The sequence below is a fragment of the Chryseobacterium sp. P1-3 genome (assembly GCF_000738495.1).
In the GTDB taxonomy this organism is placed as follows: Bacteria; Bacteroidota; Bacteroidia; order Flavobacteriales; family Weeksellaceae; genus Chryseobacterium; species Chryseobacterium gallinarum.
Genome location: NZ_JPEQ01000013.1, coordinates 1 through 57671, shown reverse-complemented (window position 1 = coordinate 57671; position 57671 = coordinate 1). Strand labels below are relative to the sequence as shown.

Sequence of the window (57671 nt, the reverse complement as noted above, 5' to 3'; positions counted from 1 at the left end):
GAAGGTACGTCAGGTTAATCAACCCTACTCCTGCGAAGATAAATATCGCCCTGAAAATCAAGGCTCCGATGATTCCCCAGAAAAGAACTTTATGATGCAGGTATTTAGGTACCTTAAAGAACCCGAAAACAAGGATAAAAACGAATAAGTTATCCACAGAAAGGGCTTTTTCAATCCAGTAGGCAGCCTGATATTGGGTGAATTTTTCTATAGCCAGCGCATGGCTCTCCGGTGTTCCGTCTGTATTGAAAACCCAATACACAACGCCCGAAAATACCATAGAAAGCGATATCCATACAACAGACCAGATCGTGGCTTCTTTGGAAGACACTTCATGGCTTTTTTTTATTGAATACTCCTAAATCCAGGAGCAGCATGATAACAACTGTTACCGCAAATCCCCACACCAGACCCGGGTGCAGTTCTAAAATACTCTGATGTTTTTCCACTTGATTAATAATGTGTTATTATATGATAAAAGCAATAAGTGTACAAGGTACAAATATTGCTGTTCTTATTGATCTTTAATTGATTATTGATTATAAATAATTCGTCTTCACGGTCTGGATGGTTTGCTCCAGCTTGCGGTCTGCTGTAGGATCCCCGATGGCGTTGAATTTCCATTCTCCGTTTCTTTTATAAAACACTCCCATTACCATAGCAACGTGTCCCTTGAAAGAGACATCATTAGCAATATCGTATTTTGCAAAAACCTCTTTTACCTGAGTAGGTGTTCCTTCATAAATACGAATGGAAGCAAAAGGAATGGTTCCAAAATCCTGACCTCTGTAGCTGTTCAGCACCATAGCAACATATTCAATATTAGGTTCCAGTTGACTAAAATTCACTGTAATAACTTCGTTATCCAACCCATCATCCCCGTCTACATCTCCGGTAAGATCATCACCACTATGTCTTACGGATCCGTTTTTAGATTTCAGATTTCCAAAGTAAATTACTTCGGTAACGTTTTTATTTGAATCATATAAAATACAGCTTCCGTCTAAGTCTACTGCTTCTTTTTTAGTTCCGAAAAATCCTTTTTTTTCAATAGCTCCCCAGTTGATTCCTACGCAAGCCTGGGAAAGCTCAGCTCCGTTTTCTTTTTTAAGGTTTATTCTCTGACCTTTTTGTAAGTTGATAGCCATTTTTTTATGTTTAGTTGTTATTTACTTTTATAGCAAAGGGTTAAAAGACAAATTTGCGATTTTATTGTTTTTACCCTTCTGCTTTTTTAGTTATTATTCAAGTTCAAATTAAGCATTGCCCGCAGGATATTCGTTTCTTCATCAAAATCAAATATTTTGCTCATGATATCTATATTTTCAAGATTTCTCAGATAATCTTTTAAGACCTCTTCTACTTCAGCCGGTAAAGTACGTTTTCTTTCATTCATACTATTTTCAAGAAGCTCATTCTTTTGCTTCAGCTGATGGATGATGGCACTTTGATTTGATTGGTTTTCAGAAATATCGAGTTTATTCAGATCTTTATCAAAAAAGATATAATTTTTTTCTCATCTATACTAAAAACAAAATAATCATCAGACTGGAAGATCTTAAAAAGCTCATATTCATGGGTACCGATAATGTATCCGCAAATAAACCGAACTTTAAAGCCATGTATATTGAGCCTTCCCAATAATTTCCGTTCAATGGAGTAATCTTTGTACTGATACGCAGGAAAGGAACCGGAGGTCAGTAAAGATTCGTCAACCGCCGATCTGTAAAATTCCTGTGCATATTTTTTATGAAAATAGAGCACATTATCCCAATTGACGGTAAAAATAGCTTCTGTAAGGTCTTTATAAAGCTTTTTCAGATGCTGGGAAAATATACCGCTATACATTTTCCGGTCTGTCTGAAAACTATCTATTTTTCTTTCTTCAAAACCTGAGATATATTTTTTATTGATATCAATTTCGTTGATAACAGCCAGCATATCATTTTCCTTCTGCCTTTTGATTTTGGTCAGAAGCTCTATCAGGCTGTCGGTATACTGAAGGTGGAAAAGTTCAAGCTTATTATAATCCAAAGCCGTATTTTCCTGGAACATATTGTGAATAATATCGGTTTTGATGAAAATGGATATTATATCGATATGTTCAAAAAAATTCGCCAGAAGCTTAAGTTTTGTTAACCTTCTTCTACTTTGCGATAATATGGTTGCTGCATCATCCCCCACCTTGATATCCTATAAATTAACCTCTTACATTAGCTTTTAGTTCATGTTCCAATGTCTGAAGATCCTGATCCAGCTTTCTTCTGCTGTCTGCTCCCTGCTTTTGGATCTGTTTCACCTCATTCAGGGTATTGATCAGCATTGAAGTGGTTTCTCTCAATGTTTCTACAGAAACGATGGTCTGCTCATTGGCTCTGGCTACATTCACCGAATTTTGCCCAAGACGTTCTGCATTTTTTTCTTAAAATTTCTTCCGTAGTGGATGAAACTTTCTGTTGAATTTCAATATTCTGCTGCTGTCTGTACATTGCAACGGCAAGGGAGAGCTGATTTTTCCACACCGGCAGTGTGGTTGTAAGAATGGTCTGCGCCTTTTCAGCGATAGAAACGTTATTATTCTGCACCAATCTGATCTGTGGAAGCGACTGCATCATGATGACACGCACTACTTTAAGATCGGCCATTCTTCTGTCTAATCTTGCGATGAAATCCCTCTTGTCTGCAATCTGATAATCCTGGAAATTCTGAGGATTGGCTTCCATATGCGCAAGCTCGGCAGCTGCTCTTTCCATTCTTATATTTCCGGCAATCACCAGGTCTTCGATCTGCTTGATAGAGTTTACATTACTTTCAAAAATGGTCTGCAGAACGGCATTATCTTTTGTAGAAGTAATAATTCCCGCATTTACTTTATAAGAAATCTGCTCAATATTATTGATGATTTTATCATATTTTGCAAACAGATTTTCTACCTGCGTCATCACTTTTTTCATAAACGGCAGCTTACTCAGGAAACTTTTTACCTTGTTTCCGTTAAGCTCATCTACGTCTACATAATTAAGCTCTACTAAAAGATCATTGATAAGGCCCCCCACTTCTCCTGAGTTTGATCTTCTTACATTTCCTAAGAAGCTGTCACTCTGATTCGTTAATGTTTTCTGAAGCTCTGCACCAAAGTTTACAATAGATCCGGGATTAGCCTCGTCAATAGAGTTGGCAAGAACTTCATATTTCTGACGTTCCTCTGACTTTAATTGAGTAAGATTTACATTTCCTTCCCTGTCTACCAGAACCCCTGGTGCTGCATTTTGAGCGGGCTGGGCTGGCGTAGGCGGAACCATTGGAGTGGGTTCAAAGGTTTTAAGAGGTTCTATCGATCCTAGCGGATCTATCGGCTGATTTTCCTGATTGTCCATAATTACTTTTGATAAATTGATACAAATTTTTCAAGGCCGTCCCGCTGTCCTGCTCCTACGGCCTCAAATTTCCATTCTCCGTTTCTGTTGTAGATTCTTCCGAATTCTACTGCAGTTTCGATTGAGAAATCTTCGTCTAATTCATATTTTAAGATCTCTTCATTCGTATCTGTATTAAAAATTCTGATAAAAGAATTTCTTACCTGCCCAAAATTTTGCTTTCTGGATTCTGCTTCGTGGATTGTTACTACCACTGTAATTTCTTTAATGGCAGCATCTATTTTAGTAAGGTCTATTTTGATCTGCTCATCATCCCCTGATCCTTCTCCTGTAAGATTATCTCCTGTGTGGATAACAGATTTATCCGGAGACTCCAGATTATTATAAAAAAATAAAATGATTATCTGAAATTAATTTTTTGTCGTCACCCAATAAAAATAAAGAAGCATCAAGGTCAAATGCTGTTCCTGTAGAAGTATTATTGATATCCCATCCCAAACCTACAGTAAATTTAGGGGCGTTGATATTTTCTCTTTGTCCTTTTTGTAAGTTAATAGCCATAATATAATTCCGTTTGTATTAAAGTATTGATGTTGTTTTCGTATTCTTTTATTAAATGATAATTGTTACTGATGGCCAGCTCCAGAAGCAGGTCCATCTGTTCTCTTTTTACTTTAGACGTAAGATAATCAAAATTACTTGAATCCAGCCCTAAAATATATTTGACGATTCTCGTATTAAATTCAAAACTGGGCTTTCCCATTACTTCTGCAATGTGTTGTATATTTTTCACTGCATAATAATTAAAATAATTTTCAATTTTGGGATCAATATCAAGATTCATAAGCTCCGCATAATACAGAAACATAAAATCAGCGTCCACATTATATTGATCTAAAATCCTGGTTACTGTATATTCATGACTTCCTGTAATTTTTTATATCGTCTATAAAAAATACAAAGTTTTTCCTCTTAAAAAAATCTTTATCTATGTAATAAGTATCATTGGCAATCAGATTTTTGCGATCTTCAAAACTAAGGTTGCCATAATCGGTAATATAAGTATGGTTGCGGTTAATTTTAGAAATGATACTTGACTTCCTTCCTTTTTGAAACAGATAAAAGTCCAAAATGCTTTTTAAAAAAAGAAGCATAAAAAAAATTGGATGCTGTAGGAATCGCCATATAAGGGCTGGGGAGAACCACAATTTCTTTATCCGTGTCCAGAAGTGCATTATACCCGGAAATAAATCCGTCAAATAATTCTTTTGCAAATTTTTCTGCATACGACTTATCGCCATATTTGAAATAGCTGTATTCTGCCGGTGAGAAAGTGAACTCATCCGCTGAATGAATGTGGTGTAAGCTGTATCTCTTATTCATGTTATATTAGTGTTTAAGCAAATGGGCACTGAAACCGAAGCTTCTTGCTCCCTGATAATCTGCTACTGGATTATCACCGATATGAAGAATCTGATGCAATGGCAGATCCTGATCCCTGATCTTATTTTTCACTTCCTGAAAAATAAGTGGATTCGGTTTGGAACAATTGATTTCATCTGAATAAATGTGGAAATCTATGTACTGATCCAGGTTTTCATGAATCAGGAACTTCCGCATGGTCTTTCCTTTGATAAATCCTGTATTGCTCAGAATATTAATGGTCTTTCCCTGATTTTTGATATTCTCAAAAAAATCATGAATATTTTCAAAAATAACAACTGGTTTGTATTCTAAAAATAATTCTTCACTTTTCAAATAAAATTCATTGAGTTTTTCTTTATTCACAGATGCAATATCTACATTCAGCGAACCAAGGATCATCAGGTAAATCTCAAAAGTATCTATATTCCCGCCTGTTATCTCATTGATAGAATTACAAAGGTCATCATAATATTTTACGGTCTTTGCAACCTCTTCAATAGGTTTGTCTACATTGAAAAATGAGGAGAACAGCTCAACTCTTTTTGTTTTAAATTCAGGGTGAGATTTGATTAAAGTAAGCCACAGATCAAAAGAAAAATGACAGTGGTTTTGAATGTTGATATCTGTTTTCAATAGTTTTAAGTTAAAAGTTTTATTTAGCTCCTTGAAAAAGATTTAAAAATTTTCAATCATCAACAAGTGTTTAATTTTCTATTCTTTCCAAAGATAAAATTTTTATCATAAATGTATCACTATACTTCCCTGTTTTAAGATATTTTATGATTTGAGGGAAGGTAAAATAAAAATTACTAATTGCGGTTATTTTTACTTATGTTTTAAAGTTGCTGGTTAGTAGTTGTTACTCATTACTGAAATAAAATCAATTGAAAAATGTGAAAATAATAAAGAAAATAGTGTTGTGAATAGGACGTTTTTATTTTACATTACAATATTATAGAGTTTTCAGAAAAGCTATAGAATGATGATCTGTTTAAAAACAAATTTACTTTTGAGAGTATATGTTTAATGTTCCTGGTTCTTCAAACAGGTTCCACACATTCTATTTTTCCGGCATCACTTTATACGTAGGATCTTCCTGAATATTCACTTCAATGATAGCTTCCGCATTTTTCAACATTTTGCGGCAGTCTTCACTCAGATGGCGAAGGTATAATGTTTTCCCGTTTTGTTTATAGCGTTTTGAGATTTTATCTAAAGCGTCTATAGCACTCATATCAACAATACGGCTTTCTTTGAAATCCACCACTACTTCATCAGGGTCTTCCGCGGGATCAAACTTTTCTATAAATGCGGTTACAGAACCGAAAAATAAAGGGCCATATATCTCATAGTGCTTGATACCGTTTACATCCATATGTTTTCTGGCACGGATTCTTTTGGCATTATCCCAGGCAAATACCAGTGCTGATATGATCACTCCCACTAAAACGGCCAGGGCAAGATTATGAAGAACTACCGTAATTAAAGCAACGGTTATTCCAACGAATATATCTGATTTAGGCATTTTTTTCACAATTCTGATAGAAACCCATTGAAAGGTACTTATTGCCACCATCATCATAACCCCTACCAAAGCGGCCATAGGAATTTTTTCAATAACAGGAGCTCCAAAAAGAATGATCGACAGAATCATAACGGCTGCAATAATGCCGGATAACCTGGCTCTTGAACCGGCATTGAGATTAACAAGCGTTTGGGCAACCATGGCACAGCCCCCCATTCCGCCAAAAAAACCATTGGTCATGTTAGCAATTCCCTGCGCAACGGATTCTTTATTTGCATTGCCTTTGGAATTGGTAATTTCATCGACCATTGATAATGTCAGAAGAGATTCTATAAGGCCTACGCCAGCCATAATTAATGCATATGGAAAAATAATCCGCAATGTTTCCAGGGAAAAAGGAACCTGTGGAATATGAAAAACCGGAAGATCTCCACTGATATGTGCAATATCTGCCACCGTTTTTGTATGGATATTAAATCCTAACACCACTGCAAAAACAACAATAATAGCAGCCAAGGAAGCCGGAATTGCTTTTGTGAGTTTCGGAAAGAAATACACTACGGCAATAGTTAAGGCAGTAAGTCCTGCCATTATATAGAGAGGCGTTCCCTGAAGCCAGCCAGCCTCACCGTTACTACCGGTTATTTTAAACTGTTCGATCTGTGCTAAAAAAATAATAATGGCGAGACCATTCAGAAACCCATACATTACCGGCTGCGGAATGAGTCTCACAAATTTTCCCAATTTAAAGATTCCCACGAGTATTTGAATAATTCCTGCAAGGGCAACGGTAGCAAAAAGGTATTCCACACCATGCGATTGTATAAGGGCTATCAGTACGACAATGGTGGCTCCGGCTCCTCCGGACACCATTCCCGGCCGGCCACCCAGTATAGCAGTCACCAACCCCATCAATCCGGCTGCGTAAAGTCCTGTAAGTGGTGACAGCCCAGCCAGAATCGCAAACGAAAGTGATTCCGGAATCATGGTCATAGCTACGGTAAAGCCTGCGAGCAATTCATTTTTATAATTTATTTTTTTCGAAAAATCGAATAAGCTTATAGTATTTTTCATTGATGGCAAAGGTATATACTTGCTCAATGGTATACAATTTTCTTTTACGCTTTTAAGAATTTCCGTCCCTATTACAATAATTCACAGTTTAGTTTATATAATATGTTAATTTTAATTAAAGTTTGCTCATAAAGTCATTTTTTTATATTTATCAGCATCCTGAATTCTAATTTTTGTTTAAATTTGAAAGTCATTAGACGGATTATCTGTTATTTTTATCCTGTAAATCATATAGACAACTGGCCATCAAAATACCAATAGCAACCGTCATTAGAATAAAATAGAATTGCATGAAAAAGTTTTAGTAGGCATATATACTTTACACAAATGGTAGAAAAAGAAGGCTGGAGCAGATGGAGAATTAATGAACCAAGTGAAAACAAGGAAATTATATCCTACGGTAAATTAAGTGGCAATGAATACTTTTTTTAAGATCTTATATTTTTCTTAAACATTTTTTTAGTCCCACATGACCTGATTGAATATTTCAGGGTGCTTATCGTTTCATTTCAGTACAGCCCTTATTATTTCCCGTCAATGGTATATAGTCTCTATTCTGGTGTTATGTGAAGGAGTTTAAATAAGAAATTATATTCAATAAGAAATGTTATATAAAGAAATCCACATTGGAAAATTTATTAAGGAGAAGGTTGATGAAAATGAAATAACAATGGAGAGGATATGTAAGTTTTTAGGCAAAGATGAAGAGACTGTCGAAACCATGTACAACAGTAAATCTATAGATTCTGATCTTCTTCTAAGATGGAGCAAATTATTGGAATATGACTTTTTCAGGCTTTACAGCTCGCATCTCATTTTATATGCTCCGCCTGCTGCAGTCAACAAAAATCAACAGAAATCTGAAAAAATTCCTTATTTCAGAAAAAACATTTATACCCAGGAAATCAAAGATTTTATTATGAAAAGAATCTTGTCCGGTGAAATGACCCAAAGTGAAGTGATTAAAGAATATTCTATTCCTAAAAGCACTCTCCACAGATGGCTTCAGAAAGGTGATAATACAAACGGATAAACAAACAGTACATGCGTCCTAATTATAAAAAAAATTTACCAGGATATGCTCAGGCTTGAATATCCTGAAAAATTAAAGGATCCAAAAATCAGAGAGCTTCTTGAGCGGCTTCACACCAGCGAAGATGTTCTTAAATTCAATGAGAAACTTTTCAAACAGTCTAAAGAAAATCAAAAGCTCAAAACCTACGATAAGAAAACCATGCTTAAACTTCTCCAATACCAAAAGAAGCATGGCTATTCTACCAGTTACATGTCCAAAAAATATAAAATCAGCAGAACCACACTTTCCAAATGGAAAAGTATGTTTGAGGATGAGCTTGAAATTGCAACAAAGAAAGCCGGTAAATAATAGGTTTCTTTTTGAAGTCCGGGCCTATTGATACAGCCAGGCATATCGTAAGAAATATTGTTAGTCAATTCCCGGATTTAACAGATCGTGATTAATGTATTTATGCATAAAAATAATTATGACTTTTTAGGTTTGGGCTAAAGTTATGCGGGCTAAAGCCAGCATCTATTGATGTAGGCAAAAATCAGATCATAAGAAAGCTTCTCCTTGATCTTCCAGGTATGCCAGCAGGTAAAGTTTAGACTTCGAAAAAGTTTTCATTCAATTACCGGCAAGTTTCTTCACTGCCAGAACATGCTTACAAGGCCCTCTCTCACCCTGATATTTGATGAACCACTCACAGGTGCAACGTTCCTTTCCTTCTTCTAGAATAATTGTATGCTGCACATCAGTACCTTCTACCCTGGCTTCTATTCTTTCATTTTTTATGCTTACAATTTCTACTTTTCCTTCTTCAATCAGTTTTTCTGCATTTTTCATACGGGGATTCAGTTCCAAAACCCGGCTCAATTTAAAAAGGGAGCCTGCGATAGAAAAACTCCCGGGTGTCTACATCATATCCCAGAAGTCCCATCGCTGCCAGTCTTGCAGTAAGATTTTCAGCCTTTTCTATATTGATATTCCCTTCCACAGCCATCATTATTTTATTGAAAGACTGGTTGGCATATGCATATTTATCCAGCGCATCAATCCACTCATCAGGCACATCATTAATAAGCCCCTCCAATACGGCACCTTCGCTGGAAAATCCACGCCAGATCTCCCTTGACAGAGAAAAACTGAATGTAATATTTCCCATGTACAACTGCCACGTTACAGATTGTCTCTTAGGATGGCCAAAAACTTTCATATAGTCTGTATATGGTAGCAGAGATTCCAGCAGACGAAGCCTGTGAAGGCCTCCGATACAAACACCGTCCGCTGATTGTACGGGAGAAAATGTGGGCTTATTTCCTCTTACTATCAGAAAATAATCACATTTCACCACTCCTTTCGGCATTCCCCTGAACAGCTGCTGCGCCTGTATTTTATTGAATGTATACAGTTCTTCCGATTCGGATAGATAAACCTGTACTGTTCCCAGGCCTTTAATCCATTTTTCAGGCAAAGGGACCTTTCGTTCTATGATTTTCTTTTTTTCAGTATATAACCCGACTTCTTTTTCTCCTATGGAAAGTATAATTTTTTCGTAGGGACGGATACTCCCCAAAGCCGTAATCATAGATTGGTTAAAATCTACGTTAATAGTCCCGTTTTCTAAAAAACGCGCCATCTAATCCGCCCGGTAACACATCTATCCGTGCATATACTCCTGCACAATGTGAAAACCCTTCAAAGCGTAATCTTTCATCTCCCACAGTAACAATCGGATCTTTAATAAGCGCCATCTGAAACGGGGGAAGGTTAAAACCGGCTTTCACAATATTAGAGAGTGTAATAAGGCATCTGGCCAAAATAAAAGGCTGACTTACACTTCCCCAGAAAAAACAAGGGGCACCTGTATTTTTTTGGACCTCACTGTATTTGGAGAGGAACAGTTCCTCCAGGGCTCCTCTTTTTAACAGAGATGATGATCCTGCGTAACTGTAAGTAAGCGTATCTTCCATAATTTATTTCTTTAGAAGAAGAGTGCATATTTTTTTCAGGCTTGAATTTTCTTTCCAGTTGCTGAGTTTTTCTTTTATTTTTTCACAGGTTTTCGACTGGTTTAAAGCCAATACTTCATGGTAAATCTCCAGTAACCTTTTCAGATTGGTCACAGGATTTTCCATCTGAAGTATTATGGTAGATATTAATTCTTCTAATGCCAGATTATGATTTTTGCTGACGTTAAGGATATGGTGCTGTATCAGATCTGTCAACCTTTTAACAGGAGCCCATTCCGGATTTTCGTGCTGCCCGATAATTGTTCCTAATATTGTATTATCCATCATTTGATGGGATACATGTTCCAGCCAGATTTCAGCAGCGATACCCCGGATGGTTTTGTCACTATCCAGAAAAACTGTTGCTAAAAAAAGATAGCCCATTTCATCCAGAGGCTTTTTGATCTGATAAAGAGCCTGTATTGTTTTCAGTACCATGCTCCTTTCGTACACTTCTGCAATTCCGGAGTAGAATAAACATGTTTTTATAATTTTGGCCAGAACATTAGCCGGTGTATTGGGAAAACTCCACATAAAAACAGGAACTTCAGGAAAACTTTTCTGCTCAGCAACAAAGTATTCCAGGAATAATTTATCTTTTCCTTTTTCAAGGTGGTATTTGGGAATTGTTATACTAAGTTCAACGGGATAGTATGAATTTTTTTTACTGTCAATGGTTTTCCACTGATAAATTCCTGAAAAAAATTCTTTAGGGATATGATCATACCCCAAACCATTGAATTCTTTAAAATCCGTTTCCGGTGAACGTGTAATTCCGGCTGTTATCCACCAGGCAGGATGCTCAATATTGCCTTCTGGTCTGGTATTTTTCCCTAACAAGAAAAATATAAGCGCTTTATACTCTCCTTTTAATTTTTTTTTCCGCCAGCTGTATCGCTTCAGAAGGATCATCCAGTGCACAACGCTGCAATGCCAGCTGAACATCCAGATGATTGGGTTCTATCTGTTTATTCTGGTAGATTTCAAATCTTTCCACAAGAGTTTCAGGAGCAATCCAGCACGGGGCATGCGTCACAGTTGACAACAAAGGAGTTGTATCTCCGGATTGCATTTTACGATAGACAGTAACGGCAATTTCCTTACATCCTTTCATGGCAGGATTTTCTACCCCTATTTTTTCTATCGGACCTATTTTTTTATGATAGTTCAGATAGGTTTCTCTTACAGCTTCTTCCTCAGTAGTTTTCTGATATATTTTTCCAAGATTTTTCAATTGAGCCGGAAACCGTTTCTGCAAATTCAAGCCATAATTAATAATCAGATTGCATAAGAGTACATTAAAATAGGGAACTTCCCATTTTGCAATAGTTTTACAGGCTTTTTGAAATACAGGTTCTATTAATTGCACTGATTCAGCATCTGCATCCTCAGAAAAACGGATGAGTCCCGCCAGAGCAATATCATAATGACAGGTTTCCGGGTTTTCTATCGCTAAAGGAAGAAAAAACATTAAATCCTCAAAATTCCCAGGTTCTTTCACCTTATTTTCAGCCTTGATCAGAGCAGGTTTTTCAATGGCTATATCTTCCAGTTTGTGTTGTTTTTCTTCAATATATTTTGCTAAAAGAGGCCGTATATTAGTCAGTATATTATCCGAATATAGGGAGATTGCCTCTTTCACATTTTCAGAAGCGGGAACATATTTCAGAATCATTTTGGCTGCTTTTGACTGAATCCCGTCATCTTTGTTTACAAAGGCTGTACTTAATGCTACTCCTAATATTTCCTGATCAAACTTTTTCTTCTGCAATATCTTTTCTATTAAACCCAGGGTTGAAACCACTATAGTTTTAATCTCTGAACTCAAAAGATTGGGCAGGTAGTGCGTAAATTCATCGCTCCTGAAAGCAGGATCATGTACTATTTTCTTTAGGTAGATGAGTATTGTATTTATGGCTTTTGACTGAACAGAGGTTAAACCCGCCAATAACTCATCCTGAAGTTCTATTATTTCTTCATCGGCCGGTTTTAATGCAACAAATGCATCCATAAACCAGTTGGTTACATTTTTGTTAAAATTCCGGTTAGAAGCCAGAAGGCACTCTTTAAGAAACCTTTTTCTGCTGACTTTTTGTTCTCTTACAAGCTTTTGAATCAACGGAAGCCATTCTTTATAAAAAGGCAGTGATCTTGAAGGATACTCGCATAGGTACCAGAAATGAGTCTGCAATGTTTCAGGATGCTTCTCCAGCTCTGAGGGATAGTTGCTCAAATGATGTCCCAATAGCCGGGGAGATGGCTGTACATAGCCTTTTTCCGTCCACCCTAAAATATCCCGATAGTTAAAAGCCAGCAATTCTGTTTCTACAGATTCATTGATAAAATCTGAAAACCAACTTGGGCACCCCCATTCCAAAATTTGCTCTGTCCGGTTTACATCGCGAAAAACATTCCAGTACTTTTTACCGAAATTTTTTTGGTCCATGCATACAAATGAAGCAATGTCAATAATGGAGTGTTGTTCTGCAGAACCGACAGTGTGATAAGACTTCTTTGTCATCACAATCCTGCTGATCTCACGGTCCAGCTTTTTTATTGTAGGGACTAGTGCTTTTCTTTCTTCAGCAGTAAGCTGCTTCAAAAAAGGGATTATCTCATGTGTTTTTTCCTCATTAAAGATCTCATAAAGCCTTTCTTTCATTTGTTTTTTAATTTGGTGAATAATTTTTTCAGGTTATTTTGTTCTCCTCTACATTAGTAAAAGCAGTCATTTTTGCCAGAGACAACTCAAAAAAGAAACCTCTTTGATTTTATCGTTTAAATACAGGTCTTAAACTCTTTATTGATCAATTACTTTGGTTCTTGTCAGCTAAAATAACAAAAATTGACTGACAGTTAATAAATTATCCCTTAAAAGTGAGTTTTTTAACAAAAAATTAAGTATTAAAAGCTTTATCACCACTAATTTTGTAGACTATTTATAATTCTCATATTGTAGATTTATACAATAATACAGTAATTACCATTACAAGAAATTATATGGAATCAAAAAAAATTATATAAAGAAGTCAATTCCATATTCATAATAAAAACTCCCTTTTCCAAGAGAGTTATATTAAGTATTGTTGATGAAGCCTTATTTTAACAGTTATTCAGACACCAATGCAGAATTTTTGCAATATTCCTGGCATCATCCACACCTCTGTGATGGGTACCTTCTAAAGTCAAGCCCAGTTCTCCCAGAGCCCTGTTCATTCCTACGCTTTTCCTTATGGCAGGATGTAACTGTCCGAATAAGGTTTTTACATTGATATGATCATCACTCATAGGATAATCCACGTAAAATCTCCGGGCCTGGCTTTCAAGCATATTCAGGTCATAATTTCCATAGCTGGCCCATGTCAGCTCTTCCGAATCGTATTCTGCCCTGAGAATATCGAATGCATCATCCAGCAGAACTCCTTCATTATCCAGCATATTTTGGGTAAGAGTTGTGAGTTCCGTACAGAACGGACTTACTTTTGAAAATTGTGGTTTTATTAAAATTTCTTCATTTTTAGAGACTCTCCCGGTTTTTGCATTCATAATACAAACTCCTATTTCTATGATCTCACTTTCCTGACCTCTGGGCGGCCTGTTTTCCCAACACGTTGCTTCAAGGTCTACGATTAATATATTTTCTGTTGTTTTCACTTTTTTTTGTTTTTTTATTTACCACCGTGAATTCCGTTTTTTCCGTAATGGAGCGTCTGGAATACATTAAAAGATTTCCCAAACTTAAGTTTGATCTTCTTTTGCAGTTTCGTTATTTTATTATAAAAAGTTTCGGCAGTATTTGCCGAAACTAGTCTTTGAGAGTTGTCAACTCTTCTTTTATACAATTAATTACTAAAGAATTTAATTTCTTATTGATCCTTTTCTGTTCTTCTTTTTCAATGGTTGTAAGCACGGCCGGAAAATCTTTTTCAAAATCTTCCAGAATATCCTTGGCAAAAAGACCTGTTATCTTTCCTATCATTTCAGGTGCAAATTCACCGGTTTTACTCACAACATTATTCAGCCGGTTTACAGTCACATATCTTTGGATTTCCTCCCAGATTTGTTGAGCAGCTCCGCTAAACTGAACTTGTTTCTGAGTGATTCTTTCTTGCTTTTTAACCATTTTGGATTTTTCGATCCATTTTTCATTCTTATTTTTCAGAATAACTCTTGCACCGTTTCCAAAATATCTGGTTTTCAAAGTTTTGATAATAGTCCCTTCGCACATATTATTCATTTCAGGCAGTCCCAGCCAGACCGGAATCTTGGAATTGAAGACATTGGGATATCTCAAAGCTTCTTCCAGAGTACCCTGAAACAGGGTTTTTGCATAGAAAAATCCGGTTTCCTCAAAAATAGGATTGATGATCTCCGTATCCAGATAAGTGATTCCATTCAACTTAATGTCGAAAGCATAAAATTCGTTGTAGGGAGCATATTCAATTCCTTTCTGTACTCTTATTGCCCCTTCCACCGGATCTACTTCCTTATGCTTGTAACCTCCACCGAATAATTCACCGTAGATTACGACTGTTTCAGCGTCCGGATATATAGCTTTCACTTTACCGAAGACTTCAAGCACATTTTTCCTGTAGCGCTCCAATATCTGATGGGCATTGAAAAATTTTTCATTCTTTTGTAATGAAGGCAGTTCTTTTGGCAATCTTAATTTCCTTTCCATTGGTAAAGAAAGAGAAATTGGCTCCGTGAACTTTTTCCTGTACAATGAAAATCTCATCCCCAAACCCTTGCAGTTTGATCTGATCAATCACCCTGGTCTGATAAGCGTTTTCTATAGAGTTATATGTTTTAAAAATCATTTCTTTACTTTTAATAATTATTTTCCGGACAAATACATGATGTCTATTACAATTGTTTAAAGTTTTTTAAAAGGCTCATTATATTTTCCTTTCCCACAGGATTCATGGAATGACAGTAAAATTGTGGTAAGTCTAAGTGATTATCCATACAATATTTTACCAATCATCTGGCACAGTCGTACCTGACTATTGATATTTAATTGGAAAGAGCCTGTTCTTTCATTTTCAACTCATGTTCTTTATCTCGTCTGTCAATTTCCCCGAAGGGACTTCCTTTGAAGTAACCAATATTGGCAAATCCATTTTCCTCTTTCAATAAAGAATCTCTTTCTTTCACAGCACCGGTGTTTTTACTTCCGTAATTTCCTTCCAGCTGTTTAGTGGCAGGATTGAGATCTCCCCAGATCGCTGTTTTTCCCTGGTAAAGGGGTTCTACGAAATAAGTGATTCCCGTTACGGAAGATTTTACAATGAATCTTCCGGTTTCATCAGTGTTCGTAAGGAATCTTTGCAATACTTCACGTCTCATACTATTTCTTTTAAAGGTTATTATTTTATATTTTTAGATTAAACCATCATATCAGCACAGTTAGAGCTTGCGAAGGCATAAGGCTTTGCTTTGAACACGTATCCCATACCCAAGATATAACCCATTGCATCTTTCAAAGCTACATTGGATTTAAAATCCGGGTCAGTATTAATATCTGCGTGGACCTCCATTTCTACTCCATAGGCATCCAGCACAGAGCAAATCGCATAGGCAATTTCCACAGATTTGTTTACCTCATTCAACATTCGCTCTTTAATACTGATATTCTGTATCTCTCTTTCTTTTCTGATAAAGGTAAACGCTCCTTTTCCCTCACGAATGAATACTACTGCCGTAGCATAATTGATGGCATCTCCATATACGTGAGAATCTGATCCTACACACACTTTCAGGCGATGTCCGTTGGCCTGCTCGCGGATGATGGCTTCTTCTACCAGCTGGGTGATAGAATGATGGAAAATTTTTCCGTTCATATTCTGCCATGTTTGTTGTTGCGTTTCCATTTTTTCTACATACTTTAATTGATAATTGATAAATGATGGGTGATAAATGATCTGCCAGTAGTTGTTTCCGGCTTCCCATTTCTAATTTCTATTGTTGATTCATTAGGATCCGAACCTAAACTACAAGAGCCAAAGTCTTGTGTGCTTCCCATTACACTATGAATCAAATTATAATTGACAGATGATCAATGATGGGCGATTACCCCATTACTTATTATCTCTGTTTTGCGGAACAGACAGGAATCGAACCTATACCTTTAGTTTTTCAGACTAACGTGCAGACCTGCTACACCACTCTTCCGGGGTTTTATACATTTTAGTACGGAAAGAGGGACTTGAACCCCCAAAAGCCTGATCCTAAATCAAGTGTGTCTGCCATTCCACCATTCCCGCAGATTGTTTTAAATGATGAGCCACAGGAAGTGTAATTTCCCGTTTGTATGATTATATGTGCTCATCACTGAAGAAGTCAAGATCGGAGAAAGTTTGCCTATACTATTATAAACGATGTCTGCCAGTATTTGTAAAGATCTTCTGCGCTTGACAAACTTTTCTCTTTTCTTATTTTGTAAATGGTAACCGGCCATTCTCAATCTGAACTTTCATGGTATTATTTAATTCAAAGCTGACCGGTTCATTCACATCCGTACTCTATAAGGGAATCGAACCCTTATTTTCTGCCCGAAATGCAGGCGTCCTCACCATTAGACGAATAGAGCAATATACCCACTGACCAGGAATCGAACCTGAACGACAAGAGTACATTTCCTGCATGCTGCCATTACATTATCAGTGGTTGGGTGGAAGTAGCAGGATTCGAACGTGCTCAGCTGCCAGCACAGATTTTTAATCCCGTATCTTTTCATTTTAAGGAATTCAATTCGTTCCTTGGGTTTGCCCCGATTCCTCAACTTCGGTATACTTCCGTTTTTTTTTTAATGAAAACCATTGAGTTGGTTTTCTCATTTCCAGTTTTAAAAAGAAAAAGGCCTGTCTTATTTGTTTAACTAAAGATCTTCTGCGCTCGACAGACTTTTTCTTTCATAAAGGATATTTATCAGAGTGATCCTATTTCCGGTATCAATCTCTATTGTGGAGATGGTTATGGGATTCAAACCCACTCAGCTTACGCAACGGTTTTGCAGACCGTCCCGACTCTTCTGCTTCGGCGAACCATCAGGTTGTGTTCTTCTTTAACCTGCCTGGGAGAAAGAAAAGTTTGCCTGTATTTCTGTGTTTGGCGTAAAGATCTTCTGCTCCCGGCAAACTTTTTCTTTTTCTTCTTAACAATTAACATTTTATCTGCGATTCCGAAAAGATCCGAGCTTTCAACTTCCCGTTTAACAGCCCGGTACTCTATCATTGAGCTACGAAATCTTCTGTCTGGAAAGCAAGATTCGAACTTGCGACCTCCCGCGTCCAAGGCGGGTAAACAACCACCGTTATCTTTCCAGGTTCAGGTTCACTTCCAGTTTCTTTTCCGGGAGACAGCCGGAATCGAAATTTTCCGTGAACCTTTGCGGTCTATGCGAGAATCGAACCCGCAGTGCCCAAGAGACAGTCGGGCAGGTTAGCCATTACCTCAATAGACCTTTTGTAATTCCGAGAGGACTTGAGCCCCTAACCCTGGGTTTAGAAAACCCATGCTCTATCCGGTTGAGCTATGGAACCGATTGTAATCCCAGAAAGATTCGAACTTTCAACCCCCGGTTTAAAAGACCGGTGCTCTAACCTCTTGAGCTATGAGATTTTTATATATTGGGTATCTCCGGGGATCGAACCCTGTTCTTCGGTTCCACAGACCGATGCTTTACCAGATAAGCTAGAAATACCATAAAAAAAAACGCCTCTTTTCGGGAGGCGCTTTATTATTAATTAACGTAAGAGATCATTAGCTGACCCACGTATATAAGCACCTTTTATCCACAATTTCACGATCAAAAATACACAGACTCCCTGCCGGCTTCTGTCCGGATAGTCTTGAATATTGATTGAATATGTGATGTAATTGTTTCATTTTATTTTTGTTTGTTTTTAAATTATTTTTTGAAGTCCTGAAAACTGTTGCTTTCAATTTTCGGTTGCAAAGTAAATATGAATTTTTGGAATATGCAAATAAATTTTAAACATAAGTATTTGATAATCAATACTTTAAAAGCTATTTTTAAAATAAGAGATTACCGTCCGCAATATATTGCAGATGTTTCAAATACCTAAATGACTGTCTCTCATCGGGTTGCTTATCACTCTATTTTATTGTATTAAAGTTTCATTGTTTATTAAAAATTTTTCATGTTTATGGTTATTTTTTTTCATTCTAAATAATTTCTGCCCTAAAAAACAAAAAACGCCTCGATTTTTCGAGGCGTTTTTTGCAGCATTTTGATTAATTTTTACAAGTTTACAGTAAATAATTTCCAAAGTCAGCACATTTCACCTCATTCCATATCAGTTCATCATACCCGAATAATCCCTTTGTTGAAGGGCTTTCGCATAGCTCTGCATTGATATGTGCTCTTTGTATTGTCATAATTTTCTGGCGCAAATATAAATCTTTTTTTGTGATTAATTAACAGTTTTCACGGGACAGGGTAATATATTGATGTCTGGAACCGGTATGGAAAATAGTTTCTTGCTTTTTAACCGTTGTTATTTTGTTATGTTTATGTTGCCATTTTAATTTCTAAACATTTTATTCCGGCTGGTTTTAAACCTGGAAATATCTTTCAGGATTACCTCATCATCGGGGTTAAAATGTTTGAGTTCATTTACAATTTCTGAACGCGTCCCTACTTTTTCTGCAATGATTTCATAGGCAATGCTGCGGGTAGTTGATTGTAGTTTCGGATCTCTTTTAAATTCATATTTCATTGCATCCAGATAGATCATTTTTTTTATATGAAGGCGTTTCTTTGTACAAATTACGGATTTCAGCTTCCAGCTTTTCAATTTCAAAGATGTTGGCGAAGTAGTTGTTCAGACAATTAAATGCATCTCTATCTTCCTGCCATCCCTTAAGTAATACCTTCTGGGCTTCATCCGCTTTCTCCATTTTTTTACGGTAAACCAGGGAAGCCTTCACCATCTGGTAATTGCTGATATAATCGTTGGCCACCATCTGATAATAGGTATGGGCATTAGTAAGGTCATTGATTTCTTTATAGAGATCTCCCACCTTTTCTTTTTGTTCCATTTCTTTATAGAGTTCTATAGCTTTTTTATATTGTTTGGCTTTTTCATAACAGACCGCAGCATCAGATTTATTTTTAAGTTTTTTAAGATAAATGACAGCAGCTTCATTATAAAATCCTCCTTCTTCAAGTGTTTTTGCTCCCCTGTAATAATCCTGTAACAGGTTTATATATACCCTGGCCGCTTTTTTATAATCCTTTTCAGCAATATATTTTTCGGCAAGTTCTTCATATTTGCTCCGGATTCTGTCAAATAAAGAAGTTTCAAGATAAAAATTCCCTCCTGAAGCAGCCTTTCTTTTCGCATTCCGTTCGTTTTGTTCTTTATCTTTTAAAGAAGCAATCACCATAAGAATAATGAAAGCAATGATTAAGAAAAGGACCAATGTGCCTACAACACTCCAGAAACTCTCATGAAAAAGCTGTGCAACAATCCCGATGATTTTAAACATAGCCAGCAATACAAAGGCTGCCATGAATTTGTCTATAAATTTCTGTTTATTCATCATCTTCGGAATTTAAAATAGTTTTATCTTCCCTGAACAGGCGGTATAGAAGCAGCATGACACTAATAACAAGCACCCACACAAACCAATTGTAGCCAAACATTTTTACCAGCGGATAAAATAAATATACCAGCATAGCTACAAGGATCCCGGTCAAAAGCAGTTTTATCCAGACCGGAACATTATCACCTCCCAGATTAAGGGGTTTTCGTTTAAAAATAAAAGAATAAAGTCCCACTCCGGCTATCATAAGTATAACAAGGTATAGAACATCTGATAGAGGAGCCTCTTTTTCCTGCAGCCCATTTCCTGCATCAATTCCTTTCACTTTTGAGTTTCTGGCCTGTGACCGGGAAAGGTCAGAAAAATCTATTGTTCCATAAAGTCTTCCCAAAGAATCCTCCATAAGAGCCTTTTTCTTCTTTAAAAGATATTTTACCACTTCCCCGTTGACAGGTTTTCCTTTGGTATATTGCTTCAGGGAATCGGAGATTCTTCGTTTTAAACTTTCTGTTTTTCCTTCAACATGCTTTTTAATTCTTTTGGTATAAATTGTTTTAAGAGAATCGCGGGTTTGCTGTTCTTTGCTGCTGAGTTTTTCAATATCACGACCTATCTCATTCACACTCCGGCCTCCGGATTTCTTATATTTTTCTTTTTCATTGCTATCTCTGGCTTCCACCATTCCCGCCTTCAGAAGTTCATTGGATAAAGCTTTTCGCCTATCAAAATACATTGAGTCTATTTTCTGGTCAATTTCAGAGATTCCGGATTGAAAAGCGATCATATCTGACGGGGCTTTCACAGCATTATCTACAATAGTACCAGAAGAGGCTCCCGTTTCTTCTACAGGTTTATTTTTTTCTGATGGTAATACAATTCTTAAAAGAATAGCCACTACAATCACAGCCCAGAAAACCCTGCGGAAATTCCTGGATTCTTTGCTCTCCGGTTTGCCGTCAGGATTTTTCCCAAACAGTCCCTCTAACCAGGTAAATTTGCCAAATCCATCTCCTCTTGATGTCCCCATAATATCCAGCGGAACGCCCAGTTCAATCGCCCTCTCAGGATATTTTTCAATATATTTTAAATATTTCTCAATTTCTTTTTTATTCCCTGCCATTACTTTTTTCAGGTCAAACGGCAGGTTTTTCATCCATTCTTCTTCGGTCTGCCTCTTCTGTAGTGCTTCCAGAATTTTCTCATCATCCATTTCAACTGTATAGCTTTCTATCTTTCTGGGGATCCTGACTCCGTTCAATGGTTTTCTTACTGTTTCATTGATGTTTCCGGGATCTTTGATAAGTGATAGCCAATCTATCTGCTCAGATAATTTCACCAATCCAAATTCAGGATGCATGACCAGAAAAGGTACATCAAGCTGATACCAATCTTCGGCATTAATTTTAGGATAAAATATTGTATTTTCAGGAATGAAAAGCCGGTTGTCTATACATTGAAAATAAGCATTCCGCCCTATTTCCTGCGGTGCATGATCATTAAAAATAAGAAAGCATCCATAGAGTACATTGGGGATATTGGCAGGAACAGCGTATGATTTTACCTGGTGTAAATCAATTCCAAGGGTTTCCATTTCCTGAAGCCATACAAGGGGTGAAGAGCCTTTAATCAAAAGCGCTTTTTTAGGATAATTATTTTTAGGAAAAGGTTGTATTCTAAGCTCCATAATCCAAAATCTGCCCGATAAATGCTTTTAAAAACCGTGAATACATCTCATCCATGGTTTTCACTTTCAATAAGGTATGTTCAGGAAGATAATATTCTGAACCGCCAAATTCTGTGGAAGTAGACAAGCAAAGGAATCCATAGGCTGTAGAAGGGATATAAAATTCTTCTATGCTTTTGTTACTACTCCTGAATGTCAGCATTCCCCTTGAATCTGTAATAATTTCGCTTCCATCAGGGAAGGTAAATTTATTTTTGTTCTGTTCTGCAAAGATTTTCATCCCGGCTCTGTTTTTGTAAAAATTAAGGGCATTTTCATATATATTGCTCAATTCGTTTCCGGAAATGACCAGGTTATGATTTTCATTAATCCCGATTTTATTAAAATTATTGATTATCTTCAGCCCACTTTTATGCAGTTTGGCTACTTCCGCTTCAGCCTTGGCATTATTTTTTTCAATTTCCGGATCTTTATCGGCTATTGTTTCTACAGCGATGTTTCCTTCTATATTAATTTTGTACAATATAGGATTTTCGGGGTCATGCAGATAAAAGCTTTTTCCAAAATAAATCAAATCATAAGAAGCCGGAATATTCAGTCCTGTAACATTTTGTTCAAAATACTCTTTTGTATTGATGTTCAGTTTTGAAATGAGTTTCTTATCAGGCTGATACTGGCACACGATAAAATGCTGCTGCCTGTTTTTTGCCAGGGCAAACCGTCCTTTTGGCTTTATTGAGATCTCTTCAAATAACACTTCACATCCATGATAGGTTTTATAATAATCGTAAGAATGCCGGTCGTAATAATTATCTGAGAGATAGGTTTTTAGCAGCTGTTTTTTTGAACTCAAAATAAAAAACTCTCCTTCGTACAGAAACTGGTCTATTTTATTAACGGGAACCGGGAACAAAATCGGATAGTTTTGGGGAAGATCTGTTTTCTTTCCGTTATAAATCTCCGGCTTCAGCTTTTGTTTCGGCGGATTTGCCCATAATTCCTGAAGGGGTAATTTGATTTTCTGGATATGTTTTCTTGCTCCTTTATGATGTTTGTAGAAATTAATTTCCCCATCTGATGTGGTGGTTACCAGAAATTTAAGCCGGTCCCGGTTCTGATGAATGACTTTTTGAACCTTCTCATCAACAATATTTTCCTGATGGGTGATAAAGAAGATTTCCAGATCTTTTTCAGGATGGTCTTCATTAAAAAATTTTTCCAGAGCTTCGGAAACCTCAAGCACGGGACTCACCTGGTTGAGATTTTCAATAACTTCTTGTACCCTGTTGAGAGAAACCGGAAGGGCTGCTTGTCCCAATGCAAATACTTTACATTCAGAATGGGCTTTTGGGTGTTTAATAACTGCTATAGCAGAGGCGAAAGCCAACACTTTCGGTATACCCCAGTTCCTAAGGGACGTATCAATCAGAATAATTCTTTCAAATAGGTTCTCTTCCGGCGGGATTTCCCTTTGGATATAAAGGGCCTCATTATTAGCCACACGATTTATGAATACCTCATCTTCATTGGCAAACTCGGAGAGCAGCATCCTGTTAAAATCGCCTTTGTTAGTCATATCCGAAATTCCACCAATGGGCTGTTCTCCCGGAGAAAGGTGACGCATGGGAATTTTAAGTCCGCTCCAGATTCTCTTGATAAGACTTCCTACCTGAAATGTTTTAGGCTCTTCTGTCAGTTCCCTGATAAAATCCTGGTCTGGATTTGCTGTTGTTTCTTCCTGTATCAGCTCATCGTTCAGTTCAGGTTCATCAACAAGACCTTTCATCGCATCGATAATAGATTGAACTGTAGGAAATTTTTCGTTAAGATCCAACGCATTCAGGTCTCTGTTTAGTATAGTGGGGCCGGCATGTTGCTTTTCCGCACAAACAGCCAGTTCCTGTGGTCTTTTATAATAAATTCTCAAATAATTTTCAGCATTGACCGAAGATAGTCTGTTGTGCACATTTTTAAAAAGCGTCTGCAACAGGATAATCCTGTTTTGCTTTTGTTTATAGACCGGGGGAAGCTGTTTTATTTTTTCAAGAAATTCAATTTCTTTTTCAGCATTAAACTCAAAATTTCCAATGGTATATAAATCAGAAGTTTTCCTCAGGGGACCGACAAAGTCCGTATACCCTTCCTGCGTTGCATATAAAACCATCAGCAGTGCACCAAACGGAGGCCATCCCTGTGGCTGAAGCTCCTTCAGGACCTCCATCACATAGGGTCTGTAGGCAATAGCTCCTACTCCCGGTATGGAGAGGAGGTTATTCTCATGGTATCCGGAATCTCCGGGAACGTCTTCATCGGTTTTCCATTCCCAGAAGTAATTTTCGTAGGCTTGAAAATACGTCTTTAGTTCCATTCTTTTGATTTTTCCGTAAGGCGGAAAGAGCTTAAGGACAATGGACGGAGATCAGTATTCTTTATTGAAAGAAATTCTCCTTCCTCACTCCATAAAAGCCATCCGTCTGATTCTTTGTTAAATTTCTGCTGCAAGAATAGGCTCAGATTCTTAAATTCAAAATCAAAGCCGGCGGGCAGGAGATGTCCGTCTTTCGTCCAGTATGCTTTTCCCGGGAAGCTTAATAATGGTGTCCCTATAAACAAAGCTTTATCACCAACAACGGCCCATTGTATGTTTTCAAATTTGAACCCCGGTACTGCAGCCATATTTTCTTTAATTCCGGTAATGCTGCTTAGCAATGCAATTACCGGTTGTTCTTCTGCACTTTGTTTTATATTAACCGTGATCTTTTCACTGATTCCGAAATAGTTTTGATTGGAAGCAGGGAAAGTCAGCTGCAATGCCTTGTCTATCGGCGTCCACAGCAATGCTGTTCTCATTTTTTTACTGGGAACCAATGCGCCTTTCCTGAATAAGAGCCCATTGCGAAGCTCGTACAGTAAAAAACCGGGCAACTGATGCATCTCCGGAGCCTCAGTCTGCTCATCTGTAAATCCTTTAAGCCAAAGAGTATCCTCATCCACCGCAAGGAGGATATTTTTCCAATCTCTTATTGAGCCCAAAAATTCTTCATCAGTACGAGGAATTTCGGCCCAGAATTCTTTTATATGCTTTGAAGGATTTTCTGCCATAAATTTTCAATTTCCTGCTGAATATATTGTTTCTGTTCCGGGTTTCTGATCCAGTCGCAACGGGTCTGAAGGTATCTCAATTTATCTTTAATTACATTTTGTTCCTCAAAACTCAGCGTCCCTTCGTTCCATTTATCCGCGAGAATCTTTACATCTTTCATTACTTCCTCAGGATTGGGTGTTTTGTTTTGCATGGCCTGTGGATGGGATTGAGGATGGTCATCTTTTTCTATAGTCCTGTTGATGATTCCTTCCAGAATTTCAATTTGTTCTTCGGTATCCCAGATATGCTTCAACACCCAAAGGTCAGAGAGAACGGCTTCATTTCTTCCACAGATCAATGCACTTGCAGCAATTAAATTCTGCAGTTTCACCGCTCTACGGTCTGAGATACTGATTCCCGTGTTTCTCAGGTTCATAATCGTATTGAGATAGACTTCGTAAATTGGTCTGAGATCAATTGTTTTGCATATAGTCTGAAGCTCTTTAATCTCATTGGCATGAATTTCCGGAACTTCGGTTGGTTCTTCATTTTCCAGCTTTCTTCCGGCTAAAAGTACCTGCTGCAGAAGCTCGGGATTCACATAGTCTACATTGATTCTAATCAGAAAACGGTCAAACAAAGCGTTCAATGCTTCATCTTCGGGAAGAACGTTACTTGCTCCTACGAACATTAATGCCGGCAGATGTTTTGTTTCTTTTCCTCTTTTAAAAATTTTCTCATTAAGAGCCATCAGAAGTGAGTTCAGAATGGCAGAATTGGCGTTAAAGATTTCATCCAGAAACACCAGAGAAGCTTCGGGCATCATTCCTTCCGTATTGGTTAAAAGCTCTCCTTCTTTAAGTTTCCGGATATCGAAAGGACCGAAAATTTCATTGGGCTCGGTGAAACGGGTCAATAAATATTCAAAGTTTTTACCGTCTTTAATGGTCTTTGACAGGGTTCTTACAATAGCCGATTTTGCAGTTCCCGGTGGTCCGTATAAAAAAGCATTTTCTCTTGCCAAAAGACAGATTCCCAGCAGGTCTACTACATCATTTTTACCTACGAAAGTATCTTTTACGTAGCTAAGGGCTGCATTAAGTTTAATGATATTCTGAGTCATTGGTGGTCTTCAGTTGTTATTTTTAATTCTCTCCAGAATGCTTCTTTATGCATTCCGAATTCTGCAATAAGCAATTTATTAATGAACGGGATTTCCGCCAGTTTGTAATCTTTTTTTTCAACGATTCTTTCCAGATATAACTTCCGGTATGTTTTATCTTCCAGTTCTTTTTCCCAATTTACATATTTTAAATCAAGATCATACCCGACTCCGGAATAATGAAAGACTGTCAGAATATCTTCCAGCATTTTAATTAAACTATCTTCCGGATCTATTGCATTCAAAGCCAGTATGATCTGAGGTAAAAACCTTAAGGATAAGTCTGCGGATATGATGGAAGTAACTCCTCTTGTTCCTTTAAATTCCGGAATAAGTTTTTCAAGATTCTTTTCAGTATTGTCCCGGATCAGATAGAGTTGGGCACTATGATATACAATCTTTGCTGCCCAGACCGCTGTTTTTGGATCACAGGTTATCCGGTCAGACAAAAATTCCAGCCTTTCTTTTTCAAATTCTGCTTCGAAATATTCTTCCGCTTCCATTTCCTCTTTTTCAGAAATCTCCTGCAAGCTTGAGAAAAGGGTAATACATTCATTCTTTCTGAGCAAAAAAATGGTGTCTAAAAATGGTGATCCGGATTTCATCATCTAACAAAAATAAAATTATTTCGTTGAGAATAAAATTTTTAGGAAGAGATTGATGTTAAATTATACTGTGGGTGTAAAAATTTGATTTGTAAGGCTGTGAATGCGTTAATTTATATGAGAAGGCTTCGTTAAAATTGAAAACCGCAAAGGCACGAGTCTTTACTTCAGCATGTTTTAATACGCCAGGATTTTTGTCGCAGATAAAATTGATGAATGTATATAAGGCTACAATACGCGATTTTGGCGTTTTTATTATGATAGTTTGAGCATGATAAGAGTTTTCAGGCAACGATTTCAATGATGTTGCTTTCCGGGTCCAGGATCACACTTTCGTAGTAACCATCTCCTGTAATACGCGGTTCACCGGCTATAGTGTAGCCATCTTTTCTTAAAGTTTCCGTAAGTTCATCCACTTTCTCCTTACTTTCAGCAGAAAATGCCAGATGGATGAATCCAAACTGCTGTGACCCGTAAGTGTTTTCGTTTTCTTTAATATCCGGCCTGGTCATGATTTCAAGCCGGCACCCATTATCAAAACGTAAGAAATAGGATTGAAAATTTTTGACAGGATTATGATATTTTTCATTGGAGACAGCTCCAAAATACTTCTCATAAAATGCTCTGATTTTTTCAAGATCTTTTACCCAGATAGCAATATGTTCTATTCTCATTTTATATTTTTAATGGATTGAATGCTGCAAAAATAAGCGGCTCTCCATCACTATACCTGCTCAGTATTATTCGATTATTGTTCTCTATTTACATTCTGCAATTTCAGCAAACAAAATATGGTATTTTCAAAATACATACGTTGCTATCCCATTTAAGATACTTATTGATACCATTTTATGCATTATGCCAATTTGAAATCACCCGTAGCTTTACTTCCCCTAATGATAAAGACAATCTAAAAGTTATTATCTTTGTCCATTCAAAATAACATTATGAGTATTCACATCAGTGCAAAAAAAGGAGAAATTGCCAAAGTAGTATTACAGCCGGGGGATCCGCTTCGTGCACAGTATATTGCAGAAAACTATTTAGAAAATGCGAAACTGGTAAGTAAGACCAGAGGTATATTTTATTATACAGGTCTTTACAAGGGTAAAGAAATCACTGTAGGAGCCAGTGGAATGGGTTTCCCAAGTATTGGGATCTATTCTTTTGAGCTATTTACAGAATATGAGGTAGATACCATCATCAGGATCGGGACCTGTGGTGCCTATAACACTGATCTTAAACTTTTTGATATTTTAAATATTGAGAATGCAGCGAGCGAAAGTACCTATGCTAAATATGCATGGGGAATTGAAGATGAAATTATTTCCCACCAGGGGAATATCTTTAATACCATCAATGAGACCTCTAAAGAATTATCATTGAATGCTAAAGCGATTAATATTCATAGTAGTGATATTTTCTACAGAAAAGATCCTGCTATTCCAGCTATTGCTACCCAATACAACTGCCCGGCAGTAGAAATGGAAGCTTTTGGATTGTTTGCAAATGCACAGCACTTAGGAAAAAATGCTGCAACCATTCTTACGGTTACAGACATTATCCCGACACATGAAAAAAATTTCTGCTGATGAAAGAGAAACAGCCTTGAATCCTATGATGAAACTGGCTTTGGAATCGGCAATTAAAAGTTTATAAAAAAAACATTGCAGTATTGTAATAAAAAAGAGCTGTACTTATTTAGGTAGAGCTCTTTTTTATAGCCTGAAAAAATTTCTGGCGGTTTCTGTGGTTTCATCTGCTACTTCGGAAATGCTGATTTTTTTCAGATGTGCAATGGTCTGTGCTACATAAGGTAAAAAAGAGGGTTCATTGCGTCTGTTCTGAATTCTGGGCATATTTTTCGGTAGCAAGAATGGAGCATCTGTTTCAATCATTATTCTGTCCAAAGGAACATACCGTATCACCTCTTCCAGGTGTTTAAATCTCTTTTCATCACTGATTGCTCCGGTAAATCCTAAATAATATCCTTTATCCAGATAAATTTTTGCTTCTTCCAATGTCCCGGTAAAACAATGTACTACAGCCTCAGGCAACTCTGAAAGATACGTATCCGTTATCTCATTAAATCTTCTGAATGCCGATCTTTCGTGGAGAAAAAGAGGTTTATTAACTTCTATTGCCAGTTCCAGCTGAGCTTTATAGCATTTTTCCTGTATAGGCCTTGGTGAGAAATCACGATCGAAATCCAGCCCGCACTCTCCTACTGAAATTACCTGATCCTGTCTCAGTAATTTTTTGAGTTCACTGATGCTCTCCTGATTAAAAGATTTAGCATCATGAGGATGAATTCCTGCTGTTGAAAATAGAATATCAGGATATTCTTCTGCTATTCCGGCAGCTTCTTTACTTCCTTTCACACTTGTTCCTGTGAGAATCATCTGTTCAACACCATGACCCAGGGCACGGTTGATAATTTCGTCATGTTCTTTATGGAACTGTTTATTGGTCAGATTAATGCCAATATCAATGTATGTATTCATTTGTTAATGTTTTGCGGGCATCAAAATTAGATTCATAGTACGCAATCTTTTTGCACAGTTAAGAAAGAGATGTGGATATACTTTATTCATTAATAAATGGCTCCAGAAATCCTATCAGCTTTGTACCTCCGTGTCCCCAACGTATTCCATGACCTTCTTTTTCCCTTACTTCAAAAACAAGTCCGTGTTTGTAATGGAAAAATACATTCCACCAGGTTGTATGAGCCAGGATATAATGAACCTTTGCCATTACATTTTGCTGTTTCTGCTGATTATTTCCTTTGATTTCTCCCCAGAAACCATCATCCATTCTTCCGGTGTGTTTTTCCCAGGCTCTCTGGGCAATAGTGATTTCATTATTGAAAGGTTCCTCACAGGCTTTAACCAATATATTTTTAAGCGGCGGAACTGCACGTTCATCCCGGATGCTTGCTGAAGTCAGTCTTTGTCCCAGTGCTATAAGCCAGTCTTCAAAAGGAATTTCTTCTAAAAGTTGGGCTTTTACCTCATCAGTAGTGTTGGTTTCCAATACAGTAATGAATTTTTCAAAGCTTTCTTTTCTGTTTACTCTTAATTCTTCATTAAAATAAGGCAGATTCCATTCCAGGGTGTTTACCTGAAATTTCCGGATATTCTGTTCTATGTTTTTTAGATACTCATTATTCAGGATAGCCTGGTATTTTTCTTTCCAGGAATCTGAAATCAGAGGAATATATTTTTCAATCTCATTCATTTTACAGCATTCTGATTAGATTCACAGAAAGGTTTTCCTCTTCGATCAGGTATCCGATGAGGTTAAACCATTTTTTACAATGATCCAGAATCCAGGCATCGGAGGAAATGATTATTTCAGAGCTTTCTGCCAGGAATTTATCCGGATTATATTGTAATTCTGCTTCCCAGTTAAGATTATTTTCTACCGCAAAATCAAGAATGAGCTGTTTGATTCTTCCACTGTTGGAAACCGGCTGGTCAAAGATCCACACCAGCTTCTTAAGCTGATTTTTTCTGAAAAATAAGGCCACAGCATCCATTGCACTCATTGTCTGGCTCACTCTTTTATATGTTCCATGAACGCCGGACAAATCACGGAAACAGCCGTCTGCTCCTTCGAAAATATAAGCTCCGGAAAATAAGCTTTCCAGCAAAATCAAAACATTGAACCCATCAAGATACACGTTCTTTTCTTTCAGGTCTGCAGCTTCTAACCGTTTTAGTTTCCGGTTCTTAATCTGCATTTCTGATGCTGAAGCTCCTCTTAAAGCCTGTATCTGGCGCGATTTAAATCTATACCGGTTTCCTGCCAGCTCAGCTGAAGCTTTTTCAGGATACCCTCTCGTGAGCAGGTATTGCATATCCTGAACAGCAGATTTTAGTTTACTGATTTGCTTTTCGGAAGCAAATAAAGTGTCATCTCCTGTATTTTTTCCACGGTTTCTGTTATTCATATCCAAAAATAGAGTTTTTGGAAAAGGTACAAAAGCTGGAAGAGTCTTTGGGTAACCGGATGTCAATATTATTTTAACGGTGTCATTTCCTATTTGTTATATTTTCGACAACAAAAGAGATATTTTATACAACGTTATACTATTTATTAAGGATAAGTTTGCAAAGACTTAAAAATCCATGTATGAATACACTGAAAAAATTATCTTATTTATTGGCAGCGGCATTTCTGTCTGCACCTTTCGTAGCATGTTCTGATCATGATGACGAGATTACTGTAGAACAGCAAACTCCTTCACAGGTTTTGTCTTCTACTCCATGGGAAACTACGGGAGCTAAAGATAAAAATGGAAATAATGTGGCGTTAACGGATGCCAGTGTTGCCGGATATGTTGGTTTTGCTTACTTCAGGACAAACGGAAATTTTGCCATCTACAACCTGAATGATGTTTTGAGATCAATGGGAACATGGTCTGTAGATGCCCAGGGAAAAACAAGAACCATTGCGTCATTAAACCCGGACGGAACGACTATCTTTACCCGCGATGTTGAGATTCTGGTTTTAAATAAAAATGAATTCACCTACAGAATTCGTCCTAATGCCAATGATCAGACTATCTATTATGATATCATCCATACAAGAACTTCTCACGCTGAGCCAAGCAACGGACAGCTTACTTTGGCTTCTACCCCATGGGAAACTACAGGGGCTAAAGATAAAGACGGGAACAACGTAGCGCTAGATAATAATAGTGTGGCTGGTTATGTAGGATATTCTTATTTTAAGGCTAACGGAACCTTCAAAATTTTCGGACTGAACGATGTTTTGAGATCTGAAGGAACATGGTCCATATCGCCGGACGGAAAAAAGAGAACCATTACAACAGCAACTTTCACCCGTGTAGTGGATATTCTGGTGCTTAACGAAACGACATTCACTTACAGAATTACACCTGATGCTAGCAATCCTGCTGTATTTTACGACATCATTCATACTAAGGTAAACCATAAGGAGCCTCAGTAATCTAATTTTTTGATAATAAGAAGAAACCTGTCCTGATGGGCGGGTTTTATTTTTATACAACACCCGGGCCCTACTATTTTCTTACCTATATTCTTCCCACCAATTTAACCATGTAGTATCGTCCAGGCGGTTCAGATCAACTTTCTCTCCGATTTTTGGAAGTGTGATTTTAATATTGTTTTCTCCGGCATATCTGGCAGCCAGTTCCAGGGGCTCATACCATACATGCTGCGCAAGTTTGAATTTTGAATGATGTACCGGAATAAAGTTTTTGGCCTTAAGTTCCTGTAATTCTGTCATAAGCTGTTCCGGTAAAGTATGAATATAAGGCCACTTTTCATTATACTGTCCGTTTTCCATAACAGCAAGATCAAAAGGACCGTACTTGTTTCCAATTTCTGCAAAATGGTTTCCATATCCGCTGTCACCTCCTAAAAACAGGTTTTTTGTGGGAGTTTTTAAAACAAAGGAAGTCCAGAGTGAGATGTTACGGTTCAGCAATCTGCCGGAAAAATGCCGTGCCGGTGTAAGGGTGATTCTGAAATCCTCTGCAAGATCTATACTTTCCCACCAGTTTTTTTCAATGATTTTGTCAACATCCCAGCCCCAGTATTCAAAATGCTGGCCGGTACCTAAGCCACAGATAACTTTACCGACCTTATCTTTTATTTCCTGAACGGTTTTATAATCAAGATGATCCCAATGGTCATGCGAAATAAGCAGAAAATCTATATCCGGCATATGTTCCGGCTTATAGTAATCGGCTCCCTGGAAAGCTTTTATGGAACCCGGCATCGGGGAAGCGTTCCCACTGAAAACGGGATCTATCAGGAATTTTTTGCCATCTGCCTGTATAAAATACGAGCTGTGCCCGAACCACACCAAAACATTTTCGTCAGGCTGAAGGTTTTTCAGATCCGTTATTACAAACGGAAGTGCCTTTTTAGGTGATGTATTTTCCACCTTACACAGGGTATGAAGCAGTACTTTTGTCATACTTTCTCCTTCCAATAGAGGAGGTGTTGTCAATATATTCTGAAATCTCCCGTTCAGATAATTGGGAAGTGTATTAAAATATTCTTTTCTTTTTTCATCGGGAAACTGCCCGAACTGTTTTTTTAAATTTTTCATTCCATTTATTTTTACATTCTGAGCCTTTCTTCTTCAAGATCCAGTCTTGTTAAATAATGTCTTATGTATTCTTCATCAATATTCGGGTTGCGTCTGTTTTCTTCCCGGAGCCAGATCCGTTGTTGTTCAAGGGTTTCGAAATAGATTTCTTTAGCCTCATCTGAAAGCTTGTGCACAGAGTTTTCTTTATCTTCCTGTTCCCACCGGTCCATCAGCCTGTTGAAATATTCATTTTCATTTCGCCTATCTTTGTAATTTTCATTCAGGTATTTCAAGGCTATGCGGCGCATTTCCTTCCGCAGAAAATATTCCGATTCTTCTTCAGACATATATCCTCCATTGGTATCGGATAGATTGAGTTTCCTGATCAGTGCCGGTAAAGTGAGTCCCTGAATAATCAGAGTAGCAAGAATCACAATAAAAGTGATAAAGAGAATAAAATCCCTATGTGGGAATGGCTGTCCGTTTTCCATCACAACAGGAATGGATAATGCTGCAGCTAAGGAAACCACCCCACGCATTCCGGTCCAACTCATCAGTACCGGTGCTTTCATCCCCGGATCCCTGTCTGCCACGTTAATAAAATTCCGCATAATCAGAGTGATAAGAACAGCTCCGAAGGAAGCCAGGAAACGGACTATGACCAGTACTGCGGTTACCAACAACCCATAGCCTACCGCTTCAGATAAGCCGATTCCCTCTTTATCCAATCCTATCATAATTTCCGGCAGATCTAATCCGATCAGCAAAAATACAATTCCATTGATCAGAAATACAAAGCTTTCCCAGACATTAGAGCCTCTTAACCTCGATTCTGAGGTGCGGAAAATTTCATGTCTCCTTACGGAAAGAAATAAACCTCCGCTTACAACTGCCAGCACTCCGGAAGCATGAACTTCTTCTGCCGCAATATACATAACATAAGGCGCTACCAGACTGAGAATGGCATCCATATTGACATCTGTAGGAAATATTTTTTCAATTTTCAGGAAAATATAAGCTAACATCACGCCTATTCCCAGCCCGCCGAATACCATCCAGCCAAAGCTCAAAGCTGCTTCCTGCCATACAAACTGCCCTGTAGCTACGGCCACCATTGCAAATCTGAAAATAATCAGTGAGGAAGCATCATTGAATAAACTTTCCCCCTCCAAGACAGTAGAAACATTTTTAGGGACTTTTACGAATTTTAAAATAGCTCCCGCACTTACTGCATCCGGTGGTGATACTATTCCTCCTAATACAAAACCTAATGCAAGTGAAAATCCGGGAATGTATGAATTGGCAACAAATGCTACCGATATTGCCGTAAGAAATACCACAATGAAAGCAAAACTGGTAATGATTCTCCTTAGCTTCCATATTTCCTTCCAGGATACGGCAAAGGCAGCTTCATATAAAAGCGGAGGCAGAAAAATAATGAATATCAGCTCGGGGTCAATTTTAATAACCGGCAGTCCGGGGATAAAACTGATCAGCAGCCCTGCAATAACCAATATAATAGGATACGCTACTTTTAAACGATTGGCCAGCATAATAGCCCCAATAATGACCAGAACCAATCCCAGGTAATAAATAAAGTTTTCCACCATCTGTTTTTTCAATTAATTTTAAACCAAATTAAAAATTTTTTGAGAAATATTCTTCTTTATCTCAGGAAAGCGAAGATATTTACAGTTTATTTTTATCAGGTTTTTACTATAGCCAACATGAGCATCAAGCATACGAATAAGAAGATGCCCGCCATAACCGCATATTGGAGGACATGTTTCATATACCTTTTCACATCCAATGTAAACTTTTCCGGATGTATAGAGAGTTCTTCAAATACAAAAGGGTCTATTTTCAAATCCGGCCTGAAGTACGCAATTCCTTCAATAAATTTCGCTCTCAAAGCCCTGCTATTTTTTGTGTAATAGGAAAATCCCGGATCTGTTTCATTAAATAGAACCTTGGTAGTATCACTATCTATAAACATCAAAATAATACAAATAAAAAATAGCAGCAGCATTACACAGGAGCTCTTTGCTACAAAATTGAAAATAAGACATGGCCATTAATCGGGTGTTCAATACCTTCAAATGAAGAATCTGATACATCCTTACATTCTCAGCAGCAATACATTTTCCAATACGAAAATATAATCGGAATACTGCTCATTCTTATTCTTATTCATATCCGTGAAGTTCTTTTTAATAAAAAACACCCACATCAGAGCTACTATTAAGCCGTAGAAAAACAATAACTTAACGACTGACATTAATGCTTCAAAATTTTCATCAGAAAGGTCAGATTTACTATACAATCCCATGAAAAAACCTAGAAAAAGGGTTATGAAATTTTTTCCAAAAAAGCTTATAATGTTTTGAATGTCTATAAATATTTCACTTTTGTCAGTTTTGATTTTTTCTTTCGCCATACTGATTCTTTTTACAATAACATCATCGCTGGTATCCTTATAAAGTTTGGCCACTTCCCTGATTCTCATTCCATCATGCACAGGAACTTTCCATTTATAAAATGACGTAGAGAAAGGTAAATTATTCTTCTTTAATTCTCTCTTAGCTTGTTTGGTTTGTACAAGGATGATATAATAAAATAAGATTAAAAAAGCCGGGTACTGCCAACAGAATTCCCCATATCCAGCAATTAAAATACAGTAAAATACAGCCTGCTATAGCAAAAACGAAGGGAATTAATAATAGCTGATCTTTTTTTCTCGGTGAAAATGTTTCTTTAAGAAATAATTTTTCAAATGTACAGGTTTGTCTGAAGTCATTAAAATCTTCATCAAAAGTTTTCATAAATGTGTTTTTTGAGGTTAGCTTTTTAAATTTAATACAATTAATGTAAATAAAAAAACACTTACAAAAATGTAAATGTTTTTGTTAATTGTAGATTGTTAAGCCGACACAATATATTATCAATTCAATATACCATTCATTTCTGTTAAGATAACAGGTTTTCCGTCTGTTACAACAATGGTATGTTCGTGCTGGGCCATGTAGCCACCTTTATTTCCTACCATAGTCCAGCCGTCTTTAAGCTCTACTGCCAGATTTGAGGATGTTGAAATAAATGTTTCAATGGCTACAACGGAATTCTTTTTAAAGCGTCTTGTATCAAAGCGGTTTTTATAATTCAGCAACTCATCAGGTTCTTCGTGCAGACTTCTTCCTACTCCATGGCCACCAAGATTCTTAATCACTTTATAGCCTCTTTTTTTTGCCTCATTTTCCATTAAGAAACCGATATCCGCTATTTTTACACCACCTCTGATGTTACTGATTGCTTTTTCCAGGATTTCCTTTGAAGCATCTACCAGTTTTTGGTGTTGATTGATGTCTTTTCCAATTACAAAAGAACCTCCATTGTCTGCCCAATATCCATCGAGCTCGGCTGATACATCTATATTGATCAGATCTCCTTCTTTCAGAATCCTGTTATCCGTAGGAATACCATGACAGAATTCGTTATCTACACTAATGCAGGTCCACCCGGGAAATCCATAGGTCAGATAGGGTGCTGATTTCGCTCCGAAATCAGCGAGTATTTTTCCACCATATTCGTCAAGCTCTTTCGTTGTCATACCCGGACGGGCATATTGAGTCATTTCCCTCAAAGTATAAGCAACTGCTTCACTTATTTTTTGCATTCCGGCTAATTCAGATTCGTTGGTGATAGACATCGTATTGTTTTTTATGGATTTAAAATTCTTAAATATCAACTGTATAACAAAGTTACGGAAATACTGAATAAGTATATTTCAAAAATACCTTGTGGACTTGCTAATACGCCGAAAGCCAAAGAAAGTGCCTTTTTAGACCTCTGCTTTGTGAAATATTAAAGTGATATAATAAAGAAGTATACGCTTCTTGTCTCAAAAAAGATAGTAGCTTTATTTTTACTGATCAGTCTTCACCCTAAATCCAATAAATACTCTTGATGTTCAAATTGCAGCATTTCTTTTTTAGTTCATTATCTCTGTTTTCAAACATTACTATTTGAATTATAAAATAGAGAATAATTATTTGTCACTTCACAAAAAATATAAATATCTTTTGATAAGTAATTAGAAATAGTTTCACAAAATATAAATAATGGCTTTACTTTATCTGCTTCTATGCCATATTGAATTGGATAGGGTTCCGTCTTGCAAGCATTACCCATTTTTTTCAATCGCTGCTCTGACTCTATGAATTCAGGGGTCTATTCATAAGAAATATGGCCATCCGCCCACATGATAATTTCATCCCCATCTTGGAGAATCTTAGTCGAATTTGATGTTCCGACAATACAAGGAATATTATATTCTCTTGATAGTATACAAGCGTGTGACAATATCCCTCCTTCATCTGTAATGATCCCCTTGCATTTTCTGAACAGGGCTACCATATTAGGTTGCGTCATTTCCGTGACAATTATTTTATCAATGTAATCCTGAGGATCCACTATTGATTTATAATTAATTACCTTCACAATACCATGAACATTTCTGTTTAGAGATGGTATTCCAAAAAGGATGCTGTTTAATAATGGTGTGGGTGAATAGTTACTCTCAAATGATTTACCAAAGTAAATGCGCGGTGTCATTTGTTTATTTTTCTTTCTTTTCATTAACACACCGAGGTTCCTTTTATTTTTCTCTGCCTGTGACAGCTTAATATTGTTTTTGATTAATGCCACGATGTCATCAGTAAGATAATATTGATATAAATCACTCTGAGATACATTGTAGTTTTCATAAATCCACTCCATTAGTTCCAACATGTAAAAATAAACTCCAGCCCAACCTTTCTTTACATTCATTCTTTCAATTGACAATTTTTTTAAAAAAAATTAAATCACTATCCAGATTCAATTGAAAATTATCCTTCTTATTCTTATTCTTATTCTTATTCTTATTCTTATCCTTTATTTTATACTGTCCTCTCACTCCTTCTATCATTTCTTTTTTTAGTTTTGTAGTTAATAGCAAGGTAAGGGTATTTATTTATGTGGTTAAGTATACTGCAATCACTATTGTCATTTAAAGATGAAAAGTCTTCTTGCTCACGAAACATTAAGTCATCGTTACCAGCTGATAACAGTTCTGCAATTTCATTATGAGACCACCTTAATAACAACTTCCTTTCAATGATATCAGTTACAATAGGTTCTGAACGCATATAATACCGGATATATTTGCAGTAATGTGATGATAGCAGTTTGAAATAATCAATAGCAGTATCTTTTGAAAATGATTTTGGACGTTCAATACATTCAATGGGATCAATATCATCATATTGTTTAGAAAGTACTTTCATTGAATATTTTAATGCTGAAATGTGGTCATTCAACCCAATGTAGCAATCAAACGCTCCGCTTGAATCTCTGCTATAAATAATTTCCCTATGAAGATAAAGTTCACTACTCTCATTTTCCTCATCTTCACATCTTGTTTTAAAAGCCTGCTCCATTGCCCAAAGTGGTTCGTGTGTTGACCATGCATATCGAAAAGAATCAGATGGGATCACAGTTATAGCTCTGCACTGTAATATCCATACTTTTTCGTCATGGTCTATACACCACTCAATATCCACTGGCTCTTTAAAAATCATCTCAAGACGAATTATGTATTCATACAATGTTAAAGGGATGTCTCCATTATCTTCGTAAGATTTCTTTTTTAAGGAAACCGTTTTGGGGATGATGCTTCCAGACACTATATTCTCGCATCGTCCTTTGTTATATTCAATGTAAATATCATTGTCTCCATTAACTGGATTTATTGAAAAAGCCACTCCAGACATCTTTGGATCAATCTGCTTTTGTACAATCACGGGGATATTTTTACTTTTTCTAGAATATTCTCTTACTGCCTGAAGAGATATCCCTATTTCAGCAGAAGAAACATCTAGCAATGTTTTATAAATACCTGCTGCTGATTTCTTTTCTCCATCTTCTTTATCAGAGCTTGACCTAACTGAAGCTTTTCCATGAGATATAAATTTATCATACAATTTTTATAAGTTTTTTTATCTGAAAGATTTTCAGCACTATTAACGACAAATCCTGGTGGAACAGCAATTCCCGCCTTAGCGACTTTCATTAAATTAAATGCTTTATTTCCTACTAAAGATTTAGTTGTTGCCTTATACAGATCAATTGCCATATTTATTGTTGATGATTATTTTAATAAATCTAAGTCAAATATAGAAAATTAATCACCATTAAGGGATTTTTTTATGTTGAATTATCAGAATTTAGCTTTAGACTTTTCTGTTTTCTCTATTCCCAAGGACTTACAACTTTTGCATCAGTCCAAAACTATTATAATCAATCTGCCACTCATAAACAATTGCATTTGAAGACTTACCTTCCAATCTCGTATTTGCACTATATAGCATAGAATACGAAAGTGGCAGTTTATGTAATAGGTTCTATTTAAACTCTAAGATTAATCTGCTAAAACATGGTGATATTTTTCATTAGTAGAAAAAAGTTTCCAGATCTGCTTCAAATCTTTCAGATGTTACCTTATTAGACTTTATTGAGCCAGAAGGAACAATACTTGCCGGAACATACACGAACCTATGTTGCATAATAATGGATTCTCCTGTCTTTGATTACATACTCATAAGGCTCATATTCTTCTTTCTGGACACTACTATGAAGCTCAGTACCAATTAATACCTTACAGGTTTCTTCATCAAATGTAGATGAAATGAAAGTTTTTTTTACATTAGCATAATACTGATTGGTCCTTTGGCTTAAGACCATTTCAATACCTCCTTGAATTTCTAGAGTACAAAATGTTGTACCATCCTCTCTTTGTCTTATTTTGTAACTAATAATTCTTACCATTGTTTTTAAATTTTGAGTTAGATTTTCACCTCCTCTAAAGATTAATGCAAATTGTACTATAGTTTTAGAAATAATTTATAGTCTGCCAAAAATTTTTGTTTCTATTAGAAAAGGATGGAGAAGTTTCCTCATTCCAACACTAGGGCGGGTATCCTATTAAGGTATTTCATACTTTCATGAAGCATGATAGATTTTTTGAAAAAATAAAAAAATAAAAAACATTTTTTTACTACTTTTGAATAAAAGCTATTAATTATGTATACAACCCAATCAGCAGCAGAGTCTTTAGAAGGCTTAATATTAAATGATAAATGGAAAGTTATAAAAAGAATTATTCCAACCAAAAATAATACAGGGGGGTATTTTAGTGTACCATATATAGTAGAAGATGATAATGGTACAGCATTTCTTAAAGCTATTGATTTTAATGCATTTTTCAATTCAGGTAAAAAAAGCATTGTAGATTCAATCAAAGAAATGACAGATGCATACACCTATGAGAGAGATTTGTTATATAGATGTAAAAAAAACTCTTTAAGTAAGGTCTCAATAATAATTGACGAAGGCGAAATAGAATTGGATAACTTTACAGTTATCAATAAAGTTCCCTACTTAGTATTTAATATGGCTGATGGAGATATAAGAAGTGTTATTGACTTTTCCTCCAATGTAGATTTATCATGGAAAATAAAGTCACTTCATAATATAGTTGTAGGTTTAAAACAACTGCATAATATTAAAATTGGTCATCAGGATATTAAACCATCCAATATTTTACTTTTTGAGGATAAAAAAGTATCTAAAATAGGAGATTTAGGTAGGTCATTATGTCAGGAAATTGCTGCTCCTCATGATTTTGGAGGTTTTGTTGGAGATAGGAAATATTCTCCACCAGAATATTATTATGGTTACATCCATACTGAATGGGATTTGAGGGTAAAATCAACAGATTTTTATCTCTTTGGAAGTATGATTACATTTTATTTTACAGGTTTAAATATGACTACTTTACTCTTTAATAATACTCCAAAACAATTTTGGCCTCAAAATTGGGGTGATAATTTCAGTTCAGTACTTCCATATTTAGTAAATTCTTTTCAAAATGCCTTGAAAGAATTTAAAGACTCTATAGATGACGATTTTTTAAAGGAAGAACTGACAAAAATTGTAGAATATTGTTGTCATCCCAATCCACATTTGAGAGGACATAGAAATTCTAAAGGTGAATACAAATTGGATTTTCAAAAGACAGTTTCAAAACTTGATTTAATACATAAAAAAAATACTTTATAGAATTAAATAATGAATCTACCTCACGAGAAAGATAATAGAGATGTTATTCCAAATTGGAGAAATTTTATAACTACCTCAAACTTAGGAGAGTTATCCAAATTAAATAACAAACCTGAAATAACTTTTAATTTAGATGAGTTAAAACATGACTGGGAACACCAAAAATCAATTGGAATAGCAGCAGATTTAATAAATGCACATTTTATTTCTAATCAAGAAGTAGATGAAACTATTTTAGAAGTAATAAAATTTATTAACCAATCATCAAAACCATCTAAGTTACTTCTAAAACTAAGTAATTCTGTAAACAAAATCGATGATGAAGTTCAGCAATATGTTAAGAATGATGATGAAAATATTAGAGAAAACTTAATATCACAAATAAAATTTTTAATAGAAAGTAACGCTAGACATCAAATAAGTTATTATAAAAAACTAACAATTGATAATTCCAGAAATCCAATTAATTGGGTTGAATTATCCCGACTATATTCAATTGAAGGTAATAAAGACAAATCAGAAAAATGTATTTTAATTGCATTATATCTTGCGCCAAATAATAGATATGTACTAAGATGCGCAACAAGATTATTTATTGAAAATGAAAATCCAGAAAAAGCCATTTATTTTCTTAGAAAGAGTTCATATACTGCATTGGACCCATGGCTTACCTCAGCGCACATTGCAGTTTCTTCATCACTAAATAAGTTCTCACCTTTTATAAAAAATGCACTCAGACAAGTAGAATCTAATAAGTTTACAAGTTTTGACTTAACGGAGTTGAACAGCTCTTTAGGTACCCTAGAATTAAATAATGGAAATTTTAAAAAAGCAAAACCTTTTTTTAATGATTCCTTAAAATTACCTAATGATAATAGCTTAGCACAGTTTCAATTTATTTTAAATCAAGATAAAAGATTAAATACTATTGTTAATATTAACAGTACTAATGTGAAAAATAACTTTGAAGCATTGGCTCTAAAATATAGAGATGAAGGGAATTGGGATAAAGCCTTAGAAAATTCACTAAAATGGTTTTTAGATGTACCATATTCTGTAGAACCTGCAATTTTTTTCTTCTTACCTTTTATGCACTACAGTTGGTGATTTTAGAACAGCAGCAACAATATGTGAATTAGCCTTAAAAACTAATCCTTCAGATATTACTTTATTTAATAATCTTATTTTTTCTCTTTTACAATTGGACAGAATAGATGAAGCGGAAAAATTTTTACAAATACTTAATTTCTATGTAAATGATAATTCAAAGTCAATCAATAAAGAGACAGCTATTACAGCATTAGGTACAAATGCCCTTTATTTAATTAAAATAAATGAAGTAGATGAAGGTATAAAGTTATATAATGAAGCTATTAATATGGCAAAAAAATCCAATATAAACTATTATGTTTTAGCAGGTAAATTAAATATGGCTAAGGAATTAAAGCAGCTTAAGCATCCTGACTCAGAAGAGAAAGAAAAGGAAGTCTTATCTTTAAAACTAGAAAATTATAAAGACCTAGAAGAATTTAGAAGAAGAAACTTTCCTTTTATCTTAGAACAATCACCCCATACAAATTAGTTTAATTAACCAATACATTTAAGAAACCAAGGATAGATAAAGCAAAATCCACCCCATAAAATGCAGGGGTGGAAAAATTAACTCAAAAACCAACGATAATCAGAATTACCATTGGGGCTTTCCGAATACCTTTTGAAAACTCAAGGGCATTCAAATTCTGTCAAGAAATGTATCTATAACTGCTCTTATTAGCTTGTGTAAAGAGCTTATAAACATCCCCAAAATTTATCCTGCCATCTTCCTGCCTACAAAAATTCTTATCCTCATAATAATCCTTAGCCATTGTATTAATATGACTATCATTAAAATTCAGCAAAGGAATATTCTGTTTCTCTGCTTTAGGTAAATGCTGATACAATCTAAATCTACCAATTAATTGAGCAAATTGGATAATCTTGTGTAAGTTCTTTCATTTCCATAATTCTGTAGTTCTATAGATTTAGATTGTAGTTCAGAGTAATTTTCTACCCTTAAATCATCAAGAAATCCATCTGTAGAAACACACAAATTACAGCAAACCTTATTTTGGAATCCTACAAATAATTTGAACTTTTCAAAGGTCTAGAGGTTCTCTAAATTATAATTCGCACTCCACCAATGCTTAAAGCAACTTCATTTCCATTTATTCTATCTGTAATATTAGGAATCTTAATGATAAAGCCATTCTTTCGTAGTAAATGGTTTTTTCATGTTCTAACAAGTCCTTTGTGTATTGATAGTTTCATTCTCAGAATTTGGTGGTTTAGCTTTCTGCTGTTTATTATCCCAGTTTTGAGGATTAATAAATATCCCTGTAGCAAAAGTTTTCTTTCTCCCCATGTAAGTAATCCTACACTTTAAGGGAGCTAGACCTTTACTATTAGATTTTGATTTATCTAACAAATAATATTTTAATTGTCATTTTCTAGTATTAATGAGGGTTATAATGGGGTTCCAATTTCTAATAATAGGGTTCCTTTGGGGACCTTTTTTTAGTGTAGATTTAAGATAATGAGAGTGTTCTAGAAAAAAGAAGAATATAAAATCTTGATTTTAAGGCATAAAAAAAAGCCCAACAAACTTGACGTTTTTGTTTGGGCTCTTAATAAGTGGTCCCACCTGGGCTCGAACCAGGGACCACCTGATTATGAGATATATCTTGTAAAGATATTTTTATTTTATAATAATGTATTTTGTTTTATATTACACATTTTCAAATATTTACAATTATGACAATTTTATATTCTCTGATATTTTCTTATATTTGAACAAACAATGTTCGTCAAATGTTCGTCAAAATATTATGATTAGTTTCCAATTTACATTAAAAAAACACTGCGAAAATTAATGGTGAAAAGAGTATTATTATCTCTTTTATTAAAGATAGAAAAAATACATCTCTTTCTCTTCAAAAATCTTGTATGGAAAGTCAATGGAGCTACGAAACAGAGAGGGTAAAAAAGAATCATCCTGAGCATAAAAAAACTTAATGCTTTCATTGAAAAATATCACAAAATAATTGAAGAAATAATTGAAGAGTTTGAAGATGACAATATTCCCTATACCCTTCCCGACCTTATAAATCGAATTAAAACTTATAAGGGCAAAAACAAAACTGTGTCTTACACAGAATTCCAGCTACAAAATATTGAGAACCTCAAAAAATCATCAAAAATTGGAACTGCACAAATAGAAAATGAAACTTTGAGGTCTCTGCAATTATTCTTTAAAAGGAAAGATATTGGATTTAACGAGATTACTTATCTAACTCTTAAAAAGTATGAAGCTTATTGTATGGAAAAGGGAAATAAGTCGAGTACAATCGGAATAAGACTAAGAACATTGCGAAATATTTTCAACCAAGCAATAAAGGGAAAAATTATCAAAGAAACTCAGTATCCTTTCAAAGATTTCAAACTCTCTAAAATTAAAACTAATAATAAGAAAGAATTTTTGACTAAAGGTGAAATGCAATCTTTAAGTAGTTACGAAGCCAAAAATTCTAAGGAACAATTTGCTAAAGATATGTTCTTATTCAGTTATTATTCTCGGGGAATAAATTTTATAGATTTAATGAAGCTTGAAAAAAAATCGCTATCAGGGACCACGATTCAATATATAAGAACAAAAACCGGAGCTCCTGTCAATTTTAAATTGACCGATAAGAACAAAAGCATAATTGAAAAATATGTTTCAGAACCTGAATCACACTTCTTTTTCGGAATTATTAAGAATAACAATACTGATGAAAATTATTTAAAAAATAAAAGTCACAAGTATTTAAAAGAATTTATAAATAAGCCCTTAAAAGAAATTTTGAAAAATCTTAACATTAATAAAAATATTACTTATTACTGCGCAAGGCATTCTTTTGCAACTGCATTAAAATTTGAAAATGTTTCTATTGATATAATTAAAGAAGCTTTGGGACATAAAGATATTAATTCGACGATGTCTTATCTTAATACATTGCCTGATACAAAGCTTGATAAGATTATTGAAGAAATTATCATTTGAAATTATATATGAATATCCTGCGAAAAACTCTTGTTAATATGTTATTACAAGGGTTTCATAATTTAAATAATAATCTGCTTACTTTCTTACTCTCCGCAAAACCCCTTGTAAATAAACTATTTGCAAGGGGCTTTTATTCTAGGTGCCATTTTAGGTGCTACATTTATCTTAGAGTTTTAAACATCTGTTCAATCGCTTTCTTTTTTTGTTCCATATTAGGATGAACATACAAATTTAAAGTTGTACTAATATTAGAGTGACCTAACAGCACACTCACTGTCTTATAGTCACAATTACTCTCAATGCATCTCGTTGCGAAGCTATGTCTTAAACCGTGAAATTTAAGGTCGGGCATTTTAAGCTCCTTCATAAGGTTTTTATAATAACTTCGATAAGTTCTGGGTTCCGTTGGTTTCGCATCATTTGTCAAAACAAAAAAAGAAGGATTAACAATTTTTTTAAATGGTTTCAATATTCTTAATAAATCTTTACTTATAGGGATATCACGGATAGAGTTTTTAGTTTTGGGCGTATCTAAAATCAATTCAGTTCTTCGAACTCCCTCTTCTATTAAATATATACGTTGAATGGTCTGATTCACACTTATGATTCCATTATCTGTATCTACATCTTGCCAAGTCAATGCACATACTTCACCAATTCGCATTCCAGCACTTAAACAAATATAAACGCCAAGATTTCTAAATGTAAAATGTTCCTGAATATAATTCATTATTTTTTTCTGTTCAGATTTAGTAAGTACTTCCAAGCTATGTTTTTCCCTTTCCGTGGGGAACTGTATATCAAAAGGCGTGTAATCAAACCATTTATTTTTTGCCCCGAATTTCAGAATCATTTTTAACACTATTAGAATATCTTTAATTGTTTTATGGCTTAAACCTCCTTCTAATTTTTTCAAAACAAAATTTTGCACATCAGTTTCCTCGATAATAAATGCTTTACCAAAGATTGGAATTATATGATTTTCAATTAGAAGTGTGTAAGCCGAAAAACTTGATTTTTTAACATATTGCTTCTTGTTTACTTTCCATAGTTCGATGACTTCGGACAATTGTTTTTGTTTATTCATTACTTTTTAAATTTTAAATATCAAAGGAAAGCAATTATAGATTCAAAAACCTTGAGGATATGAATTAATCAATGTTCCCAATTTGAGATTTCCGGGGTTTGAAGAGGAATGGGAAGTCAGGAAACTTGGGGAAATTGCTACTTTTTCAAAAGGAAAAGGAATCTCAAAGAGTGACATTGAAGAAAATGGAACTACAGAGTGTATAAGATATGGGGAACTTTATACTTTTTATTCTGAAATTGTGGATGAAATAAAATCAAAAACTAATCTCAATACATCTACTTTGGTTCTAAGTAAGGCGAATGATGTCATCATTCCAGCTTCGGGAGAAACAACAACCGACATTGCGACAGCTTCTTGTATTCTAAAATCTGGTGTTGCTCTAGGGGGAGACTTAAATATCATCAGAACAGAGAATAACGGTGTCTTTTTATCTTATTACTTGAACAGTAAAAAGAAAATGGACATTGCTAAATTAGCCCAAGGTATTTCAGTTGTTCATTTATATTCAAGCCAATTAGCCACTCTTTCTGTGAGTTTGCCAAAGCTCAAGGAACAGAAAAAAATTTCTTCACTTTTAGCTTTACTTGATAGGCGCATCCACACCCAAAACAAAATAATTGAACAATTAGAAACCTTAATTAAAGGGCTTTGTCAGAAATTGATTCTGTTACAAACGTCTAATAAAAAATTAAAAGATTGTGTTTCTTGTTATTCATCATCATTAACTGAATCTGATGTAAACGATAAAAATGGAACTTTTCCTGTATATGGTGCTACAGGAATTATTTCATTTACTGAAAACTATCAAATTAATGAGGATGCAATTCTAATTATTAAAGATGGTTCCGGAGTTGGAAAAGTACAGTACGGAACGGGTAAATTTTCGGTAATTGGTACATTAAACTATTTAACAGCAAAGAACGGAATAAATTTAAGATATATCTTCTTCTGTTTAAAATTCTTCAATTTTGGAAAATATAAAGTTGGCTCAGGAATTCCTCATATTTATTTCAGAGATTATGGAGAAGCTTTTATCTATTGCCCTTCTTTAATAGAACAAAACAAAATAGAAAGGATTTTATCCTGTATTGATGAAAAAATCAACATTGAAAAAAAATTGTTGTTAAAATATGAGAAGCAGAAAAAACACTTATTGCAGAACTTATTTATATAAACAAGTTCTGCAATAAGTATTGCTTTTGAGATTGGTATTTATCTAATAAATTTCTTTCTGTTTGAATTTTATTTGTAATACAAAAAAGAAATTGAGCAATTGCGTTCTGTTCTTCGATAGAAGGGAAAAGAACTTCAAAATTTTCAATATCACCCTTTGACAAGTTTAATTGGGAAGAGCCTTGACCTTTCAACTTGAAATACTTTTGATTTATATTGATGATACTTTTTAAGAAAAACCTATTTACATCTATTTTAGGTTTTAAAGCTCCCATTCTTTGGTTCAAAACAAAAGAATCGTCTGGGATAATATCTGTAAGTCCTAGAAAATTTCCATGAGCAACATCACTCAATACTATCACCAAGTCACCTTTCCTTAAAGAATAATCTGTTTTATTTACTTTTTTTATGAACTTTTTTTCAAGTTGCCATCAATGTCGATGCTATTCAATGTAATAAGATTATAGATACCTTCTTCAACTATCTCCTTCTCAAATGAACCACCATTTTTATATATACAAATTTCTCCTAAATTCTTAAATTCCCATTGAGTCATAAAATTTTTAAATCTAATTTTCTGAGAAAACAACTTTTCACTTAGCCCTTTACTAAAAGAAAAATAATCCCAAATCTAATCAAAACCTATCTCGAAATATTGAAGAATAGCCTTATAATTATCCTGAGCCGTAAGACAAGTGTCTAACAAGTATTCTCTTATATGGGCCCACTCCTGCAAACCTCTGTAATAAAATAGCTTTAGGTCTTCATCTATAATAAAAGGAACTATATTATTGGCAAGACATTCCTTAAACATTATCAACCGCCCTACACGACCATTACCATCTTGAAAAGGATGAATGATTTCAAACTGATAGTGAAAATTGATAATGTCTTCAAAACTCTTCTTTTCAATACTGTGATAATCGGAAAGTAATGCTTTCATTTTTGTAGCAACCTCTTTAGGCGGACAAGTTTCATTACCTCCAACTTCATTAGGCAATTTTTTATATTCACCAACATTGAACCAATCTTTGCTGCTATCTGAAGTGCCTGATTTGAGTAAAAAATGCAATTCTTTGATAAATGATTCAGTGAGCTTATTTTTTGCTTTATCAATAATTAAATCGATACATCGGAAATGGTTCGTTGTTTCTATAATATCGTCCACATTTACACTTTTTTCAGATGTTCCGATAGTATTGGTCTCAAAAATATAACGGGTTTGGTCGTGGGTTAATCTGCTTCCTTCAATCTTATTGGAATTGTAGGTCAAGTCAATCTGCGTGCGGTGATAGATACTACCTTTGAGCTTCATTTCTTTTTGCTCTTTAAGATGATTGAGTAAAATATTATTGCTGAATTTTTTCTTATTTCCTTTCTCTGGTAATGTCGAATCTTCTGGAATATTCCAAGTTTTACCAGTTAGGAAAGCCCCTTTGATTTTTCCCGTAGCACAATAATTCCGAATAGTTCTTTCCGGAATATTCCATTTTTTCGAAAATTCATTGACTGAAATATAATTCATAACTATTAATAATAAATGCCGTTATCGGCAAATATACAATAAATAAAAATTTAATTAACTCAATTATTGCCGTTATCGGCAATAATTGAGGATTTAATTTATTAAAGGAATACGCTTAGTAAGAAAATCTTCTCTGGACAATTGAAGTTTAAAAATAATTCTAGAAATGAATTCTCAGAATGGAAAATAGAAAAACTAGGTAATATCTCAACAATTACTACAGGAACTTCTAACAGAGAAGATTCTATTCTGGATGGGAAATATATTTTTTTTTGATAGGTCTCAAGATATTAGAACAAGCAATAAATATTTATTTGATAAGGAAGCTATAATTGTTCCTGGTGAAGGACAAGAATTTATTCCCAAGTTTTATATAGGAAAATTTGATTTGCATCAACGAACTTATGCAATTTTTGACTTTGTTAATGCTATAGGAAAATATATTTTTTTTCATATGCTTAATGACAATAGACATTTAAAATCTCAGGCTGTAGGTTCAACTGTAAAATCATTACGATTTCCGATGTTTCAATCAATGCCTATAAAATTTCCTAGTATTGAAGAACAAACCAAAATTTCCAATTTTCTTTCGTCTGTAGATATAAAAATTGAGATTGAAAACAACCTTTTAGAAAAACTAAAAAAAGCAGAAAAGGTATTTTTTGGCAAATTTATTTATATAAATAAGTTTGCCAAAAAATATTGTTTTTGTTTAATGAGTAGTTTATTGATTTTAAATTCATTTTTTATTTTTTCATCAATACCTGATAATATATTAGAAACTTGACTTTGCTTGTGATACTCTGGTAATGAGATTTGCATTGGCTCAATCTCAGAAATATAATGCCGTTTATGTTCATTAGATGATAAAACTAAAAAGGATAAATATTCAAATATAAATTTCAGATTAACATCAGTTTTAGCAGTTAAAATTTTAATGGCAGAAGATTTTACTTTAAATGGAAAATCAACAAACTTTATATCCATTGTAAAATCATCAAATATGATACATCCACCTTTATCATAAATACCAAAATTTTCATTAGTATATCCTAATATGAAAGCTTTATTTGCTGTAAGAACAGGAATTAGAGAGTCATCAGAAGAATAATCTATGTCGGTCACCAAATATTTATTAGGTTGTTCATAGTTCAGAATATCCCTAATTTCTATAAATTCAGTTATTTCATTAGTTATTTGTTCAAATAATTGATAGCGAAGCGTATTCTTTAATGATTTAAGTTCCTCAATTATTTTGTTTTGGGTTGAGATTCTTTCGTCTAAAAGTGACAGAAATGATGCTATTTTTTGCTGTTCGGAAATTGAGGGGCTATTAAATTTTGTTGATTTTAAAATATTATTGTACAAACGTTGGATTGTTCCCCCTTCCGTATTATATTTTACAATTTGCAAAATATAATACAAAAATTCATTAGTTATGTTTGTATTATCATTATCAATCCAAACAATATTAGAATCTTGAAAATAGGCATCCTCTCCATTATACACAACGGTTCTACCAACTGTTCCAGATGCAGAAATTAAAATGTCTCCCTTTTTAGGAAATGAAAATCTTTTTTTATAATCCAAGTATAATTCCTTAGAAATAAATGCATCAGCTTCTTTTCCAAATGAGCCAATTTTGAAGAATGGAATTTCTCCGGTTATTGAAGTTTCATTACTAAAAATTCTTTTGCACATTTTAACATCTCCAATCTCCCCCAATTTCCTCGTTTCCCACTCTCCCTTAAACCCCGGAAATCTCAAATTGGGAACATTAACTACATTTAATTTTTTATTTGTCATCTTGATAATTCAACTTTTGTTAGTAAAAACATTAAGGATATAAAAATTAAAAAGTAAGCCCCAATTCCTTGAAATAGCCCTCAATTTCTTTGTCTAATTCAGAGCGTCTGGCTTCCAAAGACTTAATTTCCTGCATTACGGCTTGGATATCTATCGGCTCTTCGTCTATATGCGTACTTACATAACGGGAAATATTAAGGTTATATCCATTTTCTTCAATCTCACTCATAGGAACTCTTCTGGAATACCTTTCTTCCTCATTACGGAACTTATAAGTTTCAACGATTTTGTCGATATCATTAGGTTCCCCGTTTTCGCCCTCACGCAGACGGTTTTGTCGTTTGTCCTTTTTATAGCATTCGCTTGCGTTGATGAACAAAACATCATCAAATCTTTTGCATTTTTTTCAATACCAGAATACAAACAGGAATACCTGTAGAAAAGAATAAGTTTGAAGGGAGTCCAATTACGGTATCTATATGATTATCTTTCAATAATTTGGTTCGGATACGCTCTTCAGCACCACTTCGGAACAATACACCGTGTGGAAGAATTATGGCCATAGTCCCCTCATTAGAAAGATAATGAAATCCGTGAATCAAAAAGGCAAAATCGGCCGCTGATTTGGGCGCCAAACCATAACTTTTGAAACGAAAATCATCTGCCAAGCTATCATTAGGTTCCCATTTTAAACTAAATGGAGGATTAGCCACAATCCCATCAAATTCGATTTTTTTTGCAGGATTCATTTCATTCAGCATATCCCAATCATTGGTAAGCGTGTCACCATGATGAATCTCAAATTCGGTATCTTTTACCCCGTGTAGCAGCATATTCATACGGGCAAGGTTATAGGTAGTGATATTCTTTTCCTGTCCGTATATTTTTCCGATGTGCCCTCCGCTTTCTTCTAATTGCCTACGGACATTTAACAGCAAAGAACCTGAACCACAAGCGAAATCAAATACTTTATCTAATTTTTTCTTTTCTCCCAATGCAGGATTCTGGCTATCTAAAATTACAATTTTAGACAAAATGGTAGACATCTGTTGCGGGGTATAGAATTCACCTGCTTTTTTTCCTGAACCAGCTGCAAACTGTCCGATAAGATATTCGTAAGCATCTCCTAAAATGTCCGTATCTGTAGAAAAAACCGCAATTCCTTCAGCAATTTTCTGGATGATTGTACAAAGCTTTTTGTTTCTTTCAGGAGCTGTTTTGCCCAATTTTTCGGAATTGAGGTTGATTTCCGAAAATAATCCCTGGAAAGCACTTTCAAAAGATTCATTTTCGATATAACGAAAGCCTGCTTCCAGTGTTACGAGTAAATCACCGTTTTGGGTTCTGGCAAGCTCAGAAATATTACTCCACAAATGCTGTGGTTTAATGACATAATGGATTTTCCGACGCATCTGCTTTTCGAAATCAGGCACATCTGCTTCGTTGGCTTTATACCAAATTCCTAAAGCAGTTGACTTACCTCCTTCTTTTAATTGAGGATAATCTTTACCTAATTCTTTTTTTGCCGCTTCTTCATAATTATCCGACAGATAGCGGAGGAATAAAAACGAGAGCATATAATCGCGGAAATCATCCGCGTTCATTGCCCCGCGTAGTTGGTCTGCTATTTCCCAAAGCGTCTTACCCAATTGTTGTTGTTGCTTTAATGTCATGATTATTTTATTTCTTCATCGAGTACTTCAGGTAAATAAAATTCATATTTCCCAAGAAACTCGTATAATATATTTTTAAAAAGTTCTTTATTATCAACGCCCATCTCTACTGGTTCATAAATGGAATATTTCCCATGGCTCAAAAGATTAAGGGCACGCGCATATAATACTTCATCGTTTATACCGTGTATACACTTAGAAAAATCGTCAAACCCGAAAAAAGTTGCCGTTTTTTCCAAAGTACTCCTTAACATATTAAAATGATATGTGCTGATTTTATTTGATTCGGCGGCATGCTTCAACTCACTTAGAAGAGCTACATGGTGAAAAAAAGGAGTGTCATCAGTTGCTCTCAGGGTGTGTCCTTCCGCTCCATTTTTGTGGAGAAAGTATCGCTTATGGTTATTCTTTTTCAGCTCATTACACATTACATTAAAAAATAGATTATGATGAGAGGAAAGAATCATTTTAACCTTACCAACCCCTTTTTTCAATATCTTGACTAAATCACTTGCTACAGCAATTGCATTATTGTCATCTAAAGAAGAAATAGGGTCATCAATATAAATATATTTAACCCAATTGTACGCCTCATCACCATCTATAGTCAGTTCGCAAATTACCAAGAAAATACACCAAATAAAGATATTTTCTTCTCCACGAGATATTTTAATATTATCCTCAATAATATATTCTGGTTCTACTGTGTTTGTTTTATATTTTGGATTTTTAATGTTTTTACTGAATACAACTTGCCATTTTTCATAATCAATCTTAAAGTCAAATTCAGCATAGCGTTCCAGATAAACAAAGATTTTTTCTTCCAAAGCTAGTTCTCTGAAACCATTAAAAAAATTTGATTTAGAGTTGATTTTCAGCGTTCTGTATCTGTCATTATCTAAGTCATTATCCCAGTAAAAAAGGTCTTCTGTAAAAGCATTAAAATAAAGTGTATCTGAATTAGCCATCTGTTTACCCTTATCCTTAAATGCCATTGAGATTCGAGTTTTCCCTGTTCCATTATATGCGTATAGCAAAACAAAATCAGAATTGTTTAAATCATCTCTCAGTCTGGTTACCAAACGTGGTAATGTTTTGTAGTTGTAAATTTTAGGTTGACTATTCATAAGCGGCTAATCCTGATATTTCGCGACCTTGCGCCTGTTTTTTCAAATGAGGAACCAAATCCTCCATTAATGAAAGTTCTTTCGTTCTACGTTCTTTCCAGCTTAGTTCCAAAGATTCTAGGAGGTCGGTCAGTTTCTCTCCGTCAAAAATCATCCGACCTATCACTTGGTCTATAAATTTTTTCAGAGTCACTATAGATAGGTTATGTTTATCCGCAATGGCTAGCAGCTCTTTGTTATTTTTTTTCTATTTTAAAAGTTTCATAACCATTTTTCAGCGTTTGTTCGTCTTGCCCGCTATTCCAATCCAAACTGTTGATATACTCAGTTAAATCTTCTTGTTCATCTATAAAATTGGCGTTTGAAGTAAGAAGGCTGATTATCTGTGTTTTCGTCATTTTCTGCTTAGCTGGCTTCTTTTGCATATTTTCCGCAATCAATGACATAATATAGTCGTAATCAATCAATGTAGAGGCAAAAAGAACAAATTCAAAATCAAGCTGCTGAACATCAACCGGAGCTTTATCTCCTTCGTCTTGCTGTATCTTTTTGAAATGTTTAGCAGTTTCTATATAAGAGCTTCTGAATGACCTTAAAGTATCTTCAGGCAAAATGCTTTCAATGATATTCTTCTCTTCGGTATCTAAATCTGTGTATTGGTCGAGCTGTGTTTTTAATCGCTGAACTTCTTTAAAGTTTTTCACAAATGCAATTTTGGCAGCATCACCTTTTAGATTAAATACTTCTTCTGGCTCACAGTCCAAATTATTTTTTGACATAAAATCTTCTAATTGAGCGACCGCTTCCTTATATTTATCGATTACCATTGGTGCAGGGTCAACCAACCATATTTCTTTGGCTTTTTCTTTAGAATTTTCACCGGAAAATAAAGTAATAGCAGCGTTCACAGCATTTTGTTGATGGCGAAAATCTAATACATTACCGTAAGGTTTAGTGTCATTTAGCACTCGATTGGTTCGGGAAAACGCCTGTATTAAACCATGATGTTTCAGATTTTTGTCTACATACAGTGTATTCAGATATTTGGAGTCAAATCCAGTTAGAAGCATATCTACCACAATAGTAATATCAATTTTATTTTTGTGCGGATAATCTGCGTTACTGTATTTTTGGTCTTTTATACGTTTTTGCACATCCTGATAGTACAAATCAAACTCGTTAATACTGTGATTGGTATCATATTGTCGATTATAATCATCAATAATAGTTTTTAATGCGGCTTTCTTTTCATCAGGATTCTGTCTATTATCTTCCTTTTCCTGTTCTAAATCTTCTTGAATCTGTTGAATATCTTTATTACCTTCTGCAGGTGGAGAAAACACGCACGTTATATTAAGCGATTCATAATCTTCGTTTTCTGCTTTTTTTTGTTGTTGTATTTCTTTAAAAAAGTCGATAGTACTCGATGGCGTCATTAATAGATGCCGTTGCAAAAACAGCATTAAAGCGTCTGCTATTAGTTGCTGCATCGTGCTTTTCAATAATTGCATCTACAATAGCTTTTTGAGCAAGTGCTTCACCATATTTAAGTTTTATATTACCTTGTCCCTTAAAGTAATCTATATGAAACCGTAATACATTTTCGTCACTAATTGCATTGGTAATGGTATAAGCGTGCAGTTGCTTTTCAAAAATATCTTCGGTTGTCTTATAGAAAGCCTGCTCTCCTTCCCGAACTGTATAGCTGGAATTGTCTGGAAAAATAGGTGTGCCAGTAAATCCGAAAATCTGTGCGTTAGGGAAAAATTCTTTAATGGCTTTATGATTTTCTCCAAATTGTGAACGATGACATTCGTCAAAAATGAAAACTATACGTTTTTTGCTCAAAGGCGTAAGACGTTCTTTATAATTTTTACGGTTACTTTCATCGAGTGCTAATCCTAGTTTTTGAATGGTAGTAACAATCACTTTATCAGCATAATCTGTAGAAAGAAGTCTTTTCACAAGAGTTTCTGTATTAGTATTAGCTTCTACACTTCCTTCCTGAAACTTATTAAACTCCTCTCGGGTTTGCCTGTCCAAATCTTTACGGTCTACTACAAAAAGACACTTTTCTATATCAGGATTATCTTTCAAAAGTGTTGAAGCCTTAAAGGATGTTAATGTTTTACCACTTCCAGTGGTATGCCAGATATACCCGTTTCCTCGATTCTGATGAATGCAGTCTAAAATGGCTTTTACAGCATAAATCTGATAAGGGCGCATTACCAGCATTTTTTGCTCGCTTTCCACAAGTACCATATATTTACTAATTAATTCACCCAATGTGCATTTAGGAAGAAATTTTTCAGCAAAAGAGTCTAATCCACTAATTTTTTTTATTGGATTCATCTGCCAATTTATAAACGGGTAAAAACCGTTCATCCGCATTAAAGGTAAAATGTTGATTTTTATTGTTGGCAAAATAATATGTATTACTTCTGTTGCTAACTATGAATAATTGCATAAAACAAAGTAAAGAATTGGTATATCCATTACCTGTATCATTTTTATAATCTACAATTTGCTGCATCGCTTTGCGCGGTGAGAGCTCAAGTGTTTTAAGTTCAACCTGAACAACGGGAATTCCGTTGATTAGAATAATTACATCATACCGATGATTGCTATTTTCGGTATTTATTCTCAATTGATTGATAACCTCATATTCATTTTTACACCAATCTTTGATATCTACCAATGTATAGTGTAATGGTGTTCCGTCTTCGCGCTGAAAATAATTTCTTGCACGTAATAATTTCGAAGCGCTAAAAACATCAGGATTTGTAATATCCACTTTTAATCGCTCAAATTCATTATCTGTTAATTTCACCCGGTTAAGAGTCTCAAATTTTTTCACGAAAATTCTTTTCTAATGTATATCTGTCCCGTATATCTTTGCGATAAACATATTTAAGGTCTGTCAACTTTTTTGATAAAAAAATTCTTCAATCTGCGCTTCTTTGGTCATAGTATTATTCAACTGAATTAAAATTTTTATTGAAAGTATCAAATATACCAATATTTATGGAGAAATGCTCTCTTGCTAATTGTGCACATTCATAATTTACTATATACAATTAATACTTTTAGCATTTATTTTACAACACTAAAGTTATAATTTCAGATATCAATATTTTATGGTTTTCCGTAAACTTCCAAACATAATAGCCTCCCAAGGGAGGCTATTAATATAATTAAAAATTGTTTTAAAATCATAGCTCCTGAAACTCAGATTAAGCATTCCTGAGTCTGATTCACTTAGTCGTTTCATCAGAAATAAATAGTTTTTTTTGTTCAGAAATTTTATTTAACTCATTCATTAATAAGATTGTAATAGATTTTATTTTTTCTAGTTCCTCGCCTTTAAAAACATCTAGTCGATGACAAAGACTTCTATTGCAATCCAGGTAGATAAAAAATCTAAGACGGAATTCATCAAATTGATATTCTACCTTTTTTTAATTCCGGATTTGCATACAGGCACAGCTTCCACAAAAAATGGCTTGGCAGGTAATGTGGTTCATAAGAAAGTTTTGAAAAAATATAGGTTCTGCAAAATGAAAGGAAAAACAATGAAAACAGATAAGGCAGACCTTGATAATTCTTATCTTCATTCTCTATTATTCTTAAAATTTGATTTGCACTGCTATTAGTTGCTTTATAGAAGTTCTGTATCGTAAGATAGTTCCCAAAAGCGCCCTTATAGGGCTCTTCCCAATGCAGTTCAGGATGGTAGGGATGTGACTCATAGATTTTATTCTTGCTTTGCATAATATTCGCAAAGAAACTTTGATAAATGAATAATTTTTTCTGAATCCATTGTCGGTCGTGGGCGATAAGGACAAAATCATATTTTTCGGTACTCTTAGACCTTATTTTGTGTCTGATGCCTCTAAGAAATTCATTGCTGATATTAAACCCTATCAGCAACATATAGTAAGTGGTAGTTTCCCCATATATCGAGGTATCAAACAAATATATTTCCTCGATTTCTTTTGCCGATGTAATTATCTGTACTGCCCTATTGATAACTTCACTTTTTTGACATTCTTTAAATGTAGGCTCACTTTCATTTTGTTTTGTGGCGGTGGTCTTTATCAAATTTTTTAAGCTCGGCAAAACGTAATTGAATCAATCTATAAAGACTTTTTTCAGCAATGGAGAGTGCCTTATACATTTCATCGATATAAATAGCTTCATCTTGTGTTGTATCTCTCCTGACCTCTTCACACAAATTGAGAAGATAGTAAGAACAACTATTTTGCGTCACAAATATTTTTTTGAACTTCAGGAACGTAAAGTGATAAAGCTTTAATACGTTTATTAAGATTATAATCTTTGGAATAATTTCCATAATATAGATTTTCCAAACATTCCAAATCATATTCTAGCAGCTTTTCAAAGGCTGATAC

General features: G+C 35.0%; 63 protein-coding genes, 11 tRNA genes and 4 pseudogenes (1 of these 78 running past the window's edge). 11 read left to right on the top strand and 67 right to left on the bottom strand.

Going from position 1 to position 57671, the window contains the following annotated elements; genetic code table 11:
* The 11 genes and pseudogenes from HX13_RS17175 to HX13_RS17140 all read right to left on the bottom strand — a co-directional run.
* Positions 1 to 377: pseudogene (locus tag HX13_RS17175) on the bottom strand (TerC/Alx family metal homeostasis membrane protein) (it extends 593 nt beyond the left edge of the window).
* A 162-nt stretch (positions 378 to 539) separates the two neighbouring features.
* A complete protein-coding gene (locus HX13_RS17170; RefSeq protein WP_050022095.1) occupies positions 540 to 1148 on the bottom strand; it encodes a TerD family protein in 609 nt (202 codons plus the stop codon).
* An 86-nt stretch (positions 1149 to 1234) separates the two neighbouring features.
* Positions 1235 to 1396 (bottom strand): hypothetical protein, encoded by a 162-nt coding sequence (locus HX13_RS22630; RefSeq protein ID WP_157837461.1) that lies wholly within the window; start codon positions 1394 to 1396, stop codon positions 1235 to 1237.
* 86 nt (positions 1397 to 1482) lie between these two features.
* Positions 1483 to 2184 carry a hypothetical protein gene (locus tag HX13_RS17165; RefSeq protein ID WP_050022094.1) on the bottom strand — a complete coding sequence of 234 codons (702 nt, stop codon included), beginning with the start codon at positions 2182 to 2184 and terminating at the stop codon, positions 1483 to 1485.
* Between the two features lie 16 nt (positions 2185 to 2200).
* Positions 2201 to 3377: pseudogene (locus HX13_RS17160) on the bottom strand (toxic anion resistance protein).
* A gap of 2 nt (positions 3378 to 3379) precedes the next feature.
* Positions 3380 to 3938: pseudogene (locus HX13_RS17155) on the bottom strand (TerD family protein).
* On the bottom strand, positions 3928 to 4260 hold the full coding sequence (locus HX13_RS26125) for a phosphoribosyltransferase family protein (protein ID WP_316931348.1): 333 nt from the start codon (positions 4258 to 4260) through the stop codon (positions 3928 to 3930). Before HX13_RS26125 ends, HX13_RS17155 begins: the two are co-directional and overlap by 11 nt.
* A gap of 34 nt (positions 4261 to 4294) precedes the next feature.
* Positions 4295 to 4531, bottom strand: a complete 237-nt coding sequence (locus tag HX13_RS26120; RefSeq protein WP_316931347.1) for a phosphoribosyltransferase family protein — start codon at positions 4529 to 4531, stop codon at positions 4295 to 4297.
* Positions 4458 to 4760 (bottom strand): phosphoribosyltransferase family protein, encoded by a 303-nt coding sequence (locus HX13_RS26115; protein WP_316931346.1) that lies wholly within the window; start codon positions 4758 to 4760, stop codon positions 4458 to 4460. Before HX13_RS26115 ends, HX13_RS26120 begins: the two co-directional genes overlap by 74 nt.
* A gap of 6 nt (positions 4761 to 4766) precedes the next feature.
* Positions 4767 to 5435, bottom strand: coding sequence for an HAD family hydrolase (locus HX13_RS17145; protein ID WP_050022093.1), 669 nt, complete (start codon positions 5433 to 5435; stop codon positions 4767 to 4769).
* Positions 5436 to 5862: 427 nt separating this feature from the next.
* Positions 5863 to 7401, bottom strand: a complete 1539-nt coding sequence (locus tag HX13_RS17140; RefSeq protein ID WP_050022092.1) for a SulP family inorganic anion transporter — start codon at positions 7399 to 7401, stop codon at positions 5863 to 5865.
* A gap of 604 nt (positions 7402 to 8005) precedes the next feature.
* Between HX13_RS17140 and HX13_RS17135 the strand changes: the two genes are divergently transcribed.
* The gene (locus HX13_RS17135) at positions 8006 to 8434 is read left to right on the top strand and encodes a helix-turn-helix domain-containing protein (protein ID WP_050022091.1); all 429 of its coding nucleotides are present in this window, start codon (positions 8006 to 8008) and stop codon (positions 8432 to 8434) included.
* Between the two features lie 45 nt (positions 8435 to 8479).
* On the top strand, positions 8480 to 8785 hold the full coding sequence (locus HX13_RS17130; RefSeq protein ID WP_238555452.1) for a helix-turn-helix domain-containing protein: 306 nt from the start codon (positions 8480 to 8482) through the stop codon (positions 8783 to 8785).
* 261 nt (positions 8786 to 9046) lie between these two features.
* Here the strand turns inward: HX13_RS17130 and HX13_RS24690 are convergent, their stop codons facing one another.
* From HX13_RS24690 to HX13_RS17010, 30 genes are all read right to left on the bottom strand, one after another.
* Positions 9047 to 9265 carry an SWIM zinc finger domain-containing protein gene (locus HX13_RS24690; protein WP_238555451.1) on the bottom strand — a complete coding sequence of 73 codons (219 nt, stop codon included), beginning with the start codon at positions 9263 to 9265 and terminating at the stop codon, positions 9047 to 9049.
* 31 nt (positions 9266 to 9296) lie between these two features.
* Positions 9297 to 10058, bottom strand: coding sequence for a hypothetical protein (locus HX13_RS24685; protein WP_238555450.1), 762 nt, complete (start codon positions 10056 to 10058; stop codon positions 9297 to 9299).
* The gene (locus HX13_RS24680; protein WP_238555449.1) at positions 10027 to 10392 is read right to left on the bottom strand and encodes a hypothetical protein; all 366 of its coding nucleotides are present in this window, start codon (positions 10390 to 10392) and stop codon (positions 10027 to 10029) included. Before HX13_RS24680 ends, HX13_RS24685 begins: the two co-directional genes overlap by 32 nt.
* A gap of 3 nt (positions 10393 to 10395) precedes the next feature.
* Entirely contained in the window at positions 10396 to 11271 is an 876-nt protein-coding gene (locus HX13_RS25680; protein WP_128572475.1) for a DUF6493 family protein, read from the bottom strand.
* Positions 11272 to 11287: 16 nt separating this feature from the next.
* Positions 11288 to 13093 carry a DUF6493 family protein gene (locus tag HX13_RS17115; protein ID WP_050022089.1) on the bottom strand — a complete coding sequence of 602 codons (1806 nt, stop codon included), beginning with the start codon at positions 13091 to 13093 and terminating at the stop codon, positions 11288 to 11290.
* A 440-nt stretch (positions 13094 to 13533) separates the two neighbouring features.
* A complete protein-coding gene (locus HX13_RS17110; protein WP_050022088.1) occupies positions 13534 to 14085 on the bottom strand; it encodes a 3'-5' exonuclease in 552 nt (183 codons plus the stop codon).
* A gap of 151 nt (positions 14086 to 14236) precedes the next feature.
* A complete protein-coding gene (locus HX13_RS17105; RefSeq protein ID WP_050022087.1) occupies positions 14237 to 15094 on the bottom strand; it encodes an RNA ligase family protein in 858 nt (285 codons plus the stop codon).
* Positions 15060 to 15251, bottom strand: a complete 192-nt coding sequence (locus HX13_RS22840) for a hypothetical protein (RefSeq protein ID WP_050022086.1) — start codon at positions 15249 to 15251, stop codon at positions 15060 to 15062. Before HX13_RS22840 ends, HX13_RS17105 begins: the two co-directional genes overlap by 35 nt.
* A gap of 196 nt (positions 15252 to 15447) precedes the next feature.
* Positions 15448 to 15780 (bottom strand): hypothetical protein, encoded by a 333-nt coding sequence (locus tag HX13_RS17095; RefSeq protein ID WP_050022085.1) that lies wholly within the window; start codon positions 15778 to 15780, stop codon positions 15448 to 15450.
* Between the two features lie 38 nt (positions 15781 to 15818).
* Positions 15819 to 16304, bottom strand: a complete 486-nt coding sequence (locus HX13_RS17090) for a ribonuclease H-like YkuK family protein (RefSeq protein WP_050022084.1) — start codon at positions 16302 to 16304, stop codon at positions 15819 to 15821.
* 228 nt (positions 16305 to 16532) lie between these two features.
* Positions 16533 to 16605, bottom strand: a tRNA-Phe gene (locus tag HX13_RS17085).
* Between the two features lie 19 nt (positions 16606 to 16624).
* Positions 16625 to 16697: transfer RNA gene (locus tag HX13_RS17080), tRNA-Leu, on the bottom strand.
* Between the two features lie 254 nt (positions 16698 to 16951).
* Positions 16952 to 17023: transfer RNA gene (locus tag HX13_RS17075), tRNA-Glu, on the bottom strand.
* A gap of 82 nt (positions 17024 to 17105) precedes the next feature.
* Positions 17106 to 17230, bottom strand: a tRNA-Phe gene (locus HX13_RS22625).
* 167 nt (positions 17231 to 17397) lie between these two features.
* Positions 17398 to 17482, bottom strand: a tRNA-Cys gene (locus HX13_RS22620).
* Positions 17483 to 17609: 127 nt separating this feature from the next.
* Positions 17610 to 17681, bottom strand: a tRNA-Asn gene (locus HX13_RS17070).
* Positions 17682 to 17686: 5 nt separating this feature from the next.
* Positions 17687 to 17758: transfer RNA gene (locus tag HX13_RS22615), tRNA-Pro, on the bottom strand.
* A gap of 66 nt (positions 17759 to 17824) precedes the next feature.
* Positions 17825 to 17896: transfer RNA gene (locus HX13_RS22610), tRNA-Asp, on the bottom strand.
* A gap of 5 nt (positions 17897 to 17901) precedes the next feature.
* Positions 17902 to 17975 (bottom strand) — tRNA-Arg (locus tag HX13_RS17065).
* Positions 17976 to 17980: 5 nt separating this feature from the next.
* Positions 17981 to 18054 (bottom strand) — tRNA-Lys (locus HX13_RS17060).
* Positions 18055 to 18064: 10 nt separating this feature from the next.
* Positions 18065 to 18137 (bottom strand) — tRNA-His (locus HX13_RS17055).
* A 568-nt stretch (positions 18138 to 18705) separates the two neighbouring features.
* On the bottom strand, positions 18706 to 18834 hold the full coding sequence (locus HX13_RS17050) for a hypothetical protein (protein ID WP_050022083.1): 129 nt from the start codon (positions 18832 to 18834) through the stop codon (positions 18706 to 18708).
* Positions 18835 to 18980: 146 nt separating this feature from the next.
* Positions 18981 to 19193, bottom strand: coding sequence for a hypothetical protein (locus HX13_RS24675; protein WP_050022082.1), 213 nt, complete (start codon positions 19191 to 19193; stop codon positions 18981 to 18983).
* Positions 19165 to 20004, bottom strand: coding sequence for a soluble NSF attachment family protein (locus HX13_RS17040; RefSeq protein WP_238555448.1), 840 nt, complete (start codon positions 20002 to 20004; stop codon positions 19165 to 19167). The genes HX13_RS24675 and HX13_RS17040 overlap by 29 nt, the downstream gene beginning before the upstream one ends.
* The gene (locus HX13_RS17035; RefSeq protein WP_050022080.1) at positions 19994 to 21688 is read right to left on the bottom strand and encodes a hypothetical protein; all 1695 of its coding nucleotides are present in this window, start codon (positions 21686 to 21688) and stop codon (positions 19994 to 19996) included. The genes HX13_RS17040 and HX13_RS17035 overlap by 11 nt, the downstream gene beginning before the upstream one ends.
* Positions 21678 to 24056, bottom strand: a complete 2379-nt coding sequence (locus HX13_RS17030) for a hypothetical protein (RefSeq protein WP_050022079.1) — start codon at positions 24054 to 24056, stop codon at positions 21678 to 21680. Before HX13_RS17030 ends, HX13_RS17035 begins: the two co-directional genes overlap by 11 nt.
* Complete coding sequence (locus HX13_RS17025) at positions 24047 to 24790, bottom strand: hypothetical protein (protein ID WP_050022078.1); 744 nt, start codon at positions 24788 to 24790, stop codon at positions 24047 to 24049. Before HX13_RS17025 ends, HX13_RS17030 begins: the two co-directional genes overlap by 10 nt.
* Positions 24763 to 25896: an AAA family ATPase gene (locus tag HX13_RS17020; RefSeq protein WP_050022077.1), complete on the bottom strand. Its 1134-nt coding sequence runs from the start codon at positions 25894 to 25896 to the stop codon at positions 24763 to 24765. Before HX13_RS17020 ends, HX13_RS17025 begins: the two co-directional genes overlap by 28 nt.
* Entirely contained in the window at positions 25893 to 26543 is a 651-nt protein-coding gene (locus HX13_RS17015) for a hypothetical protein (protein WP_228377595.1), read from the bottom strand. Before HX13_RS17015 ends, HX13_RS17020 begins: the two co-directional genes overlap by 4 nt.
* A 281-nt stretch (positions 26544 to 26824) precedes the next feature.
* Positions 26825 to 27214 (bottom strand): VOC family protein, encoded by a 390-nt coding sequence (locus tag HX13_RS17010; protein ID WP_050022076.1) that lies wholly within the window; start codon positions 27212 to 27214, stop codon positions 26825 to 26827.
* A gap of 273 nt (positions 27215 to 27487) precedes the next feature.
* On the opposite strand from HX13_RS17010, the gene HX13_RS17005 reads away from it, so the two are divergent.
* Entirely contained in the window at positions 27488 to 28132 is a 645-nt protein-coding gene (locus HX13_RS17005) for a purine-nucleoside phosphorylase (RefSeq protein ID WP_238555447.1), read from the top strand.
* A gap of 126 nt (positions 28133 to 28258) precedes the next feature.
* Here HX13_RS17005 and HX13_RS17000 read toward each other — a convergent pair whose 3' ends face one another.
* The 3 genes from HX13_RS17000 to HX13_RS16990 all read right to left on the bottom strand — a co-directional run bounded on the left by HX13_RS17000 (position 28259) and on the right by HX13_RS16990 (position 30492).
* Complete coding sequence (locus HX13_RS17000; protein WP_050022075.1) at positions 28259 to 29044, bottom strand: TatD family hydrolase; 786 nt, start codon at positions 29042 to 29044, stop codon at positions 28259 to 28261.
* An 82-nt stretch (positions 29045 to 29126) separates the two neighbouring features.
* Positions 29127 to 29777: a hypothetical protein gene (locus HX13_RS16995; RefSeq protein WP_050022074.1), complete on the bottom strand. Its 651-nt coding sequence runs from the start codon at positions 29775 to 29777 to the stop codon at positions 29127 to 29129.
* Between the two features lies 1 nt (position 29778).
* Positions 29779 to 30492: a DUF434 domain-containing protein gene (locus tag HX13_RS16990; protein WP_050022073.1), complete on the bottom strand. Its 714-nt coding sequence runs from the start codon at positions 30490 to 30492 to the stop codon at positions 29779 to 29781.
* A gap of 182 nt (positions 30493 to 30674) precedes the next feature.
* Here HX13_RS16990 and HX13_RS22230 point away from each other — a divergent pair, with 182 nt between their 5' ends.
* Complete coding sequence (locus HX13_RS22230) at positions 30675 to 31514, top strand: DUF4822 domain-containing protein (RefSeq protein ID WP_128572473.1); 840 nt, start codon at positions 30675 to 30677, stop codon at positions 31512 to 31514.
* A gap of 81 nt (positions 31515 to 31595) precedes the next feature.
* On the opposite strand, the gene HX13_RS16980 is transcribed toward HX13_RS22230, so the two are convergent.
* The 8 genes from HX13_RS16980 to HX13_RS16935 all read right to left on the bottom strand — a co-directional run bounded on the left by HX13_RS16980 (position 31596) and on the right by HX13_RS16935 (position 39491).
* Positions 31596 to 32645, bottom strand: coding sequence for an MBL fold metallo-hydrolase (locus HX13_RS16980; RefSeq protein WP_050022072.1), 1050 nt, complete (start codon positions 32643 to 32645; stop codon positions 31596 to 31598).
* An 11-nt stretch (positions 32646 to 32656) separates the two neighbouring features.
* Positions 32657 to 34237: a Na+/H+ antiporter gene (locus tag HX13_RS16975; protein ID WP_050022130.1), complete on the bottom strand. Its 1581-nt coding sequence runs from the start codon at positions 34235 to 34237 to the stop codon at positions 32657 to 32659.
* Between the two features lie 95 nt (positions 34238 to 34332).
* Positions 34333 to 34539: a hypothetical protein gene (locus HX13_RS22225; RefSeq protein WP_128572472.1), complete on the bottom strand. Its 207-nt coding sequence runs from the start codon at positions 34537 to 34539 to the stop codon at positions 34333 to 34335.
* A 207-nt stretch (positions 34540 to 34746) separates the two neighbouring features.
* Positions 34747 to 35133 (bottom strand): hypothetical protein, encoded by a 387-nt coding sequence (locus tag HX13_RS16965; RefSeq protein WP_050022070.1) that lies wholly within the window; start codon positions 35131 to 35133, stop codon positions 34747 to 34749.
* 435 nt (positions 35134 to 35568) lie between these two features.
* Positions 35569 to 36333 (bottom strand): type I methionyl aminopeptidase, encoded by a 765-nt coding sequence (gene map, locus HX13_RS16955; RefSeq protein ID WP_050022068.1) that lies wholly within the window; start codon positions 36331 to 36333, stop codon positions 35569 to 35571.
* Between the two features lie 521 nt (positions 36334 to 36854).
* Complete coding sequence (locus HX13_RS16950; protein WP_238555446.1) at positions 36855 to 37469, bottom strand: PEP-utilizing enzyme; 615 nt, start codon at positions 37467 to 37469, stop codon at positions 36855 to 36857.
* Positions 37470 to 37564: 95 nt separating this feature from the next.
* Positions 37565 to 38647: a PEP/pyruvate-binding domain-containing protein gene (locus HX13_RS16945; RefSeq protein ID WP_128572471.1), complete on the bottom strand. Its 1083-nt coding sequence runs from the start codon at positions 38645 to 38647 to the stop codon at positions 37565 to 37567.
* A 571-nt stretch (positions 38648 to 39218) separates the two neighbouring features.
* Positions 39219 to 39491: a hypothetical protein gene (locus HX13_RS16935; RefSeq protein ID WP_050022064.1), complete on the bottom strand. Its 273-nt coding sequence runs from the start codon at positions 39489 to 39491 to the stop codon at positions 39219 to 39221.
* A gap of 255 nt (positions 39492 to 39746) precedes the next feature.
* Between HX13_RS16935 and HX13_RS16930 the strand changes: the two genes are divergently transcribed.
* The 3 genes from HX13_RS16930 to HX13_RS16920 all read left to right on the top strand — a co-directional run bounded on the left by HX13_RS16930 (position 39747) and on the right by HX13_RS16920 (position 42366).
* Positions 39747 to 40784 (top strand): protein kinase domain-containing protein, encoded by a 1038-nt coding sequence (locus tag HX13_RS16930; RefSeq protein ID WP_050022063.1) that lies wholly within the window; start codon positions 39747 to 39749, stop codon positions 40782 to 40784.
* Positions 40785 to 40793: 9 nt separating this feature from the next.
* Positions 40794 to 41891, top strand: coding sequence for a tetratricopeptide repeat protein (locus HX13_RS16925; RefSeq protein WP_050022062.1), 1098 nt, complete (start codon positions 40794 to 40796; stop codon positions 41889 to 41891).
* Between the two features lie 94 nt (positions 41892 to 41985).
* Positions 41986 to 42366 (top strand): hypothetical protein, encoded by a 381-nt coding sequence (locus HX13_RS16920; protein ID WP_050022061.1) that lies wholly within the window; start codon positions 41986 to 41988, stop codon positions 42364 to 42366.
* Between the two features lie 160 nt (positions 42367 to 42526).
* On the opposite strand, the gene HX13_RS26460 is transcribed toward HX13_RS16920, so the two are convergent.
* From HX13_RS26460 to HX13_RS22215, 4 genes are all read right to left on the bottom strand, one after another.
* Complete coding sequence (locus tag HX13_RS26460) at positions 42527 to 42724, bottom strand: DUF3871 family protein (RefSeq protein ID WP_050022060.1); 198 nt, start codon at positions 42722 to 42724, stop codon at positions 42527 to 42529.
* Positions 42725 to 42738: 14 nt separating this feature from the next.
* Positions 42739 to 42873, bottom strand: a complete 135-nt coding sequence (locus tag HX13_RS26455) for a hypothetical protein (RefSeq protein WP_410493155.1) — start codon at positions 42871 to 42873, stop codon at positions 42739 to 42741.
* Positions 42874 to 42938: 65 nt separating this feature from the next.
* Positions 42939 to 43004, bottom strand: coding sequence for a hypothetical protein (locus HX13_RS25675; protein WP_262483567.1), 66 nt, complete (start codon positions 43002 to 43004; stop codon positions 42939 to 42941).
* A 55-nt stretch (positions 43005 to 43059) separates the two neighbouring features.
* Positions 43060 to 43248, bottom strand: a complete 189-nt coding sequence (locus HX13_RS22215; protein WP_128572470.1) for an Arm DNA-binding domain-containing protein — start codon at positions 43246 to 43248, stop codon at positions 43060 to 43062.
* Positions 43249 to 43688: 440 nt separating this feature from the next.
* Between HX13_RS22215 and HX13_RS26450 the strand changes: the two genes are divergently transcribed.
* Both HX13_RS26450 and HX13_RS16910 read left to right on the top strand, forming a co-directional pair.
* Positions 43689 to 43835, top strand: a complete 147-nt coding sequence (locus HX13_RS26450) for an Arm DNA-binding domain-containing protein (RefSeq protein WP_128572479.1) — start codon at positions 43689 to 43691, stop codon at positions 43833 to 43835.
* Between the two features lie 127 nt (positions 43836 to 43962).
* On the top strand, positions 43963 to 44862 hold the full coding sequence (locus HX13_RS16910) for a tyrosine-type recombinase/integrase (RefSeq protein ID WP_050022059.1): 900 nt from the start codon (positions 43963 to 43965) through the stop codon (positions 44860 to 44862).
* 163 nt (positions 44863 to 45025) lie between these two features.
* Here HX13_RS16910 and HX13_RS16905 read toward each other — a convergent pair whose 3' ends face one another.
* Positions 45026 to 45952, bottom strand: coding sequence for a tyrosine-type recombinase/integrase (locus tag HX13_RS16905; RefSeq protein WP_050022058.1), 927 nt, complete (start codon positions 45950 to 45952; stop codon positions 45026 to 45028).
* An 82-nt stretch (positions 45953 to 46034) separates the two neighbouring features.
* Between HX13_RS16905 and HX13_RS16900 the strand changes: the two genes are divergently transcribed.
* Positions 46035 to 47129 carry a restriction endonuclease subunit S gene (locus tag HX13_RS16900; protein WP_050022057.1) on the top strand — a complete coding sequence of 365 codons (1095 nt, stop codon included), beginning with the start codon at positions 46035 to 46037 and terminating at the stop codon, positions 47127 to 47129.
* On the opposite strand, the gene HX13_RS16895 is transcribed toward HX13_RS16900, so the two are convergent.
* Together HX13_RS16895 and HX13_RS16890 are read right to left on the bottom strand one after the other, a co-directional pair.
* A complete protein-coding gene (locus tag HX13_RS16895; protein WP_185113617.1) occupies positions 47122 to 47490 on the bottom strand; it encodes a restriction endonuclease subunit S in 369 nt (122 codons plus the stop codon). The two genes, HX13_RS16900 and HX13_RS16895, sit on opposite strands and share 8 nt — an antisense overlap.
* Before the next feature lie 269 nt (positions 47491 to 47759).
* On the bottom strand, positions 47760 to 48653 hold the full coding sequence (locus HX13_RS16890) for a Fic family protein (protein WP_050022056.1): 894 nt from the start codon (positions 48651 to 48653) through the stop codon (positions 47760 to 47762).
* Between the two features lie 253 nt (positions 48654 to 48906).
* On the opposite strand from HX13_RS16890, the gene HX13_RS16885 reads away from it, so the two are divergent.
* A complete protein-coding gene (locus tag HX13_RS16885) occupies positions 48907 to 49440 on the top strand; it encodes a restriction endonuclease subunit S (protein ID WP_050022055.1) in 534 nt (177 codons plus the stop codon).
* Here HX13_RS16885 and HX13_RS16880 read toward each other — a convergent pair.
* From HX13_RS16880 to HX13_RS22200, 8 genes and pseudogenes are all read right to left on the bottom strand, one after another.
* Positions 49329 to 50459: a restriction endonuclease subunit S gene (locus HX13_RS16880; protein ID WP_050022054.1), complete on the bottom strand. Its 1131-nt coding sequence runs from the start codon at positions 50457 to 50459 to the stop codon at positions 49329 to 49331. The genes HX13_RS16885 and HX13_RS16880 overlap by 112 nt on opposite strands.
* 46 nt (positions 50460 to 50505) lie before the next feature.
* Positions 50506 to 52132: pseudogene (locus tag HX13_RS16875) on the bottom strand (type I restriction-modification system subunit M).
* A gap of 2 nt (positions 52133 to 52134) precedes the next feature.
* Positions 52135 to 53259: an AAA family ATPase gene (locus tag HX13_RS16870; protein WP_050022053.1), complete on the bottom strand. Its 1125-nt coding sequence runs from the start codon at positions 53257 to 53259 to the stop codon at positions 52135 to 52137.
* Positions 53252 to 53452, bottom strand: a complete 201-nt coding sequence (locus HX13_RS25670; RefSeq protein WP_262483564.1) for a type I restriction endonuclease subunit R, EcoR124 family — start codon at positions 53450 to 53452, stop codon at positions 53252 to 53254. Before HX13_RS25670 ends, HX13_RS16870 begins: the two co-directional genes overlap by 8 nt.
* A 43-nt stretch (positions 53453 to 53495) precedes the next feature.
* Positions 53496 to 54749, bottom strand: coding sequence for a type I restriction endonuclease subunit R, EcoR124 family (locus tag HX13_RS25665; RefSeq protein ID WP_262483563.1), 1254 nt, complete (start codon positions 54747 to 54749; stop codon positions 53496 to 53498).
* The gene (locus tag HX13_RS24665) at positions 54664 to 55611 is read right to left on the bottom strand and encodes a DEAD/DEAH box helicase family protein (protein ID WP_050022052.1); all 948 of its coding nucleotides are present in this window, start codon (positions 55609 to 55611) and stop codon (positions 54664 to 54666) included. The genes HX13_RS25665 and HX13_RS24665 overlap by 86 nt, the downstream gene beginning before the upstream one ends.
* Positions 55589 to 56116: a type I restriction endonuclease gene (locus HX13_RS24660; RefSeq protein WP_050022051.1), complete on the bottom strand. Its 528-nt coding sequence runs from the start codon at positions 56114 to 56116 to the stop codon at positions 55589 to 55591. Before HX13_RS24660 ends, HX13_RS24665 begins: the two co-directional genes overlap by 23 nt.
* Positions 56117 to 56694: 578 nt before the next feature.
* Positions 56695 to 57360: a hypothetical protein gene (locus HX13_RS22200; RefSeq protein WP_128572468.1), complete on the bottom strand. Its 666-nt coding sequence runs from the start codon at positions 57358 to 57360 to the stop codon at positions 56695 to 56697.
* Positions 57361 to 57671 lie beyond the last annotated feature (311 nt).

Coding starts and splice junctions, on each gene's coding strand:
- HX13_RS16870 (WP_050022053.1), bottom strand. CDS start 53,259: ATGAATAGTCAACCTAAAATTTACAACTACAAAACATTACCACGTTTG.
- HX13_RS17095 (WP_050022085.1), bottom strand. CDS start 15,780: ATGAGACGTGAAGTATTGCAAAGATTCCTTACGAACACTGATGAAACC.
- HX13_RS17170 (WP_050022095.1), bottom strand. CDS start 1,148: ATGGCTATCAACTTACAAAAAGGTCAGAGAATAAACCTTAAAAAAGAA.
- HX13_RS17140 (WP_050022092.1), bottom strand. CDS start 7,401: ATGAAAAATACTATAAGCTTATTCGATTTTTCGAAAAAAATAAATTAT.
- HX13_RS22840 (WP_050022086.1), bottom strand. CDS start 15,251: ATGATTTTTAAAACATATAACTCTATAGAAAACGCTTATCAGACCAGG.
- HX13_RS17035 (WP_050022080.1), bottom strand. CDS start 21,688: ATGGAGCTTAGAATACAACCTTTTCCTAAAAATAATTATCCTAAAAAA.
- HX13_RS17005 (WP_238555447.1), top strand. CDS start 27,488: ATGAGTATTCACATCAGTGCAAAAAAAGGAGAAATTGCCAAAGTAGTA.
- HX13_RS17090 (WP_050022084.1), bottom strand. CDS start 16,304: ATGGAAACGCAACAACAAACATGGCAGAATATGAACGGAAAAATTTTC.
- HX13_RS25665 (WP_262483563.1), bottom strand. CDS start 54,749: ATGCAGCAACTAATAGCAGACGCTTTAATGCTGTTTTTGCAACGGCAT.
- HX13_RS17025 (WP_050022078.1), bottom strand. CDS start 24,790: ATGGCAGAAAATCCTTCAAAGCATATAAAAGAATTCTGGGCCGAAATT.
- HX13_RS16980 (WP_050022072.1), bottom strand. CDS start 32,645: ATGAAAAATTTAAAAAAACAGTTCGGGCAGTTTCCCGATGAAAAAAGA.
- HX13_RS26120 (WP_316931347.1), bottom strand. CDS start 4,531: ATGCTTCTTTTTTTAAAAAGCATTTTGGACTTTTATCTGTTTCAAAAA.
- HX13_RS17000 (WP_050022075.1), bottom strand. CDS start 29,044: ATGAATACATACATTGATATTGGCATTAATCTGACCAATAAACAGTTC.
- HX13_RS17115 (WP_050022089.1), bottom strand. CDS start 13,093: ATGAAAGAAAGGCTTTATGAGATCTTTAATGAGGAAAAAACACATGAG.
- HX13_RS17135 (WP_050022091.1), top strand. CDS start 8,006: ATGTTATATAAAGAAATCCACATTGGAAAATTTATTAAGGAGAAGGTT.
- HX13_RS16890 (WP_050022056.1), bottom strand. CDS start 48,653: ATGAATTATATTTCAGTCAATGAATTTTCGAAAAAATGGAATATTCCG.
- HX13_RS24690 (WP_238555451.1), bottom strand. CDS start 9,265: ATGAAAAATGCAGAAAAACTGATTGAAGAAGGAAAAGTAGAAATTGTA.
- HX13_RS17130 (WP_238555452.1), top strand. CDS start 8,480: ATGCTCAGGCTTGAATATCCTGAAAAATTAAAGGATCCAAAAATCAGA.
- HX13_RS17040 (WP_238555448.1), bottom strand. CDS start 20,004: ATGATGAATAAACAGAAATTTATAGACAAATTCATGGCAGCCTTTGTA.
- HX13_RS17010 (WP_050022076.1), bottom strand. CDS start 27,214: ATGAGAATAGAACATATTGCTATCTGGGTAAAAGATCTTGAAAAAATC.
- HX13_RS16975 (WP_050022130.1), bottom strand. CDS start 34,237: ATGGTGGAAAACTTTATTTATTACCTGGGATTGGTTCTGGTCATTATT.
- HX13_RS16990 (WP_050022073.1), bottom strand. CDS start 30,492: ATGAATAACAGAAACCGTGGAAAAAATACAGGAGATGACACTTTATTT.
- HX13_RS22630 (WP_157837461.1), bottom strand. CDS start 1,396: ATGAATGAAAGAAAACGTACTTTACCGGCTGAAGTAGAAGAGGTCTTA.
- HX13_RS16935 (WP_050022064.1), bottom strand. CDS start 39,491: ATGGTAAGAATTATTAGTTACAAAATAAGACAAAGAGAGGATGGTACA.
- HX13_RS16905 (WP_050022058.1), bottom strand. CDS start 45,952: ATGAATAAACAAAAACAATTGTCCGAAGTCATCGAACTATGGAAAGTA.
- HX13_RS24675 (WP_050022082.1), bottom strand. CDS start 19,193: ATGATCTATCTGGATGCAATGAAATATGAATTTAAAAGAGATCCGAAA.
- HX13_RS16995 (WP_050022074.1), bottom strand. CDS start 29,777: ATGAATGAGATTGAAAAATATATTCCTCTGATTTCAGATTCCTGGAAA.
- HX13_RS16930 (WP_050022063.1), top strand. CDS start 39,747: ATGTATACAACCCAATCAGCAGCAGAGTCTTTAGAAGGCTTAATATTA.
- HX13_RS17050 (WP_050022083.1), bottom strand. CDS start 18,834: ATGACAATACAAAGAGCACATATCAATGCAGAGCTATGCGAAAGCCCT.
- HX13_RS22230 (WP_128572473.1), top strand. CDS start 30,675: ATGAATACACTGAAAAAATTATCTTATTTATTGGCAGCGGCATTTCTG.
- HX13_RS16880 (WP_050022054.1), bottom strand. CDS start 50,459: ATGACAAATAAAAAATTAAATGTAGTTAATGTTCCCAATTTGAGATTT.
- HX13_RS16925 (WP_050022062.1), top strand. CDS start 40,794: ATGAATCTACCTCACGAGAAAGATAATAGAGATGTTATTCCAAATTGG.
- HX13_RS24665 (WP_050022052.1), bottom strand. CDS start 55,611: ATGAATCCAATAAAAAAAATTAGTGGATTAGACTCTTTTGCTGAAAAA.
- HX13_RS16885 (WP_050022055.1), top strand. CDS start 48,907: ATGGGAAATATATTTTTTTTTGATAGGTCTCAAGATATTAGAACAAGC.
- HX13_RS24680 (WP_238555449.1), bottom strand. CDS start 10,392: ATGGAAGATACGCTTACTTACAGTTACGCAGGATCATCATCTCTGTTA.
- HX13_RS26115 (WP_316931346.1), bottom strand. CDS start 4,760: ATGAATAAGAGATACAGCTTACACCACATTCATTCAGCGGATGAGTTC.
- HX13_RS17015 (WP_228377595.1), bottom strand. CDS start 26,543: ATGATGAAATCCGGATCACCATTTTTAGACACCATTTTTTTGCTCAGA.
- HX13_RS24685 (WP_238555450.1), bottom strand. CDS start 10,058: ATGGCGCGTTTTTTAGAAAACGGGACTATTAACGTAGATTTTAACCAA.
- HX13_RS17020 (WP_050022077.1), bottom strand. CDS start 25,896: ATGACTCAGAATATCATTAAACTTAATGCAGCCCTTAGCTACGTAAAA.
- HX13_RS17030 (WP_050022079.1), bottom strand. CDS start 24,056: ATGGAACTAAAGACGTATTTTCAAGCCTACGAAAATTACTTCTGGGAA.
- map (WP_050022068.1), bottom strand. CDS start 36,333: ATGTCTATCACCAACGAATCTGAATTAGCCGGAATGCAAAAAATAAGT.
- HX13_RS16965 (WP_050022070.1), bottom strand. CDS start 35,133: ATGAGAATCAGGGAAGTGGCCAAACTTTATAAGGATACCAGCGATGAT.